This window comes from Pseudomonas sp. AC463 (assembly GCF_979253585.1).
In genome coordinates this window covers 115,343-170,752 of the sequence record NZ_CEEDDZ010000011.1, presented here as the reverse complement: position 1 = coordinate 170,752, position 55,410 = coordinate 115,343, and the positions used below count along the sequence as shown (strand labels likewise).

The 55,410-nt window shown below is 62.0% G+C and carries 54 protein-coding genes (2 of these 54 only partly in view); 31 read left to right on the top strand and 23 right to left on the bottom strand.

Features of this window, described 5'->3' with window-relative positions:
• The 4 genes from AC0IYH_RS16045 to AC0IYH_RS16030 form a co-directional block, all read left to right on the top strand.
• Positions 1-1,184: the end of a hybrid sensor histidine kinase/response regulator gene (locus AC0IYH_RS16045; protein ID WP_471835080.1), read on the top strand. It extends 1,207 nt beyond the left edge of the window; only the last 1,184 of its 2,391 coding nucleotides appear in the window; its start codon lies off the left edge, out of view; its stop codon occupies positions 1,182-1,184.
• Positions 1,185-1,253: 69 nt separating this feature from the next.
• A complete protein-coding gene (locus AC0IYH_RS16040; protein WP_471835079.1) occupies positions 1,254-2,906 on the top strand; it encodes an acyl-CoA dehydrogenase family protein in 1,653 nt (550 codons plus the stop codon).
• 184 nt (positions 2,907-3,090) lie between these two features.
• A complete protein-coding gene (gene amn / locus AC0IYH_RS16035; RefSeq protein WP_163821460.1) occupies positions 3,091-4,563 on the top strand; it encodes an AMP nucleosidase in 1,473 nt (490 codons plus the stop codon).
• Positions 4,564-4,704: 141 nt separating this feature from the next.
• Complete coding sequence (locus AC0IYH_RS16030) at positions 4,705-5,271, top strand: pseudouridine synthase (RefSeq protein ID WP_471835121.1); 567 nt, start codon at positions 4,705-4,707, stop codon at positions 5,269-5,271.
• Here AC0IYH_RS16030 and AC0IYH_RS16025 read toward each other — a convergent pair.
• Both AC0IYH_RS16025 and AC0IYH_RS16020 read right to left on the bottom strand, forming a co-directional pair.
• On the bottom strand, positions 5,266-5,475 hold the full coding sequence (locus AC0IYH_RS16025) for a DUF2788 domain-containing protein (protein ID WP_025999909.1): 210 nt from the start codon (positions 5,473-5,475) through the stop codon (positions 5,266-5,268). The two genes, AC0IYH_RS16030 and AC0IYH_RS16025, sit on opposite strands and share 6 nt — an antisense overlap.
• Positions 5,476-5,616: 141 nt before the next feature.
• Positions 5,617-6,096: an Lrp/AsnC family transcriptional regulator gene (locus tag AC0IYH_RS16020; protein WP_003194418.1), complete on the bottom strand. Its 480-nt coding sequence runs from the start codon at positions 6,094-6,096 to the stop codon at positions 5,617-5,619.
• Between the two features lie 398 nt (positions 6,097-6,494).
• Between AC0IYH_RS16020 and AC0IYH_RS16015 the strand changes: the two genes are divergently transcribed.
• On the top strand, positions 6,495-7,607 hold the full coding sequence (locus tag AC0IYH_RS16015; RefSeq protein WP_471835077.1) for a DUF6515 family protein: 1,113 nt from the start codon (positions 6,495-6,497) through the stop codon (positions 7,605-7,607).
• Here AC0IYH_RS16015 and AC0IYH_RS16010 read toward each other — a convergent pair.
• Together AC0IYH_RS16010 and AC0IYH_RS16005 are read right to left on the bottom strand one after the other, a co-directional pair.
• Positions 7,604-8,497, bottom strand: a complete 894-nt coding sequence (locus tag AC0IYH_RS16010) for a cation diffusion facilitator family transporter (protein ID WP_471835076.1) — start codon at positions 8,495-8,497, stop codon at positions 7,604-7,606. The two genes, AC0IYH_RS16015 and AC0IYH_RS16010, sit on opposite strands and share 4 nt — an antisense overlap.
• A gap of 9 nt (positions 8,498-8,506) precedes the next feature.
• Positions 8,507-8,926: a polyribonucleotide nucleotidyltransferase gene (locus AC0IYH_RS16005; protein ID WP_116629371.1), complete on the bottom strand. Its 420-nt coding sequence runs from the start codon at positions 8,924-8,926 to the stop codon at positions 8,507-8,509.
• Between the two features lie 110 nt (positions 8,927-9,036).
• On the opposite strand from AC0IYH_RS16005, the gene hrpB reads away from it, so the two are divergent.
• On the top strand, positions 9,037-11,544 hold the full coding sequence (hrpB, locus tag AC0IYH_RS16000) for an ATP-dependent helicase HrpB (RefSeq protein WP_471835075.1): 2,508 nt from the start codon (positions 9,037-9,039) through the stop codon (positions 11,542-11,544).
• A gap of 119 nt (positions 11,545-11,663) precedes the next feature.
• On the opposite strand, the gene AC0IYH_RS15995 is transcribed toward hrpB, so the two are convergent.
• The 3 genes from AC0IYH_RS15995 to AC0IYH_RS15985 form a co-directional block, all read right to left on the bottom strand.
• On the bottom strand, positions 11,664-12,683 hold the full coding sequence (locus AC0IYH_RS15995) for an alpha/beta hydrolase (protein ID WP_471835074.1): 1,020 nt from the start codon (positions 12,681-12,683) through the stop codon (positions 11,664-11,666).
• A gap of 157 nt (positions 12,684-12,840) precedes the next feature.
• Complete coding sequence (locus tag AC0IYH_RS15990) at positions 12,841-13,929, bottom strand: endonuclease/exonuclease/phosphatase family protein (RefSeq protein ID WP_471835073.1); 1,089 nt, start codon at positions 13,927-13,929, stop codon at positions 12,841-12,843.
• A gap of 40 nt (positions 13,930-13,969) precedes the next feature.
• The gene (locus AC0IYH_RS15985) at positions 13,970-14,629 is read right to left on the bottom strand and encodes a YciC family protein (RefSeq protein ID WP_471835072.1); all 660 of its coding nucleotides are present in this window, start codon (positions 14,627-14,629) and stop codon (positions 13,970-13,972) included.
• A 182-nt stretch (positions 14,630-14,811) separates the two neighbouring features.
• On the opposite strand from AC0IYH_RS15985, the gene AC0IYH_RS15980 reads away from it, so the two are divergent.
• From AC0IYH_RS15980 to AC0IYH_RS15970, 3 genes are all read left to right on the top strand, one after another.
• Entirely contained in the window at positions 14,812-15,549 is a 738-nt protein-coding gene (locus AC0IYH_RS15980) for a DUF2076 domain-containing protein (RefSeq protein WP_471835071.1), read from the top strand.
• Positions 15,550-15,666: 117 nt separating this feature from the next.
• Complete coding sequence (locus AC0IYH_RS15975; RefSeq protein WP_024077544.1) at positions 15,667-16,143, top strand: NYN domain-containing protein; 477 nt, start codon at positions 15,667-15,669, stop codon at positions 16,141-16,143.
• A gap of 27 nt (positions 16,144-16,170) precedes the next feature.
• A complete protein-coding gene (locus AC0IYH_RS15970; RefSeq protein ID WP_116629366.1) occupies positions 16,171-16,782 on the top strand; it encodes a 3'-5' exonuclease in 612 nt (203 codons plus the stop codon).
• 84 nt (positions 16,783-16,866) lie between these two features.
• Here AC0IYH_RS15970 and AC0IYH_RS15965 read toward each other — a convergent pair whose 3' ends face one another.
• Complete coding sequence (locus AC0IYH_RS15965; RefSeq protein WP_116629362.1) at positions 16,867-17,328, bottom strand: Lrp/AsnC family transcriptional regulator; 462 nt, start codon at positions 17,326-17,328, stop codon at positions 16,867-16,869.
• Between the two features lie 161 nt (positions 17,329-17,489).
• Between AC0IYH_RS15965 and yedA the strand changes: the two genes are divergently transcribed.
• Positions 17,490-18,386: a drug/metabolite exporter YedA gene (gene yedA / locus AC0IYH_RS15960; protein ID WP_116629361.1), complete on the top strand. Its 897-nt coding sequence runs from the start codon at positions 17,490-17,492 to the stop codon at positions 18,384-18,386.
• Between the two features lie 49 nt (positions 18,387-18,435).
• Complete coding sequence (locus AC0IYH_RS15955; protein WP_116629360.1) at positions 18,436-19,773, top strand: DEAD/DEAH box helicase; 1,338 nt, start codon at positions 18,436-18,438, stop codon at positions 19,771-19,773.
• 123 nt (positions 19,774-19,896) lie between these two features.
• On the opposite strand, the gene AC0IYH_RS15950 is transcribed toward AC0IYH_RS15955, so the two are convergent.
• Both AC0IYH_RS15950 and AC0IYH_RS15945 read right to left on the bottom strand, forming a co-directional pair.
• Complete coding sequence (locus AC0IYH_RS15950; RefSeq protein ID WP_471835068.1) at positions 19,897-21,123, bottom strand: TIGR03862 family flavoprotein; 1,227 nt, start codon at positions 21,121-21,123, stop codon at positions 19,897-19,899.
• A gap of 169 nt (positions 21,124-21,292) precedes the next feature.
• A complete protein-coding gene (locus AC0IYH_RS15945) occupies positions 21,293-22,213 on the bottom strand; it encodes a histone deacetylase family protein (RefSeq protein WP_471835066.1) in 921 nt (306 codons plus the stop codon).
• A 75-nt stretch (positions 22,214-22,288) separates the two neighbouring features.
• On the opposite strand from AC0IYH_RS15945, the gene AC0IYH_RS15940 reads away from it, so the two are divergent.
• Genes AC0IYH_RS15940 through AC0IYH_RS15930 form a run of 3 tightly spaced genes read left to right on the top strand, consistent with a single transcriptional unit; the run spans position 22,289 to position 24,366 of the window.
• Positions 22,289-22,858 (top strand): GNAT family N-acetyltransferase, encoded by a 570-nt coding sequence (locus AC0IYH_RS15940; RefSeq protein ID WP_116629357.1) that lies wholly within the window; start codon positions 22,289-22,291, stop codon positions 22,856-22,858.
• Positions 22,859-22,900: 42 nt separating this feature from the next.
• Positions 22,901-23,770, top strand: coding sequence for an acyl-CoA thioesterase II (gene tesB / locus AC0IYH_RS15935; protein WP_116629356.1), 870 nt, complete (start codon positions 22,901-22,903; stop codon positions 23,768-23,770).
• Positions 23,767-24,366 carry an HAD family hydrolase gene (locus AC0IYH_RS15930; RefSeq protein WP_471835064.1) on the top strand — a complete coding sequence of 200 codons (600 nt, stop codon included), beginning with the start codon at positions 23,767-23,769 and terminating at the stop codon, positions 24,364-24,366. Before tesB ends, AC0IYH_RS15930 begins: the two co-directional genes overlap by 4 nt.
• Positions 24,367-24,425: 59 nt before the next feature.
• Here AC0IYH_RS15930 and AC0IYH_RS15925 read toward each other — a convergent pair whose 3' ends face one another.
• The 3 genes from AC0IYH_RS15925 to AC0IYH_RS15915 form a co-directional block, all read right to left on the bottom strand.
• Positions 24,426-25,412, bottom strand: a complete 987-nt coding sequence (locus AC0IYH_RS15925; RefSeq protein WP_471835062.1) for an alpha/beta fold hydrolase — start codon at positions 25,410-25,412, stop codon at positions 24,426-24,428.
• Positions 25,413-26,300 (bottom strand): KPN_02809 family neutral zinc metallopeptidase, encoded by an 888-nt coding sequence (gene ypfJ, locus AC0IYH_RS15920; protein WP_122774099.1) that lies wholly within the window; start codon positions 26,298-26,300, stop codon positions 25,413-25,415.
• Positions 26,301-26,370: 70 nt separating this feature from the next.
• Positions 26,371-26,787 carry a hypothetical protein gene (locus tag AC0IYH_RS15915; protein ID WP_471835061.1) on the bottom strand — a complete coding sequence of 139 codons (417 nt, stop codon included), beginning with the start codon at positions 26,785-26,787 and terminating at the stop codon, positions 26,371-26,373.
• A gap of 177 nt (positions 26,788-26,964) precedes the next feature.
• On the opposite strand from AC0IYH_RS15915, the gene AC0IYH_RS15910 reads away from it, so the two are divergent.
• Entirely contained in the window at positions 26,965-27,843 is an 879-nt protein-coding gene (locus AC0IYH_RS15910; RefSeq protein WP_116629351.1) for a DMT family transporter, read from the top strand.
• A gap of 1 nt (position 27,844) precedes the next feature.
• Here the strand turns inward: AC0IYH_RS15910 and AC0IYH_RS15905 are convergent, their stop codons facing one another.
• Positions 27,845-29,179: an MFS transporter gene (locus AC0IYH_RS15905; RefSeq protein WP_471835059.1), complete on the bottom strand. Its 1,335-nt coding sequence runs from the start codon at positions 29,177-29,179 to the stop codon at positions 27,845-27,847.
• 233 nt (positions 29,180-29,412) lie between these two features.
• Between AC0IYH_RS15905 and quiC the strand changes: the two genes are divergently transcribed.
• Entirely contained in the window at positions 29,413-31,314 is a 1,902-nt protein-coding gene (gene quiC / locus AC0IYH_RS15900; RefSeq protein ID WP_122774101.1) for a 3-dehydroshikimate dehydratase QuiC, read from the top strand.
• 77 nt (positions 31,315-31,391) lie between these two features.
• On the top strand, positions 31,392-32,057 hold the full coding sequence (locus tag AC0IYH_RS15895; RefSeq protein WP_101273111.1) for a TetR/AcrR family transcriptional regulator: 666 nt from the start codon (positions 31,392-31,394) through the stop codon (positions 32,055-32,057).
• 133 nt (positions 32,058-32,190) lie between these two features.
• Here AC0IYH_RS15895 and AC0IYH_RS15890 read toward each other — a convergent pair whose 3' ends face one another.
• Entirely contained in the window at positions 32,191-33,039 is an 849-nt protein-coding gene (locus AC0IYH_RS15890) for a shikimate dehydrogenase (protein ID WP_116629348.1), read from the bottom strand.
• Complete coding sequence (gene aroQ / locus AC0IYH_RS15885; RefSeq protein ID WP_122774103.1) at positions 33,036-33,485, bottom strand: type II 3-dehydroquinate dehydratase; 450 nt, start codon at positions 33,483-33,485, stop codon at positions 33,036-33,038. The genes AC0IYH_RS15890 and aroQ overlap by 4 nt, the downstream gene beginning before the upstream one ends.
• 305 nt (positions 33,486-33,790) lie before the next feature.
• On the opposite strand from aroQ, the gene AC0IYH_RS15880 reads away from it, so the two are divergent.
• Positions 33,791-34,219: a DUF4160 domain-containing protein gene (locus tag AC0IYH_RS15880; RefSeq protein ID WP_471835057.1), complete on the top strand. Its 429-nt coding sequence runs from the start codon at positions 33,791-33,793 to the stop codon at positions 34,217-34,219.
• Positions 34,216-34,683 carry a DUF2442 domain-containing protein gene (locus AC0IYH_RS15875; protein ID WP_116629345.1) on the top strand — a complete coding sequence of 156 codons (468 nt, stop codon included), beginning with the start codon at positions 34,216-34,218 and terminating at the stop codon, positions 34,681-34,683. Before AC0IYH_RS15880 ends, AC0IYH_RS15875 begins: the two co-directional genes overlap by 4 nt.
• Here AC0IYH_RS15875 and trmA read toward each other — a convergent pair.
• Together trmA and AC0IYH_RS15865 are read right to left on the bottom strand one after the other, a co-directional pair.
• Complete coding sequence (gene trmA / locus AC0IYH_RS15870) at positions 34,666-35,745, bottom strand: tRNA (uridine(54)-C5)-methyltransferase TrmA (RefSeq protein WP_122774105.1); 1,080 nt, start codon at positions 35,743-35,745, stop codon at positions 34,666-34,668. The genes AC0IYH_RS15875 and trmA overlap by 18 nt on opposite strands.
• Complete coding sequence (locus tag AC0IYH_RS15865) at positions 35,742-37,037, bottom strand: NCS2 family permease (RefSeq protein ID WP_471835054.1); 1,296 nt, start codon at positions 37,035-37,037, stop codon at positions 35,742-35,744. Before AC0IYH_RS15865 ends, trmA begins: the two co-directional genes overlap by 4 nt.
• Before the next feature lie 188 nt (positions 37,038-37,225).
• Between AC0IYH_RS15865 and AC0IYH_RS15860 the strand changes: the two genes are divergently transcribed.
• The 4 genes from AC0IYH_RS15860 (at position 37,226) to AC0IYH_RS15845 (ending at position 41,459) form a co-directional block, all read left to right on the top strand.
• Positions 37,226-37,672, top strand: coding sequence for a DUF4879 domain-containing protein (locus AC0IYH_RS15860; RefSeq protein WP_122774106.1), 447 nt, complete (start codon positions 37,226-37,228; stop codon positions 37,670-37,672).
• 96 nt (positions 37,673-37,768) lie between these two features.
• The gene (locus AC0IYH_RS15855; protein ID WP_471835052.1) at positions 37,769-38,290 is read left to right on the top strand and encodes a (2Fe-2S)-binding protein; all 522 of its coding nucleotides are present in this window, start codon (positions 37,769-37,771) and stop codon (positions 38,288-38,290) included.
• Positions 38,290-39,279, top strand: coding sequence for an FAD binding domain-containing protein (locus AC0IYH_RS15850; protein ID WP_116629340.1), 990 nt, complete (start codon positions 38,290-38,292; stop codon positions 39,277-39,279). The genes AC0IYH_RS15855 and AC0IYH_RS15850 overlap by 1 nt, the downstream gene beginning before the upstream one ends.
• Complete coding sequence (locus AC0IYH_RS15845) at positions 39,276-41,459, top strand: xanthine dehydrogenase family protein molybdopterin-binding subunit (RefSeq protein ID WP_471835050.1); 2,184 nt, start codon at positions 39,276-39,278, stop codon at positions 41,457-41,459. Before AC0IYH_RS15850 ends, AC0IYH_RS15845 begins: the two co-directional genes overlap by 4 nt.
• Positions 41,460-41,538: 79 nt before the next feature.
• On the opposite strand, the gene AC0IYH_RS15840 is transcribed toward AC0IYH_RS15845, so the two are convergent.
• Positions 41,539-42,789: an MFS transporter gene (locus AC0IYH_RS15840; protein WP_116629338.1), complete on the bottom strand. Its 1,251-nt coding sequence runs from the start codon at positions 42,787-42,789 to the stop codon at positions 41,539-41,541.
• 319 nt (positions 42,790-43,108) lie between these two features.
• Between AC0IYH_RS15840 and AC0IYH_RS15835 the strand changes: the two genes are divergently transcribed.
• From AC0IYH_RS15835 to AC0IYH_RS15825, 3 genes are read left to right on the top strand one after another with little or no spacing between them, the layout of a single operon-like run.
• On the top strand, positions 43,109-44,548 hold the full coding sequence (locus AC0IYH_RS15835; protein ID WP_116629337.1) for a cytochrome ubiquinol oxidase subunit I: 1,440 nt from the start codon (positions 43,109-43,111) through the stop codon (positions 44,546-44,548).
• 1 nt (position 44,549) lies between these two features.
• On the top strand, positions 44,550-45,557 hold the full coding sequence (gene cydB / locus AC0IYH_RS15830; protein ID WP_116629336.1) for a cytochrome d ubiquinol oxidase subunit II: 1,008 nt from the start codon (positions 44,550-44,552) through the stop codon (positions 45,555-45,557).
• Between the two features lie 12 nt (positions 45,558-45,569).
• Positions 45,570-45,737 (top strand): DUF2474 domain-containing protein, encoded by a 168-nt coding sequence (locus AC0IYH_RS15825; RefSeq protein WP_010562540.1) that lies wholly within the window; start codon positions 45,570-45,572, stop codon positions 45,735-45,737.
• Positions 45,738-45,805: 68 nt separating this feature from the next.
• Here the strand turns inward: AC0IYH_RS15825 and AC0IYH_RS15820 are convergent, their stop codons facing one another.
• On the bottom strand, positions 45,806-46,930 hold the full coding sequence (locus AC0IYH_RS15820; RefSeq protein WP_116629335.1) for a methyltransferase: 1,125 nt from the start codon (positions 46,928-46,930) through the stop codon (positions 45,806-45,808).
• A 162-nt stretch (positions 46,931-47,092) separates the two neighbouring features.
• Complete coding sequence (locus AC0IYH_RS15815) at positions 47,093-47,803, bottom strand: LuxR family transcriptional regulator (protein WP_122774109.1); 711 nt, start codon at positions 47,801-47,803, stop codon at positions 47,093-47,095.
• 384 nt (positions 47,804-48,187) lie between these two features.
• On the opposite strand from AC0IYH_RS15815, the gene AC0IYH_RS15810 reads away from it, so the two are divergent.
• Positions 48,188-48,964: a ferredoxin--NADP reductase gene (locus AC0IYH_RS15810; RefSeq protein WP_471835048.1), complete on the top strand. Its 777-nt coding sequence runs from the start codon at positions 48,188-48,190 to the stop codon at positions 48,962-48,964.
• A 48-nt stretch (positions 48,965-49,012) separates the two neighbouring features.
• On the opposite strand, the gene mscL is transcribed toward AC0IYH_RS15810, so the two are convergent.
• The gene (mscL, locus tag AC0IYH_RS15805) at positions 49,013-49,429 is read right to left on the bottom strand and encodes a large-conductance mechanosensitive channel protein MscL (protein WP_116629332.1); all 417 of its coding nucleotides are present in this window, start codon (positions 49,427-49,429) and stop codon (positions 49,013-49,015) included.
• A 287-nt stretch (positions 49,430-49,716) separates the two neighbouring features.
• Between mscL and katB the strand changes: the two genes are divergently transcribed.
• The 3 genes from katB to radA are packed head-to-tail and all read left to right on the top strand — an operon-like array spanning position 49,717 to position 53,255.
• The gene (katB, locus tag AC0IYH_RS15800) at positions 49,717-51,258 is read left to right on the top strand and encodes a catalase KatB (RefSeq protein ID WP_116629331.1); all 1,542 of its coding nucleotides are present in this window, start codon (positions 49,717-49,719) and stop codon (positions 51,256-51,258) included.
• A 55-nt stretch (positions 51,259-51,313) separates the two neighbouring features.
• Entirely contained in the window at positions 51,314-51,853 is a 540-nt protein-coding gene (locus AC0IYH_RS15795) for an ankyrin repeat domain-containing protein (protein ID WP_116629330.1), read from the top strand.
• 34 nt (positions 51,854-51,887) lie between these two features.
• Entirely contained in the window at positions 51,888-53,255 is a 1,368-nt protein-coding gene (gene radA, locus AC0IYH_RS15790; protein WP_038453821.1) for a DNA repair protein RadA, read from the top strand.
• Positions 53,256-53,323: 68 nt separating this feature from the next.
• On the opposite strand, the gene AC0IYH_RS15785 is transcribed toward radA, so the two are convergent.
• Positions 53,324-53,692, bottom strand: a complete 369-nt coding sequence (locus tag AC0IYH_RS15785; protein WP_116629329.1) for a PilZ domain-containing protein — start codon at positions 53,690-53,692, stop codon at positions 53,324-53,326.
• Positions 53,693-53,866: 174 nt separating this feature from the next.
• On the opposite strand from AC0IYH_RS15785, the gene AC0IYH_RS15780 reads away from it, so the two are divergent.
• Positions 53,867-55,410: the 5' portion of a carbon starvation CstA family protein gene (locus AC0IYH_RS15780; protein WP_471835044.1), read on the top strand. Its footprint extends 523 nt past the window's final position; the window shows 1,544 of its 2,067 coding nt (coding positions 1-1,544); the start codon lies at positions 53,867-53,869; its stop codon lies off the right edge, out of view.

The following is a 55,410-nucleotide window of genomic DNA, read 5'->3' as shown; positions in this document are numbered from 1 at the left end:
AGAAGCTCGAAGTGCTCAACCTGCAACTGGCGCGCAGCAATCGGCTCAAGGACGAATTCCTCGCCACCCTGACCCACGAACTGCGCACGCCCATGAATGGCGTGATCGGTTCCCTCGAACTGATGCAGACCGTGCCCCTGGACAAGGACCTCGCGCAGTACCAGCAAACCGCCGCCGGCTCGGCGCGGGACATGATGCGCATGGTCAACGGCATCCTCACCCTTACCGAGCTGCAAGCCGGGCGCCTCAGTTCCCAGCCCCAGGCGTTCAGCCTGCGCGGGGTACTCGACACCTTGCGCCAGCAATTTTGCGCCAGTGCCCAGAGCAAAGGCCTGGAGTTTTCCATCGACGTGGCGCACGAACTGCCCGACCGCGTGGTGGGCGACGCCGACAAACTGCTGCAATGCCTGGATTGCCTGCTGGACAACGCCTTTAAATTCACTCACGACGGGGCGGTACGCCTGCGCGTGGTGGGCGTGCCCGACAGTGACGGCAGTGTGCGCCTGAGCTTTATCGTCACCGACACCGGTATCGGTTTTGCTTACCTCGATGAGGCCACGCTGTACCAACGCTTCTTCCAGCTCGATGGTTCCACCACCCGCGAATATGGCGGCCTGGGCATCGGCCTGGCGATCTGCCGCCAATTGATCGAGCTGCTCGGTGGGCGTCTCACCCATCATTCCGAGCCACGCAAAGGCAGCCGTTTCCAGTTGGACGTGGCGGTTAACCCGGCGCCGGCCGAGCCCAGGCAGGCGCCGGATCGGCAACGCGCGCCGCAGGACTGCAGGGTGCTGCTGGTGGATGACAACAGCGTGGGCCAATTGGTGGTGCGCGGCATGTTGCTCAAGCTCGGTTACCGGGTGAAAACCGTCGACAGCGCCCCGGCAGCCCTGGCTGCGTTGCGGGAGGAAAACTTCGACGCCGTATTGTTGGATATCCCTGAGGGTGGTTTCTCATTGTGCTGTCAGATTCGTGCTTTGCCTGGCTGCGCGGAGTTGCCAGTGATCGCCTTGGGTTCGTCGCTGAATGTGTCGGAGCGCGAGCACTGCCATGGCATCGGGATCTCCGAGCGGCTGGTCAAACCCGTGCGTTTCGAGGCTTTGCAGGCGGCGCTGGAGCGACGTTTGTTGCAACCGACAGAGGGTGAAAGCGCCGGGAGTTCGGCGGGTATGCCACTTTTTTAAAGCCAATGACGGTGCTTAACTGAATTCAAGGCCTGATCCGAGCGTGGCCTTTTTTCCAGGAGGCCCGCCATGAACCTGCATCAATTCGCCGAAACCCACGACGTCACCAACCAGCCGCCATCCCTGGACGGCGCCAACCTGTACCGCATCGACTTGCCCCTGCAAGAGTGGTCGCGCCGCTTTGGCGCCGGCTGGGCGCAGGCGCGCATCGATGCCTACGGTGCGCTGGCCGGTGGGCCGTTGATGGAGGCCGGGTTCCTGGCCAACCAGAACAAACCGGTGTTCAGCAGCCATGACCGTTATGGGCATCGCATCGACCTGGTGGAGTTTCACCCCGCCTACCATGAGCTGATGCGCACCGCCGTCGAGCATGGCCTGCCGTCGCTGCCGTGGGCGCATCCGCAGCCCGGCGCGCACGTGGCTCGCGCGGCCCTGACCTACCTGCACAGCCAGGCCGAAGCTGGCACGGGTTGCCCGCTGACCATGACCTTCGCCTGCGTCCCGGCCTTGCGCCTGCAGCCCGACCTGGCGAAAACCTGGCTGCCGAAAATCCTCAACACCCACTACGACTCGCGCAATGTCGGCATCGCCCACAAGGCCGGCGCCACCATTGGCATGGCCATGACCGAGAAACAGGGCGGTACCGACGTGCGCGCCAACACCACCCGCGCCTACCCGGTGGGCGCCGGCGGCCCGGGCCAGGCCTATGAGCTGGTGGGGCACAAGTGGTTCTGTTCGGCGCCGATGTGCGATGGGTTCCTGACCCTGGCCCAGACCGACAAGGGCCTCAGCTGTTTCCTGCTGCCCAGGCACCGCCCGGACGACACGCGCAACGAGTTCTACATCCAGCGCCTGAAGAACAAACTCGGCAACTGCTCCAACGCGTCCAGCGAAGTGGAGTTTCGTGGGGCCCTGGCCTGGATGCTCGGCGAAGAAGGCCGTGGCGTGCCGACCATCATCGAGATGGTCGCCATGACCCGCTTCGATTGCATGGTCGGCTCCAGCGCCCTGATGCGCCAGGCGCTGACCCAGGCCAGCCATCATTGCGCCCATCGCACCGTGGGCGGCCGGGTACTCAGCGAGCAACCGCTGATGCAAAACGTGCTCGCCGACCTGGCCCTGGAAAGCGAAGCGTCGCTCGCCTTGAGCATGCGCATGGGCCGCGCGCTGGACCACCTGGGTGATGAACAGGAGGCCAAGTTCGCGCGGCTGGTGACGGCGGTGGGCAAGTACTGGATCTGCAAGCGCGCCCCCGCAATGATCAACGAGGCCGCCGAGTGCATGGGCGGCGCCGGTTATGTGGAGGACAGCATCCTGCCGCGGCTTTACCGTGAGGCGCCGGTGAATTCGACGTGGGAAGGCTCCGGCAACGTGCAATGCCTGGATGTGTTGCGCGCGCTGTCCAAGGAACCGGGCGTGCTGGAAGCGCTGTTTGTCGAACTCGGCGATGGGCATGGCGACAAGCAGCTGGCGCGGCATATCGAGCAGTTGAAAACCGCCTTCATGGACACCCAGGACATCCAGTACCGCGCGCGGCAATTGACCGAGGACATTGCCGTGGCGTTGCAGGCCAAGCTGTTGCTGGAGGCGGGGAATGCGGCGGTGAGTGATGGGTTTATCGCCAGCCGGTTGGGTGAGTCGTCGGGGCGGGTTTACGGCACGTTGCCGCGTGGAGTGGATGTGGAGGCGATAGTCGCTCGCTCAACCCCCCAATCTGGCTGAACAAATACAGTCAAATGTGGGAGGGGGCTTGCCCCCGATAGCGGTATATCAGCCAGCTTATCTGTTGCTGACACACTGCAATCGGGGGCAAGCCCCCTCTCACATTTTAAAGAGCATTCCAAACCGACTGTTTCAGTGAGGCCGGGTTACAGGCAAGATAAAGGCCTGCACGTCAGAACACAGGATGCTTACCGTGACCGAAGCTTTTGTTGTCGTTCAAACCGCCGAAGAGGCCGTGGACCGGCTGGCGGCCCTGCATGAGCGAGCTACCGGCGCGCTCAATCAGGCCCTCAAGCAATACCTCAAAGACCGCGTCGAACCCGACGCCGAACAACGCGCGCTGTTTCGCTACCCGGAACTGCGCCTGACCTACCACTGCCACGGCGAAGTCCCACAGACCACCCGGGCATATGCCAAGGTTCAGTTGCCTGGGACCTACAGCGTTACCGTCACCCATCCTGCGGCGTTCCGTAAGTACCTGCTGGAACAGTTGGTGCCGTTGATGCACGACTTCACCGTAACGGTCGAAGTGGGCGTCAGCCAACAGAACATCCCTTACCCCTACGTGGTGGAACAGGGCGACGAGTTGGCCGGCTCCGGTGTGACCGCCGCGACCCTGGCCCGCGTGTTCCCGAGCACCGACCTGTCGGCCGCCACCGATGGCATCGCCGACGGCCTGTACGACTGGGAAAACACCGACCCGCTGCCCCTGGCGCTGTTCGATGCAGCCCGCGTGGACTTTTCCCTGCGCCGCCTTGTGCACTACACCGGCAGCGACTGGCGCCATGTGCAGCCGTGGATTTTGCTGACCAACTACCACCGCTATGTCGACCAGTTCATCCTGCATGGCCTGGAACAACTGCGCAGTGACCCGCGTTTTATCCGCATGGTGCTGCCGGGCAACGTAGTCATCGACAAGAGCATGGACCACGGCGAAGCGTCGGCGATTGCCGCCGGCGTGGTGTGGCACCGCTACCAGATGCCGGCCTATCACCTGCAGGCCAGTGATGGCCACGGCGTGACCCTGGTGAATATCGGTGTCGGCCCGTCCAACGCCAAGAACATCACCGACCACCTGGCCGTGCTGCGCCCGCATTGCTGGCTGATGATCGGCCACTGCGGCGGCCTGCGCCAATCCCAGACCATCGGCGACTACGTACTGGCACACGCCTATATGCGTCGCGACGGCATCCTCGACCGCGTGGTGCCGCCGAACATCCCGATCCCGGCCCTGGCCGAAGTGCAGATGGCCTTGCAGCAGGCTGCGGCCAACGTCACTGGGGAAAAAGGTGAAGAGCTGAAAAAACGCCTGCGCACCGGCACCGTGCTGACCTACGACGACCGTAACTGGGAATTGCGCTGGGCTCAGGAACGGCCGCTGATCAACCTGTCCCGCGCCGTGGCGGTGGACATGGAAAGCGGCACCATCGCCGCCCAGGGTTACCGCTTGCGTGTGCCGTACGGCACATTGTTGTGTGTCTCGGACAAACCGCTGCACAGCGAGATCAAGCTGCCGGGCTCGGCCAACGCGTTCTATGAGCGCGCGGTGAGTCAGCACTTGAAGATCGGTATCGAGGCGGTCGACCTGTTGCGCACCGAACTCAACTCGCTGCACTCGCGCAAACTGCGCAGCTTCGACGAGCCGCCGTTCCGCTAAGCGGTTGGGATGGTCATTTAGCGGTCAGGCCACTAGCATTGTCGGTCCTGACCGTTAGATGTTCCTTCTGCCATGTCCCGTCCTACCCGCCCCGATGCGCGCCGCCCTGGCGTGAAACCCCCGTATTCTGCAGCGCGTCGCGTGGCCAAGGCGCCGCCGGCCGAGCCGAAGCTGATTCTGTTCAACAAGCCGTTCGATGTGCTGACCCAGTTCAGCGACGAAGGCGGGCGCGCGACCCTCAAGGATTTTATCGACATCCCCGGCATCTACCCGGCCGGCCGCCTGGACCGTGACAGCGAAGGCTTGTTGCTGCTGACCAACGACGGCCAGTTGCAAGCGCGCATTGCCGACCCCAAGCACAAGCTGGCGAAAACCTACTGGGTGCAAGTGGAAGGCGAACCCACCCAAGAGCAGCTGCAACGCCTGCGCGACGGCGTAGAGCTTAACGACGGCAAAACCTTGCCCGCTGAGGCGCGGCAGTTGGATGAACCCGAATTATGGCCGCGCAACCCGCCGGTACGCTTTCGCAAAAACATCCCGACCTACTGGCTTGAGCTGGTGATTCGCGAGGGGCGTAACCGCCAGGTACGACGCATGACCGCAGCCGTAGGCTTGCCGACCCTGCGCCTGGTGCGCGTGCGCATTGGCGATTGGTCGATTGATGGCCTCGACCAGGGCCAGTGGAAGGAAGTGCCGGCGCGCTTATAAGGCGCCGGACTCGATCAGGCCGATCACCACGCTCTTGATGATGAACGCGGCCACGCCCAGCCCCAGCACGAAAAACAGGATGAACGAGCCGAAGCGTCCGGCCTTGGATTTCTTCGCCAGGTCCCAGACGATAAAGCCCATGAAAATGATCAGAATGGTGACCAGGCCGGTCATCATCCATTCTTCGAAGAGGGCGGGGTCGATGTTGTTCATGGTCTTTTCCGACAGGGCAGGCGGGCAGTATAAGGCAGCGTTACAGACACAACATTGACCTGGATCGAAGTGCAATCCAAATGTGGGAGGAGGCAAGCCCCCTCCCACATTTGAACCTCATTGTTCTTGAGGTCAGGTACGCAGGTGAGTCAGCGGCAGCTCGGTGCTGTTCAATACCTGGTTCAGCACAAAGCTTGACCGCACACTGGTCACGCCTTCAATACGGGTCAGATGCCCCAGCAGCAGTTTCTGGTAGTGATCCATGTCCGGCACCACCACTTTCAACTGATAGTCGGCATCCATCCCGGTCACCAGGCTGCACTCCAGCACCTGCGGCAGGGTGCGGATGGCTGCTTCGAAATTCTCGAAACGCTCCGGCGTGTGGCGGTCCATGCCGATGAGCACATAGGCCGTGAGGCTCAAACCGAGCATCTTGCGGTCGAGCAGGGCCACCTGGCGCGCGATGTAGCCGTCGTCTTCCAATTGCTTGACCCGGCGTGAGCAGGGCGACGGCGACAGGCCGATACGCTCGGCCAACTCCTGGTTGGAGATCCTCGCGTCGCGCTGCAATTCCGCCAAAATACTCAGGTCGTATCGGTCAAGCTTGCTCATTGGGTTGGCCTTTGTCGTAACTATTGCGGTGAATTATCTATGAAGGGTTAAAAATTGCGCAAGCACTGTTTATTGACGCAATCTTCGCAATCATCTGTCGGGCGCTGGCGGGTATCGTTATCAACAGAATCACCGCCTGGACAACAGTCCACTTACAGCTCGCCCAATCAGGCCGGCTGCGGCCGCCACCCCAGCAGGGTTGAGTTGGCCTCCAGGCTGCACACTGTCCACAAGACGGCGTGAGGTGAGCCAACGCCAAAAGCGTTGAGCACGGACGAAGTTCTCAAGGGGTGGCCGACGGGTCACCCCTTTTCTTTTGCCTGCTGATAACCTGTGCGAGAACCGGGCCCGGCTTTTCCAGTCTCATGAACAGGCCCTAATCCGCAGTGAGGAATAGCATGAAGCGCATCTGGCGTTTGGCAGGTGTAGGTTTGCTGATGGTCACCGTTGGTGCGCAGGTTATGGCCGACGAGCGTGATAACGCACCGCGCCCCGAGGGCGGTGGTCAGCATGAAAGAGGCGAGCAGGGCGGGCAGCCACAGCGCCCGCAGAACAATCAGCCAAGGCCACAGAATAATCAGCCGCGCCCGGAGAACAACCAGCCGCGGCCACAAAACAACCAGCCGCGCCCGGAGAACAACCAGCCACGCCCACAGAATCAGCATTTCGACCGCGGTGGCCAGAACGGTGGCGGCCAGTGGCAAGGTCGCCCGCAGGGCAATGAACAGCCGCGACCGGTGCAGCAACCTCAGGTGCAACCGTCGAATAACCTGCCGATCCAGGGCCGCCCGGATACCGTGCGCCAGACCCAGGAACCACGCCAGGGCAACTACCGCGATATCCCGCGCCGCAATGATGGCAACCAGCATTGGGAAGCCGGCGGCCCGGGCTCGCGCCCTGGCAACAATGGCGGCGGTTATAACAACCACCACCCAGGCGACAATCGCTGGCCGGGCCGCCCCGACGGGCATGGCAATGGCTGGGGCCCGGGCCCGCAATATCGCCCTGGCTACACCATCGACCGTTTCCCCGACCGCAATTACCGCGTGCCTTACCGTGGCCAGGATTACTTCTTCTCCGGCGGCTACTGGTATCGCCCGCAAGGCCCGCGTTATGTCGTAGTGCGCCCGCCGTATGGCATCCGCGTGCAATACCTGCCGGACTACGCGCGCGAAGTATGGGTCGGCAGCGCATTGTTCTTCCTCGCTGCCGGCGCCTATTACACCTACGAAACCAGCAGCCAGCAGTACGTGGTGGTGCAACCGCCGACCCAGGTGCCCGAGCCGCCAGCCCCGCAAGGCAATGGCTATGACGTGGTGGCCTATCCCGCCAACGGCCAATCACCGGCCCAGGTGCAGCAGGACGGCTATGACTGTTATCGCTGGGCAGTGCAGCAAAGCGGCTTCGACCCGCAGGCGGTCACCTACGCACCAGACCCGGCGGTGGTGCAAACCTACCGCCAGGCCCAGGGCAACTGCCTGAGCAGTCGCGGCTATCAGGTCCAGTACTAGGTCTTGGTGCCCGTGACCACTTCCCGCGGGTCGGCGTGCACCAGCACTTCGGCGCGCGGGTAGGCTTGATGAATGGCATCGGCGGCCTGGTCGCTGATGCCGTGCGCCACTGACAGGGTCAATTCCCCCGGCAACTCCAGATGCAGCTGCACAAACCAGTGGCTGCCGGAAATCCGCGTGCGCAAATCATGCGCGCCCAGCACCCCCGGTACGCCCCGCGCCAGTTCCAGCATGTGCTGGCTCACGTCCGGAGGCAGTTCCTCATCCATCAATACCGCGAAGCTTTCCCGGGCGATCTGGATTGCGCTCCACAAGATGTAGGCGGCAATCCCCAAACCGAACCACGCATCCACCTGATTGAAACCGAAGCCCGCCAGCACCAGCGCCACCAAAATACTGCCGTTGAGCATCAAGTCGGAGCGGTAGTGCAGCGAATCCGCGCGCACCGCGTTGGAGCCGGTTTCGCGCACCACCCGGTGTTGCAGCATCAGCAGCGCTACGGTCAGCACCAGGGAGGACACGATCACGCCAATGCTCAACCACGGCGCGCCGACAGGCTCGGGGTGTTGCAGGCGGTCATAGGCCTGGAACGCGATCAACACCGCACTGCCGCCGATAAACAATGCCTGGGCCATGCCCGACAGCGATTCCGCCTTGCCATGCCCGTAACGGTGATCGTCATCGGCGGGGCGCAGCGCGTAGTGCACCGCCAGCAGGTTCAGCAGCGAGGTCACGCCGTCGAGCAGTGAGTCGGTCAACCCGGCGAGCATGCTCACCGAGCCACTGAGCCACCAAGCGATGGCCTTGGTCACAATCAACACACAGGCCACACCCACCGACGCGCGGGTGGCCAGGCGCAGAAGCCGTGCGTGTTCGGGACTGCTGGTCATGGGCAGTCCTTAAGCGGCGGGTTGCAGGCCCAGAGACGCGAGTTGTTGCACGCTGCCCTTGAACTGGATCATGCGCGGGTCGTCCAGCGGCAGGGTGCGCCCGGTTTCTTTCTGGATGATGGTTTGCAGCTTGGCGTTATCGACCTTACCGTCGGCGCCGATGGCTTCCTGGAGTTTTTCCGGCGCGACCTGGGCGGTCTTGCCCGGTTCGAAGTAGATGGCGCCGGTGGCGAAGTCCACCCCAAACGCGATCAGGCCAGGAATCACATAGAACAGCAGGCCCACGGCGTCGAGCACGGCGATGGTCGGGTCGATCTTGCCGTCGATCTGGCCACGGCGGTCGGGGTAGAAAATCGACCCGCAGGCCGTGAGCTGGCTCAGCAGGGTGACGGCCAGAACGCTGCCGATGACACGGGAAGCAATACGCATGAAGACTCTCCTGAACACGGTTGATACGCGACTATATCGCACTGCCATTGAGACCAGCGTCGGCATCCGGCAGTTCGCCGTTATACTCGCCGCTCTGCTTTGGAGCCAGTATGAATTCGTTGCCGATCGATGATGTTTTACCCGCCCTGCGTGACGCCTTGGCGATTCGCCATGAAGCCGTGCTGGAAGCGCCGCCCGGCGCCGGTAAAACCACCCGCGTGCCCCTGGCCTTGTTGAATGAGCCGTGGCTGGCCGGGCAGACCATCCTGATGCTCGAACCGCGGCGCCTGGCTGCGCGTGCGGCCGCCGAGCGGCTGGCCAGTGAGCTGGGGGAAAAGGTCGGTGAAACCGTCGGTTATCGCATCCGCCTGGACAGTAAAGTCGGCCCCAACACGCGCATTGAAGTGGTCACCGAAGGCATCCTCACCCGCCGCCTGCAGGACGACCCGGCGCTGGACGGCGTGGGCTTGCTGATCTTCGATGAATTTCACGAGCGCAGCCTCGACGCCGACCTGGCGCTGGCCCTGAGCCTAAACGGCCGCGACCTGTTTCGCGACGAGCAGCCGCTGAAAATCCTGCTGATGTCCGCCACCCTCGAAGGCGAACGCCTGGCCGCGCTGCTGGACGACGCGCCGATCCTGCGCAGCGAGGGGCGCATGTTCCCGGTGCAGATGCGCTGGGGTCGGCCGTACCAGGCCGGGGACTTTATCGAGCCACGCGTGGTGCAAACCATCCTCGAAGCCCTGCATGACGAAAGCGGCAGCGTGCTGGTTTTCCTACCCGGGCAGGCCGAGATTCGCCGGGTCAACCAGCAACTGGCTGACGCCCTGGGTGATCGCGCTGACGTGTTGCTGTGCCCGCTGCATGGCGAACTGGACCTCAACGCCCAGCGCGCCGCCATCGACCCGGCGCCCGTCGGTAAACGCAAAGTGGTGCTCGCCACCAACATTGCCGAAACCAGCCTGACCATCAACGGCGTGCGCGTGGTGATCGACGCCGGGCTGGCGCGCGTACCGCGTTTCGACCCCGGCAGCGGCATGACCCGCCTCGACACCCAGCGCATCTCCCGCGCCAGCGCCACCCAACGTGCCGGCCGGGCAGGGCGCCTGGAGCCGGGGGTGTGTTATCGCCTGTGGTCCGAAGACCAGCATGAAGGCCTGGCCGCCTATGGCAGTGCAGAGATCCTCGCTGCCGACCTCGCAGGTTTAGCCCTGCAACTGGCGCGTTGGGGCGTCACGCCTACCCAGCTCGTGTGGCTGGATATTCCACCCGCCGCCGCGTATGCCCAGGCCCAGGATTTGCTGGTGCGCCTCGGTGCATTAACTGAAGACAAACTCACCACCCACGGCCAGAAAATGGCCGAGCTGCCGGCCCATCCGCGTATCGCACACTTGCTGCTGCGCGGTCAGGACCTGGGCTTGGCGAACACCGCCTGTGATGTCGCGGCGTTATTGGGCGAGCGCGATATCTTGCGCGGCGGTGGCGCCGATCTGCACAGCCGTCTGGCGCTGCTGTCCGGAGAAGAACGTGCGCGCGGTACCCAGGGCGGCGTGCAGCGGGCCAAGCAACTGGCGCGGCAATATCGCGGCTATTTAAGAGGCAAGGCCACCCACGCCGTGGCCGACCCCGATCACCCGCGCTGGCTCGGCGCCTTGCTGGCGCTGGCCTACCCGGACCGCGTCGCCCAGCAACGCCGCCCCGGTGGCGCCGAATACCGCCTGGCCAATGGCCGCGCGGCGCTGTTCGCCGAGGCCGACAGCCTGATGAAACAGGCGTGGCTGGTGATCGCCGACCTCGGCAGCCGCCAGGGCCAGCGTGAAGAACGCATCTACCTGGCGGCGGATTTTGACCCGGCGCTGTTCGACACGGTACTCGCCGAACAAGTGCGCAACGTTGACCAACTGGATTGGGACGAGCGCGAAGGCGTGCTGCGCGCCGAGCGCCAGCGCAAAGTTGGCGAGCTGGTGCTCAGCCGCGAACCCCTCACCGGCCTCGACGAAGCCGCGCGCAGCCAGGCGCTGGTCAATTTGGTACGGCGCAAAGGCCTGGAGTTGCTGCCTTGGACCCCCGAGCTGCGCCAATGGCAATCACGCGTGATGCTGTTGCGCCAGCTGGACGCCGGCAACACCAGCGAATGGCCCGACCTCAGCGACAGCGCCTTGCTCGCCAGCCTCGAACACTGGCTGATGCCCTACCTGGGCAAAGTCTCGCGGCTGAGCCATTTTTCGAATTTGGATATTTCCAGCTTCCTGCACAACCTGCTGCCTTGGCCGCTGCCCCAGCGCCTGGATGAGCTGGCGCCGCAGCACGTGAAAGTGCCGTCGGGTTCAAGTGTGCGGTTGGACTACAGCGAGCAGCCGCCGATTCTGGCGGTGCGTTTGCAGGAGTTGTTCGGGTTGGCGGATACGCCACGCATTGCCGGCGGGCGTCAGGTGGTGAAGCTGCACCTGCTGTCCCCGGCGCGGCGGCCGGTGCAGGTGACGCAGGATCTGGCGAATTTCTGGCGCAGTACCTACGCCGAGGTGAAGAAGGATCTGAAGGGTAGATACCCCAAGCATTACTGGCCGGATGATCCGTTGATTGCCGAGCCGACTGCCCGGATCAAACCGCGAAAGTAATGTGGGAGGGGGCTTGCCCCCGATAGCGGAGCGTCAGTCACCAGATGTACCGGCTGACACACTGCCATCGGGGGCAAGCCCCCTCCCACATTACATATTCCAAAGTTATTGCCAGTAAATCAGTTCAAGTGAGCCTTCAACTCACCCGCCGCCTGGCGCATCGCGGCTTTAACTTCCGGGATATTGCTCAGCGGGTTGAGCAAGCCATAGTCATGGATCATCCCGTTGTAGCGCACCGCCGTCACGTCCACACCGGCCGCGTCCAGCTTGCGGGCATAGGCTTCGCCTTCATCGCGCAGCACGTCCAGGCCAGCGGTTTGCACCAGCGCCGGTGGCAGGCCGGTCAGTTGGGCGTTGGTGGCGCGCAGCGGCGAGGCGTAGATCTCGGCGCGTTGCTTGGCGTCGGTGGTGTAGCTGTCCCAGAACCAGCTCATCATGTTTTTGGTCAGGAAGTGGCCTTCGGCGTATTGCTTGTACGACGGGGTATCGAAACTGGCGTCGGTCACCGGCCACAGCAGCAGTTGGAAGCGCAGTTTCGGCGTGTTCTGCTCCTTGGCTTTCAGCGCAACCACTGCGGCCATGTTGCCGCCGACACTGTTGCCGGCTACTGCCAGGCGGCTGCCATCGACGTTGATCTCTTTGCCGTGCTCGGCCACCCAGCGGGTGGCGGCGTAGGCCTGGTTGATCGCGGTCGGGTAGTGCGCTTCCGGCGACGGCGTGTAGTCCACATACACCGCGACGGCGCCGGAGCCGACCACCAGGTCGCGGATCAGGCGGGCGTGGGTCGGGTAGTCGCCGAGCACCCAGCCGCCACCGTGGAAGAACATGAACACCGGCAGCTCACCCTTGACGTTGGCGGGGCGCACGATGGTCAGCTTGATGCTCTGGCCGTCGGCCTGGATGGTCTTGTCGCTGACCTGGATGCCCGACATGTCGACTTTCACCGAGTTCTGCGCGCCGGTCAGGACGGCCCGGGCGTCCTTGGGGCTCAGTTGCTCCAGGGGGCGGCCACCGCCGGCGGCCAGGGCGTTGAGGAACGCCTGGGTCTGGTGTTCCGGCACGGCGGTGTCGGCGGCGTAGGCGCTGCCGATGGACAGGGCGAGGAGGGTGGCGGTCAGGGCTTTTTTGAAAGTGTTCATGTCGTTTGCGCTCATTTTAAGTAGTGGAATGGGGAGGCCGCTTCAGCGCGTCTGGCTGTCTGCGTGCTGGCTTGGGAGTGAATTTACGGCCTAATCGAATGAGCGACAATTAGGCTGAAATGAGAATAATTGTCCCCTGTGCGGGGACAATTAAAAATTACTGCGCGGGGGGTAACAGGAAGCGCGCAACCACCGGCAAATGGTTGGAGATGCGCAGCGTGTCGTCCTGGCGCACCTTGGCTTCCACGCGCTTGATGCGCGGGCTGTAGAACAGGTAATCAAGGGTGCGATCCGGGCCATCGAGGCTCGGGTCGTTGGGGAAGTGGGTCAGCCATTTCGCGCGGTCGATGCCGCTGGATTCGCTGTTGCTCGGGATCATCGGGTATTTGTCCCACAGCAGGTGCAGCTCGCTGTCCGGCGAATACTGCCCGCGTTTGCCGGCGTCCAGGCGCAGGAATTGCCCCAGCGGCAACAGGTTGAAATCGCCGCCGATCAGCCAGGGCGTGCCGCGGCCTTCGAATTTATCCAGCAGCTTGACCGTGGTTTGCACCTGCTCCTGCACTGCGCTGCGGCCAGGGGCGCCGCCGTCCAGGCGGGTGTTGAGCACCGCCAGTTGGCCGCCATCGCTCAGTGGCAGGTAGGTCAGCAGCAACGCAGGTTTGGGCTGGAATTGGCGGCTGATGAAATTCGCATCCGGGGCCGGCAATTGCAGGCGCTCGGCGTGTTCGATCTGGTAGCGGCTCAGGGTTGCCAGCTTGCGGCCGACGCTGCCGAAGATATGCCGGTCGGGCACGAAGTCGGCTTTCCAGTCGAAGGCCTCGGCGCTGCAGGGGTAGAGGTCGACCAGGCGCTCCTGGAGCAGTGCCAGCTGGTCCTGGTAGTGGGAAGGCTTGGCGTTTTCGTCGAGTTCCTGCAACAGCAGGATGTCGGGTTGTTCGTCGCGAATCACCCGCGCCACTTCGTCGAGGCTGGCGGCCATGTCTTCCACGGTGGGGCGCTCGTCCGCGCCGCTGCCGTCGGCGGTGTCGTACCAGAACACGTAGTTTTTACCGGCCAGGTATTGCACGTTCCAGGTCATCACCTTGAGCGCCTGCCCCGGCAGCAGGGTCGGCGCGCGTGGCGCCACGCAGCTCACCGCCAGGGTCTGCTTGGGCTCGGGGCGCCAGGTCAGGCTGTAGATCAGTGCCGTGAGCAGGCCTGCAACGATCAGCAGGCCCAGCAAGGTCATGCGCAATAAACGGGTCATCGGCTCGGCTTATGGCGTTTCAGAAGTGGTGCGGAGCATATCACCGCGCGTCGGCATCGCCACCGATCAACATGAATAAACGGAACAGCACCACACTGGTAAACAGTTGCAGGAAGCTATGCACGCTGTCCATCAACAGCCCCAGCAACGGCGCCGGGTTGGGATAGGCCGCGACGCTCGCGCCTTTAAGCAGCCACAGCGGCGTCATCACGCACAGCAGGCACACCAGGATTCGCCAGAAATGCCCACGGGTCAGGCGAAAACTCTCCTTCATCGCCTCCAGCGCCGGCATGCCGCGCAGCACCAGCAGATACTCGGCAAACGCCAGCACCACCATCAGCCACAGGCCCGGCAGGAAGTAGATCGACAGCCCCAGCAGGATCAGCAAGGTGCTCATGGCCGTCAGCAGGGCGAAACGCGGCCACAGGGTCAGGGCCAGCGCCCACACATCCTTGGTGCGCGGCGACTCGCCACGGGTGCGTGCGTCGAGAAACAGAATCAGCGCGCCGGTGTACAGCGGGTACACCAATAAACCCACGACCACGCTGTAACCGGGAAACGCATCCGTGCCCAGCGTGTGCTCCAGAATCTGTTGCAGAAAGGCTTCGAGGACCACCAACGGCAGGCACAGCTGAACGATGGCGCCCAGGTTGCTCCGGGTAAAACGGAAAGAGTCGCGCAGTACGTCTAACGGATTCATCAGGTTCATCGCAGGCCTGGAAACAAGGGCGACACTTTAACCGATCACGGTCCCGGCGGCGCAAACGTAAACCTTGAGTAAAGACCATTGAAACAACTGGTAACACCCCCATAACTACCCACGTACCCAAGCCTGATCCCAGGCGGGACCACGATTTCTACCGGCAATCTAACGAGGTCGCCATGAACAGCGAAGAGCAAACCCTGATCGATGGACTGTTTTCACGGTTGCAGCAAGCCGAAACGGACTCAGCCCCCCGCGATGCGCAAGCAGAAGCGCGGATCAAGGAGCACATGACTCGCCAACCGGCGGCCGGGTACTACATGACCCAGTCGATCCTGGTGCAGGAACACGCGCTTAAAAGCCTGGACGCGCAGAACAAAGAGCAGGCGCAGCAGATTCAGCAGTTGCAGGATGAGTTGCAGCGGGCCAAGTCCGCGCCGGCGGCTCCGGCGAGCAGCGGTGGGTTCCTGTCGAGCATCTTTGGTGGCGGCGCTTCCCGTGATCCGCAACCGTCGCCAAGCAATTCGGGCGGCGGCTGGCGTGAACCGACGCGGCCTGGGTTCAGTGGCCAGCCTGCGCCACAGCAAAACTATCAACAGCCCCAACAACCCGCCGCCGCTCCGGTGGGCAGTGGCTTCCTTGGCGGCGCGATGAAAACCGCAGCCGGCGTGGCCGGTGGTGTGTTGCTGGCCGAAGGCATCAGCAGCCTGTTCAACCACAACTCGCAGCAGCCGCAAGTGGTGGAAGAAATCATCCGCGAAGAGCCGGCGCCTGCCAGTGACAATGGCAACTGGGGCAACGACGACCAGAAATTTGCCGGCAATGACAACTGGGGCGGCAACAACTCGGACAGCTTCGCCGACAGCGACTATTCCGACGATTCCTCTTCCTTCGGCGACGACGATTCCTTCGTCTGACCCTCCCGGCCCGGGGCGCTTCGTCGCCCCGGTCTGATTTTTCCCGGAAACGCCCCTGCGGCTGGCATACTGGCACCCTTTCCGGGCCCAGGCGCCTGGCTGTCATGAGGAAGTGCGGTGAAGAAAATTGCAGTGTTCGCCGATGTACAAAACCTCTACTACACCGTCCGCCAAGCCTATGGCTGCCACTTCAACTATGCCGCGTTGTGGGCTGACATCAGTTCGCGCGGGCAGATCGTCGAGGCGTACGCGTATGCCATCGACCGTGGCGACAGCAAGCAGCAGCAGTTCCAGCAGATCCTGCGCAACCTGGGCTTTACGGTAAAACTCAAACCCTACATCCAGCGCAGCGACGGTTCGGCCAAGGGCGACTGGGACGTGGGCATCACCATCGACATCATGGACGCCGCCGACCACGTTGACGAAATAGTGCTGGCCTCCGGCGACGGTGATTTTGACATGCTGCTCGACCGCATCATCCACAAGCACGGCGTTGAAGCCGTGGCCTATGGCGTGCCGGGGCTGACCGCCAATTCGCTGATACGCGCCGCCAGCCGCTACGTGCCGATTGAAGGCGCGTTGCTGCTCAAATAGATTTTTTAAGACGGAGTTGGAACAGGTTTGGAACGTATAGCGGTCATCGACTTTGAAACCACCGGCATCACCCCGAGCAGCCACTGCCGCGCCACGGAAATCGCCGTGGTCATCCTCGAGCGTGGCCAGATCGTGGACCGCTACCAGAGCCTGATGAAGACCGGCGTGCGCGTGCCGGGTTTTATCGAACAGCTCACCGGCATCAGCAACGCCATGCTGCGCAGCGCGCCGCCGGCCGAGCGGGTGATGAACGAAGTAAACGAATTTGTCGGCACCACCCCCCTGCTGGCCCACAACGCCGCGTTCGACCAGAAATTCTGGGACTTTGAGCTCGGCCTGATCCGCCGCACCCGCCTGCAGAAATTCGCCTGCTCCCTGCTCCTGGCCCGCCGCCTCATGCCGGCTGCGCCCAACCACAAACTCGGCACGTTGAATTCATTCGCAAAGCTGCCCCATACCGGCCAGGCCCACCGGGCCATGGCGGATGCGGAAATGGCCGCCAACCTCACCGCGCACCTGGCCCAGGAACTGCGCGGTACCCATGGCCTGCGCGAGCTGTCCCACGACCTGCTGTGCACCCTGCAGAAAGTGCCGGCGGCGAAAATCAATGAGCATCTGAAGAAGCATCGCGGGTTCTGACCCCGAGCGCGTTCTCAAGATCAATGAAGCTCTAAATGTGGGAGGGGCGGTGCGACGATTCGACTTGCCCCCGATGGCGGTGGGTCAGCCAGCACTTTTCCCATTGCCTGCCAACTGCCCCAACGGCACCCGCCGCTCTATCGCGCTCGACAAGATGATCGACGTCTTGCTGAACCCAAACTTCGCAATCCGGTTAATCAAATTCTCCAACTCCGGCATCGAGCCCACTGCCGCTTGCATGATCACGCACGGATCACCGGTCACTCGGTGGCATTCGGTCAGTTCGGGGATTTCCGCCAGGGCGTCGTACACCTTTTGGCTGCCGTGGTTGGTCAGGCGCAACTCAATCACGCATTGGATCGGCAACCCCACTTTGGACAAGTCCACCTTGGCCTGATAGCCGGTGATCACTCCGCTGGCTTCCAGCTTGGCCACGCGCTCGGCCACGGCGGGGGCGGAGAGGTTTACCTTGCGGGCCAGTTGCGCGTAGGACGCGCGGCCGTCTTCGAGCAGGGCGCTGAGGAGCATGCGGTCGTATTTGTCCATGATAAGGCTCCAGTAGCACGTGGCTTTCGAAACAACGGTTTATAGCCTTCATAACCATGCTTTGAAAAGTGTACCGGCGGTTTAAACAGGTTTTGTAACTTATGTTTAAGCACCTGCCTTTTTAGAATAAGCCTCTCTTATCTCTGCCTTAGAGCTGCCCAATGCCTGGCCCACGTCGCTTTCCCTTACCGTTGATCGCCGCCTTTTTTGCGTTGTATGTGATTTGGGGTTCCACCTACCTGGTGATCCGCATCGGCGTGGAGTACTGGCCGCCGCTGATGCTGGGCGGGATTCGCTTTCTGCTGGCGGGCGCGGCGATGTATGGCTTTTTGCGCTGGCGTGGGGCGCCGGCGCCGACCTGGGAGCAGTGGAAGGCGGCGGCCAAGATCGGCATTTTGCTGCTGACCTTCGGTAACGGCGCGGTGAGTGTGGCCGAGCACACCGGGGTGTCGTCCGGCGTGGCGGCGCTGGCGGTGGCGACGGTGCCGCTGTTTACCTTGCTGTGTGGCTACTTCTGGGGCGCGCGCAATACCCGGCTGGAATGGGCCGGGGTGATCCTGGGGATGGTCGGCATTGCCATGCTGAATATGGGCAGCACCTTGCAATCGAGCCCGATGGGCGCGGCGTTGCTGCTGTTCGCCGCCGCTTCGTGGGCGTTTGGCTCGGTGTGGAGCCGCCGCCTGCCGCTGCCGCCGGGTGCCATGGCCAGCGCGGCGGAAATGCTGGTGGCCGGCGTCACGCTGCTGATCGCCAGTGCGCTCACCGGCGAACACCTGCAAGCAATGCCGCCGCTGGAAGGCTGGCTGGCCCTGGCCTATCTGGCCGTGTTCGGCTCGATCATCGCCTTCAATGCCTATATGTACCTGCTCAAGCACGTACGCCCGGCGGCGGCGACCAGTTATGCCTACGTCAACCCGGCGGTGGCGGTGTTGCTGGGGATTGTGTTTATCGGCGAGACCATCGGCCTGGAAGAATCCCTGGCGATGCTGGTGATTATCAGCGCGGTGCTGCTGATCAGCCTGCCTCAGTGGCGCAAGCCCAAGCCGGAAATAAGGTAAACTGCCGCGCATTACGCGCTGTGCGCCGAATTTTCCCTACGGTAACTACATGACTTTCGCCACCCTTGGCCTGATCGAACCCTTGCTGCGCGCCCTTGAGACGCTTGGCTACCAGACCCCGACGCCAGTGCAGGCGCAAGCCATTCCGGCGGTGCTGGCCGGACGCGACCTGATGGCTGCGGCCCAGACCGGCACCGGTAAAACCGCCGGTTTCGCCTTGCCGCTGCTGCAACTGCTGACCATGGAAGGGCCGAAAGTCGCCGCCAACTCGGCGCGCGCGCTGATCCTGTGCCCGACCCGCGAGCTGGCCGAGCAGGTTCACGCCAGCGTCGCCGAGTACGCACAAAACCTGCCGCTCACCACCTACGCGGTGTACGGCGGCGTGAGCATCAACCCGCAGATGATGAAGCTGCGCAAGGGCGTCGACATTCTGGTCGCCACCCCGGGCCGGCTGATCGATCTGTTCCGCCAGAACGCGCTGAAACTCAACCAGTTGCAAACCCTGGTGCTGGACGAAGCCGACCGCATGCTCGACCTGGGCTTCTCCGAAGAGCTGGCGAACATCTACCGCATGCTGCCGAAAAAGCGCCAGACCCTGCTGTTCTCCGCGACCTTCTCCGATGAAATCCGCACGCTGGCCGGGCAGATGCTCAACGACCCGCTGAGCATTGAAGTGAGCCCGCGCAACGTCGCCGCCAACACCGTGAAGCAATGGGTGGTGCCGGTCGACAAGAAGCGCAAGGCCGAGCTGTTTGTGCACCTGATGCGCAAAGGCCGCTGGAAGCAGGTGCTGGTGTTCGCCAAGACCCGTAACGGCGTGGACGCGCTGGTGGATAAGTTGCAGGGCCTGGGCATCAACGCCGACGGCATCCATGGCGACAAGCCACAAGCCACGCGCCAACGTGCGCTGGACCGCTTCAAGAGCAGCGACGTGCAGATCCTGGTGGCCACCGACGTGGCGGCCCGCGGCCTGGATATCGAAGACTTGCCGATGGTGGTCAACTTCGACCTGCCGATTGTGGCCGAGGACTACATCCACCGTATCGGCCGTACCGGGCGTGCGGGCAACACTGGTGAGGCGATTTCCCTGGTGTGCGCCGATGAAGTGAACATGCTGTCGGCCATCGAGATGCTCACGCGTCAGACCTTGACCCGCCACATGGAACAGGATTTCGAACCGGAACACCGCGTGCCGGAAACCGATGCCAGCGGGCAGGTGGTGAAGAAGCCGAAAAAGCCGAAGAAGCCTAAAGCATCCGGGGGTGGTGGCGGTAAGCGCAACCTGGGTAAGTGGGTGGACAGCGGTGAGGTGGCGCCGTCGGAGCCTTCGATCAAGCCGGTGCGTAAGGTGCCGGTGTTTAATACTGGGCCGCGTAAGAAGAAGTAATTTGCGGTGTGGCTGATGGCACTATCGGGGGCAAGCCCCCTCCCACATTTGATCGGGTTCACACGGTCAAAATTGTGGGAGGGGGCTTGCCCCCGATGGCGGCTTAACATTCACCACAAAATCTCAACCCTTAAGCCACTCCACCATCCCCCGCCCAGCCGCTCTGCCACTGGCAAAACACCCCGTCAGCAAATACCCACCGGTCGGCGCTTCCCAATCCAGCATCTCGCCCGCACAAAACACCCCCGGCAACTGCTTGAGCATCAAGCGCTCATCCAGCGCCTCAAACGGCACGCCGCCGGCGGTGCTGATCGCCTCATCCATCGGCCGGGTTTTCACCAGGGTCAGCGGCAACGCCTTGATATCCACCGCCAACTGGGCCGGATCATTGAAATGTTCCGCCGGCGCCAACTCGCGCAACAGCGCGGCCTTGACCCCATCCAAACCCAACTGGCTGTGCAAATGCTTGCTCATCGAGCGCGACCCGCGTGGCTTGGCCAGCGCCGCCTGCACCTTGTCCAACGGCTTGCTCGGCAACAGGTCGATATGCACGATGGCCGCGCCATCGCGGTTGATCGCTTCACGAATCGGCGCCGACAGTGCATAGATCAGGCTGCCTTCGATGCCGGTGGCCGTGACCACGCATTCGCCGAGCCGAGGTCTATCGTCGCCCAGCCCGATGGCGACGTTTTTCAGCGGCGCCCCGGCGAATTTGCTGACCATCAGTTCGCTCCAGGCCGACACCTCGAAGCCACAGTTGCTCGGTTGCAGCCGCGCATAAGGCACGCCGCGATCCTCCAGCAGTTTGAGCCAGGCACCATCGGAACCCAGGCGCGACCAACTGCCGCCGCCCAGGGCCAGCAGCACCGCATCGCTGTGGATAGTTTTTTCGCCGTCGGGGCTGTGGATAAGTAACTCGCCGTTGGCATTCCAGCCGGTCCACCGATGGCGGGTGTGGATAACCACGCCCTGGTCGCGCAGGCGCTTGAGCCAGGCGCGCAGCAGCGGGGCGGCTTTCATATCGGTAGGAAACACCCGGCCGGAGGTGCCGACAAAGGTCTCGATCCCTAACCCGTGGATCCATTCGCACAAGGCGTCGGCCCCAAAGCTACGCAGCAACGGCGCCATGTGCGGCGCGCGTTCGGCGTAGCGCGAGAGAAACGCCGGGTACGCCTCGGAATGGGTAATGTTCATGCCGCCCACACCGGCCAGCAGGAATTTACGCCCCACCGAGGGCATGCCGTCGTAGAGGTCGACCCGCACGCCCGCCAGGCTCAAGACTTCAGCGGCCATCAGCCCGGCTGGGCCGCCGCCGATAATAGTGACGTGTGGGGGAAGGGTCTGGGGCATGGTTGGGCTACGGTCGTTTAATAGGCCGAGCATTCTACCCGACGACGGCGTGGCTGCCTGATCAAAAAACGTACACTTTCCTACAGGCCTTACGGCTAAACCCTTTCAGACCCTTACGCTCAAGTTATCCACAGGCCGTTCCACAGGCATTGTGGGTAAAGCCCACAACTCAGTGACAACCTGATGACGCCCACACTCGTTGCGCGCTGTGGTGCAGGATGCCGTGGCGGCGGGCCAGGGCGGGGCGGTCCTTGCTGTAGCCGCCGCCGATCACGCCCATCACCGGGATGTCGCGGCCCAGGCAATGGCGCATCACGCTTTCATCGCGGGCGGCCACGCCGGCGTCTGTCAGCTTGAGGTAACCGAGGGCGTCGTCCTTGTGCACATCGACGCCGGCGTCGTACAGCACCAGGTCGGGCTGGTACAGCGGCAGCAGGTAGTTGAGGGCATCGTCCACCACCTTGAGGTAGTCGGCATCGCCCATGCCCATGGGTAGCGGGATGTCCCAGTCGCTCTGGGCCTTGCGCGCGGGAAAGTTCTTTTCGCAGTGCAGCGACACGGTGATGGCGTCCGGCGTGTCGTGGAGGATGCGCGCGGTGCCGTCGCCCTGGTGCACGTCGCAGTCGAAGATCAGCACGCGGTTGACCCGGCCGCTTTCCAGCAGGTAACGGCTGATCACCGCCAGGTCGTTGAAGATGCAAAAGCCCGCCGGGTAATCGTAGTGGGCGTGGTGGGTGCCACCTGCGAGGTGGCAGGCCAGGCCGTGTTCCAGCGCCTGTTCCGCTGCGAGGATCGAGCCGCCCACCGCGCGCACGGTACGCCGCGCCAGGGCTTCGCTCCAGGGCAGGCCGAGGCGGCGTTGGTCTTCGCGGGACAGTTCGCCGCTCATGTAGCGGGCGATATACCCAGGTTCATGGGCCAGGGCCAGAATCTCCGGGGGGCAGAGCTCGGGGCGCAGCAGTTGGCGGTCTTCGGTCAGCCCCGTGGACACCAGGTGGTCACGCAGCAGGCGGAACTTGTCCATGGGAAAGCGGTGGTCCGCCGGGAACTCGGGGCTGTAGTCATCGTGGTAGATCAATGGCAAAGGCATGGGATTTTCTGACGGGAACCTGCGACGGATCATACCCGCGATGTACACTCACGCACATGGCAAGGGAGGGGACCCATGGAGCCGATACTCGAATTGGAAAGCGCACGCCTGGTGCTGCGCCAATGGCGCGACGGCGACTTGCCGGAATTTGCGCGCATGTGCGCCGACCCACAGGTGATGCGCTATTTCCCGGCCAACTTGAGCCATCTGGAAAGCGCTGCGTTGATCGGCCGGATTCGCGGCCACTTCGCCGAATACGGCTTTGGCCTGTGGGCCTTGCAGCGCAAGGACAGCGGTGAATTTATCGGCCTGACCGGGCTGCAGAATGTCAGCTTTGAAGCGGACTTTACCCCGGCGGTGGAAATCGGCTGGCGCCTGGCCCGCGAGCATTGGGGCCTGGGTTACGCCAGTGAAGCGGCCTGGACGGCGCTGCGTTGCGGTTTCGACCGCTTGCAGCTGGATGAAATCGTCGCCTTCACCACTGAAGCCAATCTGCCATCACAAAAAGTCATGCAGGCCATCGGTATGCATTACGATCCCCAGGCAGATTTTGAACACCCCAAGGTTGCAGCCGATGACCCGCTGCGCCCTCACGTTTTGTACCGCATCACCCGCGCCCAATGGTTGGACACGCTGCACGGATAGCAGCCCGGAATGCCCCATAGAATAGATTTCAGGAGTTGCTCTATGAGCCAAGTATTGGAAGATCTGGTGGACTTGCTGACGCTGGAACCGATCGAGGAAAACCTCTTTCGCGGCCGCAGCCAGGACCTGGGTTTTCGCCAGCTGTTCGGCGGCCAAGTGCTCGGCCAGTCGCTGTCGGCCGCCAGCCAGACCGTCGAAGAAGCGCGCCACGTGCATTCCCTGCACGGGTATTTCCTGCGCCCCGGCGATGCGCAACTGCCGGTGGTGTACTCGGTGGACCGCGTGCGTGACGGCGGCAGCTTCAGCACCCGCAGGGTTACGGCGATCCAGAAGGGCCACCCGATTTTCACCTGCACCACCTCGTTCCAGTACGACGAAGAAGGCTTCGAGCACCAGACCACCATGCCCGTGGTGGTCGGCCCGGAAAACCTGCCGTCGGAGCTGGAATTGACCCAGCAGCGCGCGCACCTGATCCCCGAGCATATGCGCGACAAGCTGCTGTGCCCCAAGCCGATCGAAGTGCGCCCGGTGACCGAGAAAGACCCGTTCAACCCGCAGCCGTCCGACCCGGTCAGGTACGTGTGGTTTCGAGCCGATGGCGCGTTGGCCGACTCGCCCGCGTTGCATAAATATCTGCTGGCCTACGCTTCGGACTTCGGCCTGCTGACCACTTCGATGCTGCCCCATGGCAAGAGCGTGTGGCAGAAAGACATGCAGGTCGCCAGCCTCGACCACGCGCTGTGGTTCCACGCTGACCTGCGCGCCGATGACTGGTTGCTGTACGCCATGGACAGCCCGTGGGCCGGCAACTCCCGTGGGTTCTCCCGTGGCAGCGTGTACAACCGCGCCGGGCAACTGGTGGCTTCGGTCACGCAGGAAGGCTTGATCCGGCATCGCAAGGACTGGGCATGAGCCTGACGGATATTAAACATTGGGTGTTCGACATGGACGGCACCCTCACGGTGGCCGTGCATGACTTTGCGGCCATTCGCGTGGCGCTGGAGATCCCGCCTGAGGATGACATTCTCACGCACCTGGCGGCATTGCCGGCGGAGGTGGCGGCGGCCAAACATGCGTGGTTGCTGGAGCATGAGCGCGAGCTGGCGTTGGGTTCAGTGGCGGCGCAAGGCGCGGTGGAGCTGGTGCGTGAGCTGGCCGGGCGTGGTTATCGGTTGGGCATCCTGACCCGTAATGCGCGGGAGTTGGCGCATGTGACGCTGGAGGCGATTGGCCTGGCGGACTGCTTTGCTGTCGACGATGTGCTGGGGCGTGATGATGCGGCGCCCAAGCCGGACCCGCATGGCCTGCTCAAACTGGCTGCGGCCTGGGATGTGGCGCCGAGCAAGATGGTGATGGTGGGCGATTACCGCTTTGACCTGGATTGCGGGCGGGCGGCGGGAACGAAGACGGTGTTGGTGAATTTGCCGGAGAACCCGTGGCCGGAGCTGGCGGATTGGCATGCTGGAGACTGTGCGGTGCTGCGCCGAATGATTCAGTCCAGACAATAAAGATCACATGTGGCAGGGGGCTTGCCCCCTCCCACATTTTGAGCCGGTTTCTTGAGGGATTATTGAGGGAATAAAACCTTCTGCCCCTCCGGCGAGGTAAACATCCCATCCCCGTTATGCCCCACCCCCGGCACTTCCACCAGTTGATGGCTCAACTGCGGATGGCGCTGCTTGAGGTAGTCAAAATAGTTGTGCCCACGAATCAGTCGATACGCGCCCTCGGCCTCGGCGGCGCAGCTTTTATCCAGTGCCGGGTGGTTGGGGTCGGTGTCTTGCTGGCCGAGCAGGTAGGTGACGTTACGCGACACGTACGTCTGCTCAATCTGCGCGGCGTTCTGGCCCTTGGCGTAGGCCGGCAGGTTTTGCATGCCGTATTTCCAGTCGTTGAAGCCCGGGCAGCTGGCGGTGTCGACCTTCAGCGGGCGTTGCGGCGTGAAGTAGGCATAGGACGACGGGTTGGCCACCACGTAACGCAGGCTGATGCCTTCGGTTTGCAGCAGCGGGTGGTCGTGGCCGGTGAGGGCGAAACGCTGTACCACCTGGCCGCCACCGGAATGGCCAGCCACTACGATTTCTTTCAGCGCCGGGAACAGTTTGCGATTGCCCAGGTGCTTGATGAGCTGGTCGAGGGCGCCGTAGGAGCTGACCTGGCCGGGGCCGATGGAGGGCTCGCCGGCCATCCAGTCATCGGCTTTCCAGCGCAGCAGCTGGTTGTCCAGGTGGTCGCGTTTTACGTCTGACTCATCCAGAAACTGCGGCGCAATCACCAGGGTACTGTCCGCCAGCCCGGCGTTTTCAGCCGCGTGCTCGCCACTTTCCAGGTAGGTCATGGCATTGCGCAGGCGCCCGTGCACGATGATTAGCGCGCGGGTGACCTGGGGCAGGGGCTTGCTCCAGTCCTGGCTCAAGCCGAGGCTGAGGTCGCCGCCATCCAGGTGGAAACGATCGGGGCTGACCACCTTCACGCCATGGTCTTTCTCGGCGGCCCAGGTGGCGGTGGAACAGGTCATCATCACGCTCAACAGCAAACCCAATCGTTTATTCATTTAAAGGCTCTTGGCGGTAAAGGTGTCGCATTGAGTGATCTGGCCCTGGGCGAAGCCGGCCTTGAACCAGCGAACCCGCTGTGCCGAGGTGCCGTGGGTAAACGAGTCCGGCACGACGCGCCCTTGACCCTGTTGCTGCAAACGGTCATCGCCGATGGCGTTAGCCGCATTCAGTGCTTCTTCAATGTCGCCGGGCTCCAGCCAGTTCAGGCGCTTTTGCGCGCGGTTGGCCCACACGCCGGCGAAGCAGTCGGCTTGCAGTTCCTGGCGTACCAGCAGGCCGCCGTCGCCTTGCATTTGCCGGCCTTGCTGGCGCGCGGCCTGGATTTTTGCCGAGATGCCGAGCAGCGTCTGCACGTGGTGCCCGACTTCGTGGGCGATCACGTAGGCCTGGGCGAAGTCGCCGGCGGCCTGGAAGCGTTGCGACATTTCGCGGAAGAAATCCAGGTCCAGGTACACCTGTTGGTCGGCCGGGCAATAGAACGGGCCGCTGGCCGAGGTGGCGCCACCGCAGGCGGAATTCACCCGGCCACGGAACAGAATCAGTTTGGGGTTCTTGTAGGCCAGGCCGTTTTCCTGGAACACCTGGCCCCAGGTGTCTTCGGTATCGCCCAGTACGGCTCGCACGAAATCGGCTTGCTCATCGTTGGCCGGCGGCGCCTGGCGGGTCTGGGTGCTCACCGACGGCGCCTGTTCCATCTGGCCGGTCAGTTGGCCGAGGATCTGCATCGGGTCTTGGCCGGTCAACCAGCCGATGCCGACGATCAGCACAATCGCCGTGAGGCTCAGGCCCTTGCCGCCGCCAAAGCGCATGCCGCCACCGCCGCCGCCACTGTCATCGCGGGCGTCCACCACGTTGTCGCTGCGTCGGCCTTTTTTCCATAGCATGGGGGCAATCCTCTTGTGTGCAGGCAGCAGGGGCGAGCCCGCCAATTCCTACGATAGATGTGTTTAACGCTTACTGACGGCAATAACCTTCGCCGGTATCGACAATCAGGCACTCTTTTTTATCCGCCAGCCATTTCAGCCCGGTGGCTTCGCCGTCGCCGGCGCGCAGCAGTTGCGGGCCGTCAGGGCGGGTGAAGGTGATGCCTTCTTCGTTGGCCTGGCCCTTGAAGGTGCCCGAGTCATCGGCGTCGAGGCCGTATTGCATGGTGAGCAAGTAGTGGCCACGGCCGATGCTGTCGTCCTTGGCGATGGTCAGGTGCAAGCCTTCGACGCCGATCCATTTGCCGACCCATTTATCGGTGGGCGGGTTTGCCGGCACCAGGGTGGCTTGCACGGAAGGCGGCGCGGGCTTGGGAGCGTCCTTGGCCTCCTGGTTACAGGCGGTCAGCAGGGCAAGGGTGGAGAGAACAAAGAGGGCTTTTTTCATAGCAACTGGCCTTGGTTGAAAAGTGTACAGCACGGGGGTTGGCGTGCAGCTTTGGACTCGAATCCGGTGATTTAGTGCGCTGTTCGCACGCTGTTTGGTTATGCTCTTGGGGCAGACGCATGCCCGGCTGCTAGATTACCGGGTTGAGTGCCCCCGCGTGCCACGCAAGAGAATTCAATGACTGTCAGCACCCCCCTTTCCGGCGTCAACCATCCTTTCAAAGGCATCTTGCTGATTGTGTTGGCGACGTTCCTGTTTTCCAGCCATGACGCGCTGTCCAAATACCTGGCCGGCTTCTACCCGATCGTGATGGTAGTGTGGGCGCGCTACCTGGTGCACACCTTGCTGATGGCCGGGATTTTCCTGCCGCAATCGGGCCTGCGCGTGCTGCGCAGCAAGCGCCCGGGGATGCAGGTGGTGCGCGCCTTGTGCCTGTTGGGCACCAGCCTGTTTTTCACCGCGGCGCTGCATTACATCCCGTTGGCGGAGGCCACGGCGGTGAACTTCCTCGCGCCGATCCTCGTGACGGCGCTGTCGGTGCCGCTGCTGGGCGAGCATGTGACGCGCGGCCAGTGGCTGGCGGTGATCTGCGGGTTTGTCGGCGTGCTGGTGATCATCCACCCCGGCGGCGAGCTGTTCACTCCGGCGGTGCTGCTGCCGCTGTGCTCGGCGCTGTTCTTCTGCTTTTACCAGTTGCTCACGCGCATCCTCAGCCAATACGACACGCCGACCACCAGCAACTTCTTCGCCGGGCTGTGCAATACCTTGGTGATGAGCGCGATGGTGCCGTTCTTCTGGCAGATCCCCACTCTCTGGCATGGCGTGTTGATGCTGGCGCTGGGCACCTGCGGGATGACCGCGCACTTGATGCTGACGCAGGCGTTCCGCTTTGCGGCGCCGGCCTTGCTGGCACCGTTCGGCTATTGCCAGATCGTGTTTGCGGGGTTGTTGGGTTGGCTGGTGTTCAGCCATACCCCCGATGTGACCACGGTGGTCGGCATCGGGGTGATCTGCATGAGCGGGTTGGCCGCTGCCTGGCAGCAGCGGCGTAGGTAGATTACACGTCTACGGTAGGAATCTTGCGTGGGGCCATGAAGTACATCCAGGTCAGCGCAATGAAGTACATCGCCGGGATCAGGGTGAACAACACGGTGTAGTTGTTGTTGGTCACCGTGAGGATGTGGCCGACGATCTGGGTCATGAACATGCCGCCGATGGCCGCGCACATGCCGCCAAAGCCGAACACCGTGCTCATCATGTGCTTGGGCGTGTAGTCCATCACCAGGCTCCAGATGTTGGCGGTCCAGGCCTGGTGCGCGCCGATGGCCAGGGAGATGGCAAACACCGCGACCCACAGCTGGCTGGAGCCGGCCGCCATGATCACGCCGACGATGCAGCAGGCGAACAGCAGCATCGACAGCAAGCGCGCCTTGATCGAGTTCATCCCACGGCCGATCAGGAATGAAGACAGAATCCCCCCACCGACACTGCCGAAGTCGGCTGTCAGATAGATGATGATCAGCGGGATACCCATCTGCGTCACGTTGATGCCCAGGTTGTATTGCTGGTTCAGGAACGGCGGCAGCCAATACAGGTAGAACCAGAACACCGGCGCGGTGAGTGCATAGGCGATGGCGAAGGCCCAGGTGCCGCGCATGCGCAGGATACGGCTGAACGGCACGCCAGGTTGTTCCGGCTCGACGTGTTGTTGCACGTAGTCCAATTCGGATTGTTTAACGCTCGGGTGGTCTTCCGGGTTGTAGTACTTCAACCCCCAGAACACCAGCCAGATCGCACCGAGGGACGCCATGCACAGGAACGCCGCTTGCCAGCCCCATACGTGCAGGATCAGCGGCAGCAGCATCGGCGTCATCATCGCGCCCACGTTGGTACCGGCGTTGAAGATACCGGTGGCCACCGCGCGCTCACCGGCGGGGAACCACAGGCGGGTGGTCTTGACGCAGGCCGGGTAGTTGGCGGCTTCGGTCAACCCGAGGATAAAGCGGCAGACCATAAAGCCCACCGCCGAGGTGGCCAGGCCGTGGGCGCCGGTGGCCAGGCTCCACAGCAGCACCGCGCAGAAGAACACGCGTTTCACGCCGACCTTGTCGATCAGGCGGCCTTGCAGCACAAAGCCGATGGCATAGCCGACCTGGAACCAGAAGTTGATGTTGGCGTAGTCCATCGCCGTCCAGCTCATCTCTTTGGCGAGGATGGGCTGCATCACGCCCAGGGCGGCGCGGTCGATGTAGTTGAGCGTCGTGGCGAAGAACACCAGGGCCAGCATGCCCCAGCGAGTTTTACCCACGGCCAGGGCGCCGCGGATCTTGTCGCCGATGCCGGCGTGCGGGGTGCCAGGGCGCGCGGCCAGGGCGGAATTTTGCAGAGGCATGAGGTCGTACCCGTTTTTTGAAATTTTTATGGTGTGTTCTGGGTCTTTTTTTAACGCGGGTTGCGGAATCGATGGTGCGCAGTGGTTAAAAAATCGTCAATTCGCCAAAGCGGCTTAGTGTTCGATAATCGCACCAAAAACTAACCGGTTCGTACATTTTAATTGCTGTGAACAGTTTAGCGGCCAATAATTTGCCGTAAATAAGACGAGCCTCAAAATGCCGGGAGTCGCCCATGCAACGTTCCATTGCCACTGTTTCCTTGAGCGGCACCCTGCCGGAAAAGCTCGAAGCCATTGCCGCCGCCGGGTTCGATGGGGTCGAGATCTTTGAAAACGACCTGTTGTATTACGACGGCAGCCCTCGAGAAGTTAGGCAGATGTGTGCCGACCTCGGCATTGCGATCACCTTGTTCCAGCCGTTTCGCGACTTTGAAGGCTGCCGCCGCGACCGCCTGGCGCGCAACCTGGAGCGCGCCGAGCGCAAGTTCGACCTGATGCAGGAACTGGGCACCGACCTGGTGCTGGTGTGCAGCAACGCCTCGGCCGACTCGGTGGGCGATGAGCGCATTTTGCTCGATGACCTTAGCCTGCTGGCCGAACACGCTGGCCGCCGTGGCTTGCGCATCGGCTATGAAGCGCTGGCCTGGGGTAAACATGTGAATACTTGGCAACAGGTGTGGAACCTGGTGCGCCAGGTCGATCACCCCAGCCTGGGCGTGTTGCTCGACAGCTTCCACACCCTGTCGCTCAAGGGCGACCCGAGCGCCATCGCCGAGATCCCCGGCGACAAGATTTTCTTTGTGCAAATGGCCGACGCACCGATCCTGGCCATGGACGTGCTGGAGTGGAGCCGGCATTTTCGCTGCTTCCCCGGCCAGGGCGAGTTCGACCTGGCGGGCTTCCTCGCGCCGATCATCCAGAGCGGCTACACCGGGCCGTTGTCCCTGGAAATCTTCAACGATGGCTTCCGCGCCGCGCCGACCCGTGCGAATGCGGCCGATGGCTTGCGTTCGCTGCTGTACCTGGAAGAAAAAACCCGTCAGCGCCTGGCCGAGCAAGCACCTGCCGTGCCGGTGGATATCCTCTTCGAAACGCCGCCGGCGAGTGAATACGACGGCATTGAATTCCTTGAATTCGCCGTGGATGAAAGTCTCGGCGCCAAACTGACCCACTGGCTGGAACGCCTGGGTTTTGCCAAGGCGGGCCAGCATCGCTCGAAGAATGTGAGCCTGTTGCGCCAGGGTGATATCAACCTGATCCTCAACTGCGAACCCTATTCCTTTGCCCACAACTTTTTCGAGGCCCATGGGCCGTCGTTGTGCGCCACGGCGATTCGGGTCAAGGACAGCGCCAAGGCCCTGGAGCGGGCGGTGGCCTACAAGGGCCAGCCGTATCGCGGCCTGGTCGGGCCCAACGAGCTGGAGCTGGCGGCGGTGCGTGCGCCGGACGGCAGCCTGATTTATCTGGTGGATCAGAGCGCCGGCGGCATCTACGACACCGACTTCACCCTGCAATCGGCCAGCACCGCCGGCGGTGGCTTGCTGCGCATCGACCATATGGCCATGGCGCTGCCGGCCGACAGCCTCGACAGCTGGGTGCTGTTTTACAAGAGCCTGCTGGATTTCGAAGCGGACGACGAAGTGGTGCTGCCCGACCCTTATGGCCTGGTCAAAAGCCGCGCACTGCGCAGCCGTTGCAGTTCGATCCGCCTGCCGCTGAATATTTCCGAGAACCGCAACACCGCCATTTCCCACGCGCTTTCGAGCTATCGCGGCTCGGGCGTGCACCACATTGCCTTCGACTGCGCGGATATTTTCGCCGAGGTGCGCCGGGCCAAGGAGGCCGGGGTGCCGTTGCTGGATATCCCGCTCAACTACTACGACGACCTGGCCGCGCGTTTTGATTTTGACGACGAGTTCCTCAGCGAACTGGCGTACTACAACGTGCTGTACGACCGTGACGCCCAGGGCGGTGAGTTGTTTCACGTCTACACCGAGCCGTTTGAAGGGCGGTTTTTCTTCGAGATCATTCAGCGCAAAAACGGCTACGCCGGTTATGGCGCGGCCAACGTGGCGGTGCGCCTGGCCGCCATGGCCAAGTCACGCAGCGGCGCGGCGCGCCAGGCGCGGTTATAACGGCTGGCCAGGTGCTTCCTTCGGGGAGCGCCGCGGCCCATAATCACCGCCTGCATAACAATGGCCGTGAGCGCACCATGACCTCGAGTCCCGAACTCCCCGCAGTGTCAGACGCACCGCGCAAGAGTCGTAAGAACAACCCGGAAAAGACCCGCGAAAACATCCTGCAGGAAGCTGTTGTCGAGTTTGTGCAGCAGGGCCTGTCCGGCGCTCGCGTGGATGCGATTGCCGAGCGCATCCACACCTCCAAACGCATGATCTATTACTACTTCGGCAGCAAGGAGCAGTTGTACGTCGAGGTGCTGGAGAAGCTCTACGGCGACATCCGCAACACCGAAACCCGCATGAACCTCACCGCCCTGGAGCCGCGTGAAGCGATCCGTCGGCTGGTGGAATTCACCTTTGATCACCATGACCAGAACGTGGATTTCGTGCGCATCGTCAGTATCGAAAATATCCACAATGCCGAGTACGTGAAGCGCTCGGATTCGATCAAGGCGATGAACAGCAATATCCTCGAGGCGCTGGGTACGACGTTGCGGCGCGGGGCCGAGATGGGTTTGTTTCGTGAGGGGTTGGAGCCGTTGGACGTGCATCTGCTGATCAACTCGTTCAGCTTTTACCGGGTGTCCAACCGCCATACGTTCAGTGAGATTTTTCAGATCGAACTGTCGGATGAGGCGGTTAAACAGCGGCATCGAGAGATGATCTGTGAGTCGGTGATGCGTTACTTGCAGGCCTGAGTATTCAGGTTGGAATGCAATTTATGTGGGAGGGGGCTTGCCCCCGATTGCAGTGGGTCAGCCAGCACAGATTCAGCTGAAACACCGCTATCGGGGGCAAGCCCCCTCCCACATTTGACCTCTGTTCCTTCAGTCAGCAATTCATGGCTTGGAAGTGCGCCAACATGCGCTGCGCATCCGGCACCTCGCCACTGAACAACTCAAACGCCTTCACCGCCTGAAACACCGCCATATTGCCGCCATCCAGGGTGCGGCAGCCCAAGGCGCGGGCATCGCGCAGCAGTTCGGTTTCCAGCGGGAAGTACACGATCTCCGCGACCCACAATTGCGCCCGCAGCAGGCTGGCGGGTACGGGGGTGCCAGGCAGTTTGGCCATGCCCATCGGCGTGGTATTGACCACACCATCGGCCTCGGCCACGGCGTTTTCCAGGTGCTGGCCGACCTGGGCGCGACCGGCGCCGAAACGCTGGGCCAGGTTGTCCACAAGGTCGCGGGCGCGGGTTAGGTCCACGTCGAAAATACTCAGGTATTCGACCCCTTCGGCCAGCAGCGCATGGGCCACTGCTGCGCCTGCACCGCCGGCCCCCATCTGCACCACGCGCTGGCGCGGTACATCATTCAGGTTGCGCCGGAAACCCTCGGCGAAACCCAGGCAGTCGGTGTTGTGGCCGATGCGTTTGCCGTCCTTGAACACCACCGTATTCACCGCGCCGATGCCGCGAGCCTCGTCGGATAAATCATCGAGCAAGGGCAGGATTGCCTGCTTGCACGGGTAGGTAATGTTCAGCCCGGTGAAGTGCATCAACTCGGCGGCGTCCAGCAGGTCGGGCAGGGCGTTGATGTTCAGTTGCAGCGGCTCCAGGTCAATCAGCTGGTACAGGTAGCGCAGGCCCTGGGCGTCACCCTCCTGCTCATGCAGGGCCGGGGTGCGCGAGGCCTGGATCCCGGCGCCGATCAGGCCGGCGAGAATGCGCGGTTTCATTGCGCCGACCCTTTGAACAACTGGCTGAAATGTTCCAGGGCCAGGTGATAGCCATGGCTGCCGAAACCCGCAAGCACGGCCTTGGCGATGGGCGACACGAATGAGTGATGTCGAAACGCTTCACGCGCATGCACGTTGGATAAATGCACCTCGATCACCGGCACTTCACTGGCCACCAGCGCGTCACGAATGGCTACCGAGGTGTGGGTCCAGGCCGCCGGGTTGATCACGATACCGGCGCAACGGGCGCGGGCGCCGTGGATCCAGTCGAGCAGTTCGCCTTCATGGTTGGTCTGGCGAAATTCGATTTTCAGCCCGAGTTTTTCCGCGCTACGCCCGCACAAGGCGGCGACGTCGGCCAGGGTTTCATGGCCATAGGTGGCGGGCTCGCGGGTGCCGAGCAGGTTGAGGTTGGGGCCGTTGAGCACCAGCACGATAGGAGGCATAGGGGGATCTCCACAGTTCTTGTTAGTTGTGGGGATAAAATGTACCGGATAGTTAATTTGGTCAATTGAAGCGCGGATTTCTGCGTGGGATTTGTTCGATTAACGAACATTTATTACGCGGGGTTACCTGGCATGCACGATTCCCTGGCCGATCCAGAGATTGGCATGAGTGGTTACAACCCGGTGTTCGACGGGTTGTTCGTCGTTACTACGCTGTGAAAACGCTTCGCGATTCTGGAGCCGATTGTCGGGTGCCATGGGGAAAATTGTTACCTGGCAGAAATTAACCTAACGGATGGGTTACGATGAAAGTAGGTGCTTACAAAGGATATGTAATCTCGGTGTTTCTCAGGGATGAACATTGCCCGCCTCACGTGCATGTCAGGGGCAAGGGCTGGGATGCGCGGTTTCGTTTTAGTTTTCTGGATGGGGAGGTGGAGTTGTGGGATGTAGAGCCCGATCGGCGGCGGCCACCGAGTGCGGTCCTGAAGGAAATAGGCGAGGTGATAAGGCAACGGCACTACCTGGCACGGGCTCGCAGGATTTGGTGGCAGGCGCTGCAAACGGTCTGTCTGGAGAACCATTCATGGGATTGGGATGCGGGTGAGGTAATTCCGGGATTGATCATTCGACAGGGTGTCTACGTCATTGCAAACGCTCGGCACGATGTCGTTGAGCAACGAACAATTTTGAATCTGGTAAGAGCACCAGATTGCGTGGGGATTGATTTATGAAAATTGTAAAAGCCAAAGTCCGGCCCTATGTACCGATCACTGAGGCCGATATCGACAAGGCCATAGCGCGTGGGCGCAAACTCAAGCGCCTGTACGCCAACGCCAGCGACGTGCGTTATGAAGACAAGTGCATCTCCATCGGCTTCAGCGACGGCAGCCGCGTCGTGCTGCCGGTGGCCGGCCTGCCGGAGTTCGAAGGGTTTTCCTTGCAGGATTTTCAGCAGTTGGAGGTAGGCTTTGGCGGCAAGGCACTGTGCTGTGAGGCTCAGGACCTGGATGTTTCCATCACTGGCCTGGTTGCGACAAGCAAGCCGCTGATGGACCTGGCCACAAGCATGGTGGCCTCCCGCAACGGCCGCAAAAGCAGCGCCGCCAAAGCCGCCGCCGCCCGTGCCAATGGCAAGAAGGGCGGGCGGCCACGCAAGAAGGAAGAAGAGGGCGCTGAATTACCGCCGGGTCAGTAATACCCCGGACTCCATGTGGTGCGTCCATGGGAACTGGTCAAACATCGCGCATTTAGTGATCTTGTGCGTGTCATGCAGTTGCGCAATGTTTGCCGCCAGCGTCTCCGGGTTGCAGGAGATGTACAGGATATTGTCGAAACGCCGGGTCAGTTCGCAGGTGTCCGGGTCCATGCCGGCGCGCGGCGGGTCGACGAACACGCTACCGAATTCATAGCTTTTCAGGTCGATGCCTTGCAGGCGACGGAACGGCCGCACTTCGTTGAGCGCTTCGGTGAGTTCTTCGGCAGACAGGCGCACCAGGGTGACGTTGCCCACCGCGTTTTCATCGAGGTTGCTCAGCGCCGCGTTAACCGAGGTCTTGCTGATTTCGGTGGCCAGCACTTTGCGTACCCGCGTCGCCAGGGGCAGGGTGAAGTTACCGTTGCCGCAGTACAACTCGAGCAAATCATCCGGGCGATCGCCCAGGGCTTCATAAGCCCAGTTGAGCATCTTCTGGTTCACGGTGCCGTTGGGCTGGGTGAACGCGCCCTCGGGTTGGCGATAGCTGAACGTGCGGCCGCCGACCTCGAGTTTTTCCACCACGTAGTCGTGGCCGATCACATCGCGCTTGCCCTTGGAACGGCCGATGATGCTCACGTTCAGGTCCGCCGCCAGCTTGTTCGCCGCGATGTGCCAGTGTTCGTCCAGCGGGCGGTGATAGCACAGGGTGATCATCGCATCGCCGGCCAGGGTGGTGAGGAACTCCACCTGGAATAGCTTGTGGCTCAGGGCGGCGCTGGCTTGCCAGGCGGCCTTGAGCTGCGGCATCAACTGGTTGATGCGCAGGCTGGCAATGGGGAATTCTTCGATCAGGATCGGCGTACGCTTGTCGTCCTGGGAGAACATCGCGTAGTGGCGATCACCGCCTTCGCGCCATAGGCGGAACTCCGCCCGCAGGCGGAAGTTCTGCAGCGGCGAATCGAATACCTGCGGCTCGGGGGCGTCGAACGGCGCCAGCAGGTCACGCAAACGCGTGACCTTGTCTTGCAGTTGAACGGTGTAGCGTGCGGCGTCAAAAGTCATGCGTTGAACCAGCCCAGCTTGATCACAAACAGAATCGACAGGATCACCAGCGCCGGGTTCAGCTCACGGTAGCGGCCCGAAAGCAGCTTGATGGCGGTCCACGCGATGAAGCCGAAGGCGATGCCGTTGGCGATGGAGTAAGTGAAGGGCATCGCCAGGGCGGTGATCACCACCGGCGCTGCAACAGTAATGTCGTCCCAGTCGATTTCGGCCAGGCCCTGGGTCATCAGCACGGCCACGAACAGCAGCGCCGGCGCAGTGGCGAAGGCGGGAACGCTGGCGGCCAATGGCGAGAAGAACAGCGCCAGCAGGAACAGGATCGCGACCACGATGGCGGTCAAACCGGTACGGCCACCGGCGCTCACGCCCGCAGCGGATTCGATGTAGCTGGTGGTGGTCGACGTGCCCAGCAGCGAGCCGGCCATGGCGGCGGTGCTGTCGGCGATCAGGGCGCGGCCCATTTTCGGCATGTGCCCGTCCTTGCCCATCAGGCCGGCGCGCTTGGCCACGCCGATCAAGGTGCCGGAGTTGTCGAACAGGTCAACGAACAGGAAGGCGAAGATCACGCTGACCAGGCCGATATCCAGCGCGCCCTTGATATCCAGTTGCAGGAACGTTGGCGCCAGGGATGGCGGCATCGACATCACGCCACCGAAAGGGGTAACGCCCAGCGCGATGGAAACGATGGTCACGGCGAGAATGCCGATCAGCACGGCGCCGCGCACGGCCAGGGCTTCCAGGGCCACAATCAGCATAAAGCCGACGATGGCGAGGATAGGCGCCGGTTTTGTCAGGTCGCCCATGCCCACCAGGGTATTTGGGTTGCCGACCACGATCCCGGCGTTGTGCAAGGCGATCAGCGCCAGGAACAGGCCGATACCGGCGGCAATCGCCGAGCGCAGGGGCAGCGGGATGCTGTTGATGATCCACTCGCGGATACGGAAGATCGACAGCAGGAAAAACAGCACTGCCGAGATGAACACCGCACCCAGCGCAACCTGCCAGGTGTGGCCCATGTGCAGCACCACGGTGTAGGTAAAGAAGGCGTTAAGGCCCATGCCCGGTGCCAGGGCAATCGGGTAGTTGGCGATCAGGCCCATCACGGTCGAACCGATGGCGGCCGCCAGGCAGGTCGCGACGAACACCGCGCCCTTGTCCATGCCGGTTTCGCCGAGGATGCTCGGGTTCACGAACAGGATGTAGGCCATGGCCAGGAATGTCGTGATGCCCGCGAGGATCTCGGTGCGCACGTTGGTGTTGTGTGCCTTGAGTTGAAACAGCTTTTCCAGCATGCCTGCTCCCTGTGACGCTATTTTGCGTCGTGATTTGTTGACCTCTAAGTCAAAGCACAAACTGCGCCAAGCGCCTGTGATATCAGAGAGGATCGGAAAAAGCGGCGCATCATACCAGCAGCCGAGGCTGTGTGGCGCATGGGCTTGAGGCATACTGCGCCGACGTTCACCAGCGGGTCATTGCCAGCATGAAAAAAGCCAACGCGTGGAGTCTAGCCCTGATCCCCTGTATCAGCCTGTGGCTCGCCGCAGCACCGGCGTGGGGCGCGACTGCACCGGCCTTGAGCGAGGTGCGTGTGTTCAAGGTCGAGTCGGCCCGTTGCACTGAAACCATCCCCGAGCGCGCGCAAAGCACGCAGATGTGCACCCACCGTGGGCCCACCAAGGTCTCGGTGATGGAAGTGGGCCTGGGCAACAACCCCATCGGCCAGTTCAATGGCGCGACCCTCAATGGCCAGCGCACACCGGTGTGCCAGGTCGGTAACGTCAGTGAGGCCTGCAATGGCGCGGGCACCCTGATGGGCTACATCTATGTGTTTGACCTGGACGTCGCTGACCAGGGCTGGTTCGAATACAGCAACTCCTCGATCAACCCGCCGCGAAACACCCTGAAAACCCTGCTCAATATCCGCTGATCAATCACCTTGAACGCTCAATACCCCGGGAAGTCGTACCCCTGAGACGGCGATTTTCCTGAACGCCGCGGATGTACACCAACCCGTGAGGTGTTTATGAGCGCGACCCCCAATGGCGCGGCGGCCCAACCGTTCGTCGCCCACTCGATACGCTTGACCCTGAATGGCCAAGAACGCCAGCTGGACGTGTTGCCCTGGACCACCTTGCTCGACCTGTTGCGCGAGCAACTCGACCTGGTGGGCAGCAAAAAAGGCTGCGACCACGGCCAATGCGGCGCCTGCACCGTGTTGCGCGATGGCAAACGCGTGAACGCCTGCCTGACCCTCGCCGTGATGTGCGACGGCGCCGAACTCACCACCATCGAAGGCCTGGCCAACGGCGACCAGTTGCACCCCATGCAGCAAGCCTTTATCAAGCACGACGCCTTCCAGTGCGGTTACTGCACCCCCGGCCAGATCTGCTCCGCTGTAGGCCTGGCGAACGAAGGGCGTGCGAAAAATACCGCGCAAGTGCAGGAATTGATGAGTGGCAACCTGTGCCGCTGCGGTGCCTACAGCAACATCCGCGATGCCATCGAGGATGCCCTACCGGCCTGCCGTAAACAGGGAGGTGAGTAATGAACCCCTTCCACTACAGCAAACCGGCCGATGTACACGAAGCCGTGCACCTAAGCAGCGCCGCGTCGCGTTTCATCGCCGGCGGCACCAACCTGCTGGACCTGATGAAAGAAAACATCAGCCGCCCCGAGCACCTCATCGACATCACCGGCCTGCCGCTGCATGAAGTCGAAGAAACCGCCACGGGCGGCCTGCGCATCGGTGCACTGGTGAGCAATGCCGACCTGGCCTGGCACCCCTTGATCGAGCAGCGTTATCCCTTGCTGTCCCAGGCCATCCTCGCCGGGGCCTCGCCGCAATTGCGTAACATGGCCAGTACCGGCGGCAACCTGTTGCAGCGCACCCGTTGCTACTACTTCTATGACGCCGCCGTGCCGTGCAACAAGCGCGAGCCCGGCAGCGGCTGCCCGGCGCGCACCGGGTTGAACCGCATCCACGCGATCCTCGGCGCCAGCGAGCAGTGCGTGGCCACGCACCCGTCGGACATGTGCGTGGCCCTGGCCGCCCTGGAAGCACGAGTGCACGTGGAAGGGCGCGGCGGTGCGCGCATCATCGAGTTTGCCGACTTCCACCGCCTGCCCGGCGATGCGCCACAGCGCGACAACCAATTGGCCGACGATGAGCTGATCACCGCCATTGAATTGCCCGCCGACCACCTGGCGCGCCACAGCCACTACCTGAAAATCCGCGACCGCGCGTCCTACGCGTTTGCCCTGGTGTCCGTCGCCGCCGCCCTCGAATTGGACGGTGACCGCATTGTCGACGCGCGCCTGGCACTCGGTGGCGTGGCCCACAAACCCTGGCGTGACCGCGCGGTGGAAGCCTCGCTGATCGGCCAGGCGGTCAGCCGCGAAACCTTCAGCAACGCCGCCGACGCCTTGCTGCAAGACGCCGAACCTCTGGAACACAACGGCTTCAAGATCAAGCTGGCACGCCGCGCGATCATTCGCGCCCTGAGCGATGCCGCTGTCGCAGGAGAACAACCATGACCGCCATCGGCAAACCCCTGGACCGCGTCGACGGTCTGCTCAAGGTCACCGGCCAGGCGCGTTACGCCGGTGAGTTCCCCGAGGCGGGCCTGCTGCATGGCAGCGTAGTCTCCAGCAACATTGCCAAGGGCCGGGTCATCCGGATCGATGCGTCCAAGGCCCTGGCCCTGCCGGGCGTGGTGGCCGTGATCGATCATCTCAACCGTCCCAAAATCGCCAGCTACGATGACGCCTTCGCCGACGCGGATGCGGCCGATGGCTCGCCCTTTCGCCCGCTGTACAACGACCGCGTGCTGTACAGCGGCCAGCCCCTGGCTCTGGTCGTTGCCGATAACCTGGAACTGGCGCGGCACGCCGGCTCGCTGGTGAGCATCGAGTACGAAAGCGAAGGCTTCGAGACCGATTTAATCGTCCAGCAGGAGCAGGCGTATCCGTCGCCGCAAACCCCGCCCAAGCCACGCGGCAACTTCCAGGCCGAATGGAGCGCCGCCGCCGTCAGCCTCGACCTGCACTACAGCACGCCCATCGAACACCACAACCCTATGGAACCCCACGCCAGCACCGTGCTGTATCAACCGGACGGCACGTTGCATATCCACGACAAGACCCAAGGCCCGCAGAACTGCCAGGCCTATGTGCAAAAAGTCTTCGGCCTGGATAAAAGCCAGGTGCGCATCTTTGCGGCATTTGTCGGCGGGGCCTTCGGCTCTGGCCTGCGCCCGCAATACCAATTGCCACTGGCGGTGATGGCTTCGCTGGCGCTCAAGCGCTCGGTGCGTGTCACGCTCACCCGTCAACAGATGTTCACCTTCGGCTATCGCCCGCGCACCTTGCAGCGTTTGCAGATGGGCGCGGCAGCCGACGGTCGGCTGCTGGCGTTGGGGCATACCGCTATCGGCCAGACCTCGCGTTTCGAGGACTTCAGCGAACACGTGGTGGAATGGAGCGGCATGCTCTACCACTGCGACAACGTGCAGTTGACCTACAACCTGGTGCCGCTGGACGTGTTCACCCCCCTCGACATGCGCGCGCCGGGCGCCGCCCTTGGCGTGATCGGCCTGGAATGCGCCATGGATGAACTGGCTTGCGCACTGGGCATGGACCCGGTGCAACTGCGCCTGATCAACTACGCCGAGCGCAACCAGAACGAAGACAAACCCTGGTCCAGCAAAGCCTTGCGCGAGTGCTACCGCGAGGGCGCCGAGCGTTTTGGCTGGAGCCAGCGCAACCCAGAACCGCGCAGCATGCGTGACGGCCGCCAGTTGATCGGCTGGGGCATGGCCGGCGGCGTGTGGGAAGCCATGCAGATGAAGGCCAGCGCCAAGGCGCGCATCGACGCCGAGGGCAAATTGACCGTCAGCAGCGCCACCACTGACATCGGCACGGGTACCTACACGGTCATGACCCAGATCGCTGCACAGGCCAGCGGCGTGGCGATGGCCGACATCAGTTTTTTACTCGGCGACTCTTCATTACCCACCGCGCCGCTGCAGGGCGGCTCGTTTACCGTGTCCTCGGTGGGCACCGCTGTGCAGCAAGCCTGCGAAGCGTTGAATGCCAAGTTGTTGACCATCGCCCGGCGGACATACCCGGTATTCAAGGACGCCGAAGATGTGCGCTTTGAAGACGGCCAGTTGCACACCGGTGACGTCAGCGTGTCATTGGCCCAACTGGTCAAGGACAGTGGCGAAGGCGCGCTGGAAGTGCAGGTCGACAGCGAGCCCGACAAAAAGCGTGAAGGCTATGCCACGGCGACCCATTCGGCGGTGTTTGTGGAGGTTCAGGTTGACGAAGACCTGGGCACGATCAAGGTGCGTCGGGTGGTCAGCGCGATAGCGGCCGGGCGTGTGGTCAACCCCAAGATGGCCCGCAGCCAGATCCTCGGCGGCGTGGTGTGGGGCATCGGTATGGCTTTGCATGAAGAAACCCAGATCGACCATCAATTGGGGCGGTATATGAACCACAGCCTGGCCGAATACCACATTCCGGTAAATGCCGATATCGGCGACATTGATGTGGTGTTTGTCGAAGAACACGACGAGATCGTCAATGCCCTGGGCTCAAAGGGAGTGGGTGAAATCGGCATTGTCGGCGTGGCGGCAGCGGTGGCGAATGCGATTTACCACGCCACCGGAAAGCGCGTGCGGGAATTTCCGATCACCCTGGATAAGGTGCTCTAACACCATTCATCCAAACCCCGGAGATCCAAATGTGGGAGGGGGCAAGCCCCCTCCCACATTGACCTTATTTCCACATTGGTTATGCGGTGGGCTTTACCGCGGCTTCCTCGGCCGGCACATGCATCCGGTCGCGATTAGCCAAGGTCGGGAACAGCTTGATCCACACCCCGGTCACCACCAGCGTGCCGATCCCGCCCATGACCACGGCCGGCACCGTGCCGAACCAGTGCGCGGTAATCCCCGATTCAAACTCACCCAGCTGATTCGACGCGCCGATAAACAGCCCGTTGACCGCACTCACCCGGCCGCGCATTTCATCCGGGGTTTCCAGTTGCACGAAGGACGCGCGGATCACCATGCTGATCATGTCCGCTGCGCCCAGCACCACCAGCACCGCCAGGGAAAACCAGAACGAGGTGGACAGGCCGAATGCGATGGTCGCCACCCCGAATACGCCCACGGCGGTGAACATCACGCGGCCGACTTGCCGGTCCACCGAGAACCGCGCCAGCCACAGCGACATCAACAACGCCCCCACCGCCGGCGCCGAGCGCAGCAGGCCCAGGCCCCAAGGGCCGGTCAGCAAAATATCCTTGGCAAACACCGGCAGCAACGCGGTGGCACCGCCCAGCAGCACGGCGAACAGGTCGAGGGAAATCGCGCCCAGAATGTCTGGTCGGCTGCGGATAAAACGGATGCCGGCCAGCAGCGAGTCCAGCGTCGCCTTGCCTTTGTTCAGCCCCGTCTGGCGCGCGGGCAGGTTGAGCATCAACGCGCAGGCAATCAGGTACAGCACCACGGTCGGGCCGTACACCCACACGCTGCCAAAGGCGTAGAGCAAACCGCCGAGGGCCGGGGCGACGATGGTTGCCAGTTGCTGCGCCGACTGCGATGAGGCCACCGCCCGAGGGAACAACGCACTGGGCACGATGCTTGGCAGCAGGGCCTGGGTGGTAGGCATCTCGAAGGAGCGCGCGGCGCCCAGCAAGAAGGCGAGGATAAAGATCATCTCGCGGGTCACGTTGCCGGTCAGGCCGCCAATGGCCAGGGACAAGGCAATCAGCGCCTGCACGGTCTGGCAGATGGCGGCAACCTTGCGCCGATCATAGCGGTCGGCCACGTGCCCGGTGTGCAGCATGAACAGCACGCGCGGCACGAACTCCACCAGGCCGACCAACCCCAGGTCCAGCACATTGCCGGTCAGCTGGTAGAGGTTCCAGCCGATGGCCACGGTGAGCATCTGGAAGCCGCTGGCGGTGAAGATCCGCGCCAGCCAGAACGCGATGAAAGGGCGGTGGTGACGCAACAGCAACGCGGGTTCACTAGGCATCAGGAATTCAGGTCAGGGCTGGAGGGAGCGCCGAGATTATCACTAAGTTGTAACAGATAGTTGCAACAACTGAGCTGAGGCAACCTGTCACGCGGCAAAAGACCACACAACTAGACACAGAAAATGGGACTACTCTTTCAGCAATGCTTGATCCAGATCAAAACCTGCGTGGGGATTGGTCTGGCGGCCTCAGGGCCAGAATCCCTACGTGGTTTGGCTAATAAAAGAAACGAATTGAAATTCGCCACACTCCATATCCGTGGGGGCAGTGGGTGCAGGCTCCCGCCAGCAGCCGGTATTACCTGACAGAGGAAGACTTATGTTCGGTTTGGAGGCGCTAGATCTCGCCCGAATTCAATTCGCATTCACCATCTCGTTCCACATCCTGTTCCCGGCGATCACCATCGGCCTGGCCAGTTACCTCGCGGTGCTGGAGGGCTTGTGGCTCAAGACGCACAACGACACCTACCGTGACCTCTACCATTTCTGGTCGAAGATCTTTGCCGTCAACTTCGGCATGGGTGTGGTCTCCGGGTTGGTGATGGCCTACCAGTTCGGCACCAACTGGAGCCGTTTCTCGGACTTCGCCGGCGCCGTCACCGGGCCGCTTCTTACATACGAAGTGCTTACGGCCTTCTTCCTTGAGGCCGGTTTCCTCGGGGTGATGCTGTTCGGCTGGAACAAGGTGGGGCGCAAGCTGCACTTCTTCTCCACCGTGATGGTGGCCGTCGGCACATTGATCTCGACGTTCTGGATTCTCGCGTCCAACAGCTGGATGCAGACGCCCCAGGGCTTTGAAATCATCGACGGCCGCGTGATTCCCACCGATTGGCTGGCGGTGATCTTCAACCCGTCCTTCCCCTACCGCCTGATGCACATGGCCACGGCAGCTTTCGTGGCCACCGCGTTCTTTGTCGGTTCCTCGGCGGCCTGGCATTTGCTGCGCGGCAAGGACAACCCGGCGATCCGCACCATGCTGTCGATGGCGATGTGGATGGCGTTGATTGTCGCGCCTATCCAGGCGGTGATCGGTGACTTCCACGGCCTCAATACCCTCAAGCACCAGCCGGCGAAAATCGCCGCGATTGAAGGCCACTGGGAAAACAAGGGTGATGAGCCGACCCCGCTGATCCTGTTCGGCTGGCCGGACATGAAGGCCGAGAAAACCAAATACGCGGTCGAGATCCCCTACCTGGGCAGCCTGATCCTCACCCACTCCCTGGATAAACAGGTGCCGGCGCTCAAAGAGTTCCCGCCTGAGGACCGCCCGAATTCGACTATCGTGTTCTGGTCGTTCCGGGTCATGGTCGGCCTGGGCTTCCTGATGATCTTCACCGGTTTGTTCAGCCTGTGGCTGCGCCGTGGCGACAAGATGTACACGTCCAAACCGTTCCTGTACCTGGCGTTGTGGATGGGTCCGTCCGGCCTGATCGCAATTCTGGCCGGCTGGTTTACCACCGAAATCGGCAGGCAGCCGTGGGTCGTGTACGGTTTGATGCGCACGGCGGATGCCTCGTCCGGGCATAGCCTGGCGCAGATGACCATCACCCTGGTGCTGTTCGTGGTGGTGTACTTCGCGCTGTTCGGCGCCGGTTTGGGCTACATGATGCGCCTGGTGCGCAAAGGCCCGCAGACCCACGAAGGCAGCGAGCCGACCCACGGTGGCCCTGGCCAGAAACGCACACCGGCGCGTCCGTTGTCGGCCGCCGATGACAGTGGCGATGACGACCACACCCACATCCAGCACAAGGGGAATTGAGATGGGTATTGATCTTCCGCTGATCTGGGCCGTGATCATCATCTTCGGCATCATGATGTACGTGGTCATGGACGGCTTCGACCTGGGCATCGGCATCCTCTTTCCGTTTATCCCCGGCAAAGTCGACCGCGACGTGATGATGAACACCGTGGCCCCGGTCTGGGACGGCAACGAAACCTGGCTGGTACTCGGTGGCGCGGCGTTGTTTGGCGCGTTCCCGCTGGCATATTCGGTGGTGTTGTCGGCGCTGTACCTGCCGCTGATTTTGATGCTGATCGGGCTGATCTTCCGGGGCGTGGCCTTCGAGTTCCGCTTCAAGGCCAAGGACCACAAGCGTCACCTGTGGGACAAGGCGTTTATCGGCGGCTCGCTGGCGGCGACGTTCTTCCAGGGCGTGGCGCTGGGGGCGTTTATCGACGGCATCCCGGTGGTCGACCGCCAGTTTGCCGGCGGCTCGCTGGACTGGCTCACGCCGTTCACGATGTTCTGCGGCGTGGCGCTGATCGTGGCGTACGCCTTGCTCGGCTGCACCTGGCTGATCATGAAAACCGAAGGCCCATTGCAGGAAAAGATGCACAACCTGGCGCGGCCCTTGGCCTTCGTGGTACTGGCGGTGATTGGTATCGTGAGCATCTGGACCCCGCTGTCGCACCCGGAAATCGCGTCGCGCTGGTTCACCCTGCCCAACCTGTTCTGGTTCCTGCCGGTGCCGATCCTGGTGCTGGTGACCATGTACGGGCTGATCCGCGCGGTGGCTCGCAATGCGCACTACACGCCGTTCCTGCTGACGCTGGTGCTGATTTTCCTCGGCTACAGCGGCCTGGGCATCAGCCTGTGGCCGAACATCATCCCGCCATCCGTGTCGATCTGGGACGCCGCCGCACCGCCGCAGAGCCAGGGCTTCATGCTGGTAGGCACCTTGTTCATCATCCCGTTCATCCTGGGCTACACCTTCTGGAGCTACTACGTGTTCCGCGGCAAGGTCACCCACGAAGACGGTTACCACTAGGAGGGTCGTTTAATGTCCGGCAAACCTACGTTGCACGAGATCGAACAGGCCGAGAAACAGCCGTTGTGGCGGCGCCTGGGTTGGCTGGCGATGATCTGGACCGGCAGTGTGCTGGCCCTGTTTGTCGTGGCCAGCCTGATGCGCATGTTCATGAATGCGGCCGGCTTGACTACCCACTGACATCCCGATCCGGGCTTCACCGCCCGGTTTTCAAGCCCTGCTCTTCTTCTGGAAGGGCAGGGCTTTTTTTATTTGCGCGCTTTGAGAATCACGAACTTCGGCGTGGTGGCGACTTGCTCGACACCCCGGAACAAACGCGCCAGTTTGGTGTGATAACCCAGGTGGCGGTTGCCGACTATATAGAGGGCACCGCCCACCACCAGGGCTGCCCGGGCCTGCTGGAACATGCGCCAGGCGAGGAAGTCGCCGACCACCTGTTGCTGGTGGAACGGCGGGTTGCACAGCACCACGTCCAGCGAGTCGGGTTCCTGGCCGGCCAGGCCATCGGCGGCGCGTACGGCCACTTCACGCGCGCCGAGGGCGGCTTGCCAGTTCTCCAGGGCCGATTGCACGGCCATGTAGGACTCGTCCACCAGCGTGTATTGGGCGTCAGGGTTTTGCAGCGCACTGGCGATCGCCAACACACCATTGCCGCACCCCAGGTCAGCCACCCGCGCGCTGCCGAGGTTTTTCGGCAGGTGCGGCAGGAACGCGCGGGTGCCGATGTCCAGGCTTTCGCGGCAGAACACGTTGGCGTGGTTCAGCAGTTCGATGGCCGGTGCGTCCAGCGTGTAGCGCGTCGGGTAGGGCGAGACGGCGGTAGGGCGATCTTCAACGGTGGCGATCAGCAGGCGGGCTTTCTTGACCGCCAGCGAGGCCTGCATTGGCCCGATGTACTGTTCAAGCAACTCGCCTGCCGCCCGTGGCAGGTGCTTGATCATCGCCCCCGCAATGACTTCTGCGCCCGGCGCCAACTGGCCCTGCAGGCGAATCAGCTGTTCTTCAAGCAACGCCAGGGTCTTGGGCACGCGGATCAGTACGCGGTCGAACGGGCCGACGGGCGCCTGGCTGGCGGGGATAAAAGGCACGGCATCAAAGGCCTTGCCATTGCGTACCAGGTTTTTCTCCAGGCCTTGGGCGGCGAGAAATGAATCGCCGCTGGACGTCACCTGCACCTGGCCTTCAAGGCTGGCGGCCAGGGCGCCGAAGCTGTCATTGAGCACCAGCACACGGGTGGTGGCGCTCGGTTGCTGTTCGGCCAGATAGCTGAGCAGGTACTCGTCGGCGGCGTCGAAGGCTTGCAGCGGATCGTTATGTTGCTCTGGCTGGCGGATCAGATCGAGCTGGGCGAAGGGGCTGTCGAGCAGGGGCATGGCGGGGGAGGCTCTGGGTAATCGATGGGTGTTCGGCAGTCGCCTGCGCAAACCGTCTGAGTGAACGGCGGGCGGCACCCCCAAGGGGGCAGCTCAACACTCAGAATGGGTCGTAAATGTTACTTTTTTTCAGAAGGGATTACATGCGGTCTTTCACGATGCCTAAAACAACCCCGCTTTCGAGGCACTCAACACCGCGGCAATCTTGTTGTTGACCCCAAGCTTCTTGAAGCAACTGCAGATATGAAAGCCCACCGTCCGTTCGGACAGGCACAGGATCGTGGCGATGTCCGCTGCGGTCTTGCCCATGGCCGACCACTTGAGGATTTCCGTTTCCCGTGGCGTCAGTTTGCTGGCCGGGTTGACGCTCGGCTTGTCGGCATAAGTCTGCGCCACTACGGCATGCAGTGCGTGGCATAACCACAGTACCTGGCCGGCCTTTTCGTACAGCTCCTCCGGGCTGACCTCGCCCTTGCTGCGGCCCAGGGTCAGCATGCTGAATACGCCCTGGAAATCATGCACGGCCTGGGTCCAGCCCAGGTGTACACCGAATGATTGGGCCAAGGACCATAAGTTAGGTGTATCTTTAAATGCTTTCTCTTCCCAGATAAGAGGCAACACACAACGCTTGCAATGTTTGACCACTGGATCAACTTCAAAGAAGTGTGCTTGGTTGTAGAGTTTGTTCCATTCATCTGGGTAGTTATTGATATGAATCGGTTTCGTTTGGTTGCTGGGTAGTTGCGAACTCATCGTAAAGGAACAGTATTGGAAGCCGAGTGCGTAGGTGTGGTTGACAGCTATCTCGAAAAGGCTGGTAGCCTCGCTTTCACCTTCCAGTTTGGGGAGCCGTGTATTGCGCCAATTAACCATTGATAACGCTCCATGGGTTTCTCCGTGACATGGGGATACGTCCTCAACTCCCAAAGTCGCACGCAAGTGAGTGTAGGACACGAACTATGTGAGTGGTAGGAGATTTCTTTATTGCGCGGAAGCGTTTTAGCACTTTCCTGCAAGGTTGTTAGTTAGCTTCGTAAGGGAGTAATCGGTTTTTTGCGGTTTTTTAGGGAGTTAAAGGTTGTGTGCCATGCACTTCGAAATATGTTTGTAACTTTCGTAAACGGGGTTAATAGCGAATTGATTAGTAGTGGTATTAAACTGCCATTCTTCTGCTTGCACAGGATGCCACTACAAACCACCGGTGTTTCCGCACGCGACTTTGAGGGACACTAGGGCCCTTGTAGAACGGAGCCCCCCATGACCGCCAGCGCTGAGAAATTTACCCGCCAGACCTTGCTCGATGTGCAATCGCTGACCCCAAGCCTGTTTACGCTGCGCACCACCCGCGACCCGGGTTTTCGGTTTACCGCCGGCCAGTTCGTGCGCCTGGGCGTGACCAAGGCTGATGGCAGTACGGTGTGGCGCGCCTATTCGGTGGTGTCCTCGCCGTTTGACGAGCACCTGGATTTCTTCTCGATTGTGGTCCCCGGCGGGGAATTCACCAGTGAACTGAGCCGCCTGCGGGTCGGCGATACCTTGATGGTGGAGCGCCAGGCCACGGGTTACCTGACGTTGAACCGTTTTGTCGATGGCCGCGACCTGTGGCTGTTGGGCACCGGCACGGGGGTGGCGCCGTTTCTGTCGATGCTGCAGGACTTCGAAGTATGGGAGAAATTCGAGCGCATCGTCCTGGTGTACAGCGCGCGAGAAGCCAAGGAGCTGGCCTACCAAACGCTGATCAAGGAATTGGGTGAGCGTGAGTACCTGGCCGAGTACGCACATAAACTGACCTACATCCCCATCGTCACCCGCGAGCAACACCCCGGCGCCTTGAACGGGCGTATTACCACGTTGATCGAAAACGGTGAGCTGGAGCGCGCCGCTGGTGTCGAACTGAGCCCCGAGCATTCTCGCGTGCTGATTTGCGGCAACCCGCAAATGGTCGATGACACCCGCCAGTTGCTCAAGCAGCGCGACATGCAACTGAGCCTGAGCCGCCGGCCTGGCCAGGTGGCAGTGGAAAACTACTGGTAATAAAAAAGGCGCCTCAATCGGGCGCCTTTTTTTGCCAAGCCTTGCCGGTTAAAGCGGCTTGTCGTTTTGTGCCTTGAGCAGATCGCGGATCTCACCCAGTAACACTTCTTCCTTGGTCGGCACTGGCGGAAGCTTGGGCGCAACGGCCTCTTCGCGCTTCAGGCGGTTGATGACCTTCACACCCATGAAGATCGCAAACGCGACGATCAGGAAGTCCACCACGCTTTGAATGAATTTGCCGTACGCCAACACTACCGCCGGGATATCGCCCTGGGCGGCCTTGAGCGTTATCGCCAAATCGCCGAAATCCACACCACCGATCAGCAGACCCAGGGGGGGCATCACCACGTCGCCTACAAACGAGGAAACAATTTTGCCGAAGGCGGCGCCGATGATGATACCGACGGCCATGTCGACCACATTACCTTTGACCGCGAAGGCCTTGAACTCACTGATCACGCCCATTGGTTATTCCTTGTTACAGATGAGAAGGGTGGGACTCAGTGTAAGTCAGTCATCGCGGGCTTGCCCGACACAACCGTTAACACTGTTAGTTTTTATCGACACATCAAATCGCAAATAGTTTGCAAAGTGCCATCAATCGCGCGCGAATTACTCGTTATTTCAGAGGGTTACCACACTATTTAATTTATCGGGTTGGTATGGCTTTTCTATTTATCTTCTGGCTCCGGGGTCACTAGCCTCTGGCAAGCACAACTGAATGTGCACTAAAAAAACCAGAGGAAACCTCGATGAAAACCCCTACACGCCGTGGGCCAGTTTCAACGCGATATGCGTTAGTTCTGGTAACCGCCAGCCTGCTTTCCCTGTCGGTGCAAGCCGCCAACCTGACCCGCGATAACGGCGCCGCCGTGGGTGACAACCAGAACTCGCAGACCGCCGGTGCCAACGGCCCGGTGCTGCTGCAAGACGTGCAGTTGATCCAGAAACTGCAACGCTTCGACCGCGAACGCATCCCGGAGCGCGTAGTGCATGCCCGTGGCACCGGTGCCCACGGTACGTTCACCGTCACCGACAACCTCAGCGACCTGACCAAGGCCAAGGTGTTTGCCGCCGGCGAAGCCACGCCGGTGTTCGTGCGTTTCTCGGCCGTGGTGCACGGCAACCACTCCCCGGAAACCCTGCGTGACCCGCGCGGTTTTGCCACCAAGTTCTACACCGCCGATGGCAATTGGGACCTGGTGGGCAATAACTTCCCGACGTTCTTTATCCGCGACGCGATCAAATTCCCCGATATGGTCCACGCCTTCAAGCCGGACCCACGCACCAACCTGGATGATGACTCGCGCCGCTTCGACTTTTTCTCACATGTCCCAGAGTCCACTCGCACGCTGACCGAGCTGTATTCCGACTCCGGCACCCCGGCCAGCTACCGGGAAATGGATGGCAATGGCGTGCACGCCTACAAGCTGATCAACGCCAAGGGCGAAGTGCATTACGTCAAGTTCCACTGGAAGAGCCTGCAAGGCATCAAGAACCTCGACCCCAAGCAAGTCACCGAGGTGCAGGGCCGCGACTACAGCCACATGACCAACGACCTGGTCACCCACATCAACACGGGCGACTTCCCCAAGTGGGACCTGTACGTGCAGGTACTCAAGCCTGAGGACCTGGCCAAGTTCGACTTCGACCCGCTGGACGCGACCAAGATCTGGCCGAATGTGCCCGAGCGCAAAGTCGGGCAGATGGTGCTGAACCGCAACCCGGCCAACGTCTTCCAGGAAACCGAGCAAGTGGCCATGGCCCCGGCCAACCTGGTGCCCGGCATCGAGCCGTCCGAGGACCGCCTGCTGCAAGGTCGGGTGTTCTCCTACGCCGATACGCAGATGTATCGCCTGGGCGCCAATGCCCTGCAATTGCCGATCAATGCCCCACGGGTCACCGTCAACAACGGTAACCAGGACGGCGCGATGAATATCGGCAAGACCACCAGCGGCGTGAACTATCAGCCAAGCCGCCTGGAAAACCGCGAAGAGCCGCAAACCGCGCGCTACAGCCAGTCGGCGCTGGCGGGCAGCACCCAGCAGGCGAAGATCCAGCGTGAGCAGAACTTCAAGCAGGCCGGTGATTTGTACCGTTCGTACAGTAAGAAAGAGCGCCAGGACTTGATCGAAAACTTCGGCGGCTCCCTGGCCACCACCGATGACGAGAGCAAGCACATCATCCTGTCGTTTCTCTACAAGGCTGACCCGGAGTACGGCACCGGCGTGGCCAAGGTCGCCAAGGGTGATCTGGCGCGCGTGAAAGCGCTGGCGGAAAAACTCACCGACTAACGTTGGTTTCGGTTGGCGCCCCCTGCGGGCGTCGACCTTTGGCAGGAGAAACACCATGCGAATTTCCATCGGTTTGCTGCTGGCCATGCTGACGTTTGTCGCCCATGCCGAATCCCCTGAGCCGGCTGCGCTCAAGGCCCAGCTCCAGGACTATTACTTCGACGCCGCCCGCCGTGGCGACCTCGACATGCTCAACACCTTTATCGATTCCGGCTACAGCCTCAACACCCAGGACGACAAGGGCTACACCGCGTTGATCCTCGCCGCCTACCACGGTGAAAGCGCCTACGTGGAGCGCTTGCTTGCCGCCGGCGCCGATGCCTGCGTTCAAGACAAACGTGGCAACACCGCCTTGATGGGCGCGATCTTCAAGGGTGAGCTGAAAATCGCCCAGCGTCTGCTGGCCACCGACTGCAACCCCGACCAACGCAACGGCGCCGGGCAGACCGCCGCCATGTACGCCGGGCTGTTCAAGCGCGTCGAGCTGCTGGACGAACTCAAGGCCAAGGGCGCCGACCTCAACGCCGAAGACCCGATCGGCAACAGTGCTTCACGATTGGCCAGCGGTGAAATCCGGACCCCGGCGTCGCGCTGAGCTATCATCGCGGTTTTCGGTTGGAGGTTCTCAGATGGCAAAGGCCAAGCGCATGTACGGCTGCACGGAGTGCGGCGCGACCTTTCCCAAGTGGGCCGGCCAATGCACCGAATGCGGCGCGTGGAACACCCTGACGGAAACCATGATCGAAAGCGGCGGCGCCGCGGCCCCCACCGGCCGTGCCGGCTGGACCGGGCAACAGGCGCAGATCAAGACCCTGGCCGAGGTCAGCGTCGAAGAGATCCCGCGTTTCTCCACCGCGTCCGGCGAGTTGGACCGCGTACTCGGCGGCGGCCTGGTGGACGGCTCGGTGGTGCTGATCGGCGGTGATCCCGGCATCGGCAAGTCGACCATCCTGCTGCAAACCCTGTGCAGCATCGCCAGCCGCATGCCGGCGCTGTATGTCACCGGCGAAGAATCCCAGCAGCAAGTCGCCATGCGCGCCCGTCGCTTGGGCCTGCCCCAGGACCAGCTGCGGGTCATGACCGAAACCTGCATCGAAAGTATCATCGCCACGGCGCGTATCGAAAAGCCCAAGGTCATGGTGATCGATTCGATCCAGACGATTTTCACCGAGCAACTGCAATCGGCGCCGGGCGGCGTGTCCCAGGTGCGCGAAAGTGCGGCACTGCTGGTGCGCTATGCCAAGCAGAGCGGCACGGCGATTTTCCTGGTCGGCCACGTGACCAAAGAGGGCGCCCTGGCCGGCCCGCGGGTGTTGGAGCATATGGTCGACACCGTGCTGTATTTCGAGGGTGAGTCCGACGGCCGCCTGCGCCTGCTGCGCGCGGTCAAAAATCGCTTCGGCGCCGTCAACGAACTGGGTGTGTTTGCCATGACTGACCGGGGGCTGAAAGAAGTCTCCAACCCTTCGGCGATTTTTCTTACCCGCGCCCAGGAAGAAGTCCCAGGCAGTGTGGTGATGGCGACGTGGGAAGGTACCCGCCCCATGCTGGTCGAAGTGCAGGCGCTGGTGGATGACAGCCACTTGGCCAACCCGCGTCGGGTCACCCTCGGCCTTGACCAGAATCGCCTGGCGATGCTGCTCGCGGTACTGCACCGGCATGGCGGCATCCCCACCCACGACCAGGACGTGTTTCTCAACGTGGTCGGCGGGGTCAAGGTGCTGGAGACGGCGTCCGACCTGGCGTTGATGGCAGCGGTGATGTCCAGCCTGCGTAACCGGCCGTTGCCTCATGATTTGCTGGTGTTTGGTGAGGTTGGCCTGTCGGGTGAGGTGCGGCCAGTGCCGAGTGGCCAGGAGCGCTTGAAGGAAGCGGCCAAGCATGGCTTCAAGCGGGCGATCGTGCCTAAGGGTAATGCGCCGAAGGAGTCGCCACCGGGCATCACGATTATTGGGGTTACGCGCCTGGAGCAGGCGTTGGATGCATTGTTCGAGTAATCAGCAACACTAGCAATTCAAATGTGGGAGGGGGCAAGCCCCCTCCCACATTTGAATTGTGTTGGCTGTTAGATTTCCAACAAAGCCGCCAACTCGCGGTGCAGTTCTTCCTCATCCCCCAGGTTCAACTCGATCAACCGCCGCAAATGGCTGATCGACTCCAGGTCAATGTGCTCGCACACAAACCCCAGTTGCCCATGATCGTCATGGGTCAACCGCACCTGCATTTTTATATGCGCCTGTGGGTCCAGACGAATATCCACATCAAACGGCGCCTTGCCATTGCCCCGCCAGTCGTCGGGGCGCTGCACCAGCAAACCCTTGAGCGATAAATCCACCAATTGCACCGGCCAATTCCAGCCGTCTTGCGCGATGGTGGTGCGGGCATCGAAGGCAATACGCCGGAAACGGCGGCGGTCAGACGGGTGCTCGGTCATGGTGAAACCCTCTGTGGATAAAGGGATTGTAGCCCTAAGCCATCATCGGGCATTTATTTCAGCTTTTTTTGCCCCGGCAAGGCTCTAGACCAACGTAGGGGGGTGGTCTTTGGGGCCAACAGCGCTAAACTCGGACTGGCTGTCCTTTCTGTCCACCCTGGCTGGAATATAAAAATGAAAAATAATAATAGCCTGCTACGCCACCTACCCTGGCTGGTGCTGGCAATCGTAGGAGCGTGCGCCCTTGGCGTAGTGGCCTTGCGCCGCGGCGAGGCGATCAACGCCTTGTGGATTGTGGTTGCCGCGGTGGCCATTTATCTGGTCGCGTACCGTTACTACAGTCTGTTCATCGCTAACAACGTGATGCAACTCGATCCACGGCGGGCCACCCCCGCAGTGATCAACAACGACGGTCTGGACTATGTGCCGACCAACAAACACATCCTTTTCGGTCACCACTTTGCGGCGATTGCCGGGGCAGGCCCGTTGGTCGGCCCGGTACTGGCGGCGCAGATGGGCTACCTGCCCGGTACGCTCTGGCTGATTGCCGGCGTGGTGCTGGCCGGCGCGGTGCAGGATTTCATGATCCTGTTCCTGTCCACCCGTCGCAACGGCCGTTCCCTGGGGGATATGGTCCGCGAAGAAATGGGCCGCATTCCCGGTACCATCGCGCTGTTTGGCTGCTTCCTGATCATGATCATCATCCTCGCGGTGCTGTCGCTGATCGTGGTCAAGGCCCTGGCCGAGAGCCCGTGGGGCATCTTCACGGTGATGGCGACCATCCCGATCGCGATGTTCATGGGCGTCTACATGCGCTACATCCGCCCAGGCCGCATCGGCGAAATCTCGATCATCGGCGTGTTGTTGCTGCTGGGTTCGATCTGGTTGGGCGGGCAGATTGCCGCTGATCCAGTGTGGGCAAAAGCGTTTACCTTCACCGGTATCCAGATCACCTGGATGCTGGTCGGTTACGGGTTCGTGGCTGCGGTATTGCCGGTGTGGCTGATCCTCGCCCCGCGTGACTACCTGTCTACGTTCCTGAAAATCGGCACCATCATTGCCCTGGCAATCGGCATCCTGATCACCATGCCCGACCTGAAAATGCCGGCGTTGACTCAGTTTATCGATGGCACCGGCCCTGTGTGGAAGGGCGGCCTGTTCCCGTTCCTGTTCATCACCATCGCCTGTGGCGCGGTATCGGGTTTCCACGCACTGATTTCCTCGGGCACCACGCCCAAGCTGTTGGCCAATGAAGCACACTCGCGCTACATCGGTTATGGCGGCATGTTGATGGAGTCGTTCGTGGCCATCATGGCCATGGTTGCCGCCTCGGTGATCGAGCCAGGCGTGTACTTCGCCATGAACAGTCCGGCTGCCGTGGTCGGTTCGGACGTGGTGACCGTTGCACAAACCGTCAGCAGTTGGGGTTTCGCAATAACCCCGGAAGCGCTGCAAGCGGTGGCCCACGATATTGGCGAAACCACCATCCTGGCGCGTGCCGGCGGTGCACCGACCCTGGCCGTAGGTATCGCGCAGATCCTGCACAGTGTGTTGCCGGGTGAAAACACCATGGCTTTCTGGTACCACTTTGCGATCCTGTTCGAAGCGCTGTTCATCCTGACTGCGGTTGACGCCGGCACCCGTGCCGGTCGCTTCATGCTCCAGGACTTGTTGGGATCCTTCGTGCCGGCGCTCAAACGCACCGAGTCCTGGACCGC

Coding starts and splice junctions, on each gene's coding strand:
- AC0IYH_RS15875 (WP_116629345.1), top strand. CDS start 34,216: ATGAAAATTGTAAAAGCCAAAGTCCGGCCCTATGTACCGATCACTGAG.
- AC0IYH_RS15825 (WP_010562540.1), top strand. CDS start 45,570: ATGTCCGGCAAACCTACGTTGCACGAGATCGAACAGGCCGAGAAACAG.
- radA (WP_038453821.1), top strand. CDS start 51,888: ATGGCAAAGGCCAAGCGCATGTACGGCTGCACGGAGTGCGGCGCGACC.
- amn (WP_163821460.1), top strand. CDS start 3,091: ATGCTTACCGTGACCGAAGCTTTTGTTGTCGTTCAAACCGCCGAAGAG.
- tesB (WP_116629356.1), top strand. CDS start 22,901: ATGAGCCAAGTATTGGAAGATCTGGTGGACTTGCTGACGCTGGAACCG.
- AC0IYH_RS15945 (WP_471835066.1), bottom strand. CDS start 22,213: ATGCCTTTGCCATTGATCTACCACGATGACTACAGCCCCGAGTTCCCG.
- AC0IYH_RS15890 (WP_116629348.1), bottom strand. CDS start 33,039: ATGAAACCGCGCATTCTCGCCGGCCTGATCGGCGCCGGGATCCAGGCC.
- AC0IYH_RS15985 (WP_471835072.1), bottom strand. CDS start 14,629: ATGAATCCGTTAGACGTACTGCGCGACTCTTTCCGTTTTACCCGGAGC.
- hrpB (WP_471835075.1), top strand. CDS start 9,037: ATGAATTCGTTGCCGATCGATGATGTTTTACCCGCCCTGCGTGACGCC.
- AC0IYH_RS16015 (WP_471835077.1), top strand. CDS start 6,495: ATGAAGCGCATCTGGCGTTTGGCAGGTGTAGGTTTGCTGATGGTCACC.
- yedA (WP_116629361.1), top strand. CDS start 17,490: ATGCCTGGCCCACGTCGCTTTCCCTTACCGTTGATCGCCGCCTTTTTT.
- AC0IYH_RS15820 (WP_116629335.1), bottom strand. CDS start 46,930: ATGCCCCTGCTCGACAGCCCCTTCGCCCAGCTCGATCTGATCCGCCAG.
- AC0IYH_RS16020 (WP_003194418.1), bottom strand. CDS start 6,096: ATGAGCAAGCTTGACCGATACGACCTGAGTATTTTGGCGGAATTGCAG.
- AC0IYH_RS16040 (WP_471835079.1), top strand. CDS start 1,254: ATGAACCTGCATCAATTCGCCGAAACCCACGACGTCACCAACCAGCCG.
- mscL (WP_116629332.1), bottom strand. CDS start 49,429: ATGGGCGTGATCAGTGAGTTCAAGGCCTTCGCGGTCAAAGGTAATGTG.
- AC0IYH_RS15990 (WP_471835073.1), bottom strand. CDS start 13,929: ATGACCCGTTTATTGCGCATGACCTTGCTGGGCCTGCTGATCGTTGCA.
- AC0IYH_RS16010 (WP_471835076.1), bottom strand. CDS start 8,497: ATGACCAGCAGTCCCGAACACGCACGGCTTCTGCGCCTGGCCACCCGC.
- AC0IYH_RS15915 (WP_471835061.1), bottom strand. CDS start 26,787: ATGAAAAAAGCCCTCTTTGTTCTCTCCACCCTTGCCCTGCTGACCGCC.
- AC0IYH_RS15865 (WP_471835054.1), bottom strand. CDS start 37,037: ATGCTGGAAAAGCTGTTTCAACTCAAGGCACACAACACCAACGTGCGC.
- AC0IYH_RS15910 (WP_116629351.1), top strand. CDS start 26,965: ATGACTGTCAGCACCCCCCTTTCCGGCGTCAACCATCCTTTCAAAGGC.
- AC0IYH_RS15980 (WP_471835071.1), top strand. CDS start 14,812: ATGAACAGCGAAGAGCAAACCCTGATCGATGGACTGTTTTCACGGTTG.
- AC0IYH_RS15905 (WP_471835059.1), bottom strand. CDS start 29,179: ATGCCTCTGCAAAATTCCGCCCTGGCCGCGCGCCCTGGCACCCCGCAC.
- AC0IYH_RS15930 (WP_471835064.1), top strand. CDS start 23,767: ATGAGCCTGACGGATATTAAACATTGGGTGTTCGACATGGACGGCACC.
- aroQ (WP_122774103.1), bottom strand. CDS start 33,485: ATGCCTCCTATCGTGCTGGTGCTCAACGGCCCCAACCTCAACCTGCTC.
- AC0IYH_RS15965 (WP_116629362.1), bottom strand. CDS start 17,328: ATGGACAAATACGACCGCATGCTCCTCAGCGCCCTGCTCGAAGACGGC.
- AC0IYH_RS15860 (WP_122774106.1), top strand. CDS start 37,226: ATGAAAAAAGCCAACGCGTGGAGTCTAGCCCTGATCCCCTGTATCAGC.
- AC0IYH_RS15845 (WP_471835050.1), top strand. CDS start 39,276: ATGACCGCCATCGGCAAACCCCTGGACCGCGTCGACGGTCTGCTCAAG.
- quiC (WP_122774101.1), top strand. CDS start 29,413: ATGCAACGTTCCATTGCCACTGTTTCCTTGAGCGGCACCCTGCCGGAA.
- ypfJ (WP_122774099.1), bottom strand. CDS start 26,300: ATGCTATGGAAAAAAGGCCGACGCAGCGACAACGTGGTGGACGCCCGC.
- AC0IYH_RS15850 (WP_116629340.1), top strand. CDS start 38,290: ATGAACCCCTTCCACTACAGCAAACCGGCCGATGTACACGAAGCCGTG.
- AC0IYH_RS15855 (WP_471835052.1), top strand. CDS start 37,769: ATGAGCGCGACCCCCAATGGCGCGGCGGCCCAACCGTTCGTCGCCCAC.
- AC0IYH_RS15835 (WP_116629337.1), top strand. CDS start 43,109: ATGTTCGGTTTGGAGGCGCTAGATCTCGCCCGAATTCAATTCGCATTC.
- AC0IYH_RS15815 (WP_122774109.1), bottom strand. CDS start 47,803: ATGGTTAATTGGCGCAATACACGGCTCCCCAAACTGGAAGGTGAAAGC.
- AC0IYH_RS15880 (WP_471835057.1), top strand. CDS start 33,791: ATGAAAGTAGGTGCTTACAAAGGATATGTAATCTCGGTGTTTCTCAGG.
- AC0IYH_RS15940 (WP_116629357.1), top strand. CDS start 22,289: ATGGAGCCGATACTCGAATTGGAAAGCGCACGCCTGGTGCTGCGCCAA.
- AC0IYH_RS16005 (WP_116629371.1), bottom strand. CDS start 8,926: ATGCGTATTGCTTCCCGTGTCATCGGCAGCGTTCTGGCCGTCACCCTG.
- AC0IYH_RS15955 (WP_116629360.1), top strand. CDS start 18,436: ATGACTTTCGCCACCCTTGGCCTGATCGAACCCTTGCTGCGCGCCCTT.
- cydB (WP_116629336.1), top strand. CDS start 44,550: ATGGGTATTGATCTTCCGCTGATCTGGGCCGTGATCATCATCTTCGGC.
- AC0IYH_RS15795 (WP_116629330.1), top strand. CDS start 51,314: ATGCGAATTTCCATCGGTTTGCTGCTGGCCATGCTGACGTTTGTCGCC.
- AC0IYH_RS15925 (WP_471835062.1), bottom strand. CDS start 25,412: ATGAATAAACGATTGGGTTTGCTGTTGAGCGTGATGATGACCTGTTCC.
- trmA (WP_122774105.1), bottom strand. CDS start 35,745: ATGACTTTTGACGCCGCACGCTACACCGTTCAACTGCAAGACAAGGTC.
- AC0IYH_RS15950 (WP_471835068.1), bottom strand. CDS start 21,123: ATGCCCCAGACCCTTCCCCCACACGTCACTATTATCGGCGGCGGCCCA.
- AC0IYH_RS15785 (WP_116629329.1), bottom strand. CDS start 53,692: ATGACCGAGCACCCGTCTGACCGCCGCCGTTTCCGGCGTATTGCCTTC.
- AC0IYH_RS15895 (WP_101273111.1), top strand. CDS start 31,392: ATGACCTCGAGTCCCGAACTCCCCGCAGTGTCAGACGCACCGCGCAAG.
- AC0IYH_RS15995 (WP_471835074.1), bottom strand. CDS start 12,683: ATGAACACTTTCAAAAAAGCCCTGACCGCCACCCTCCTCGCCCTGTCC.
- katB (WP_116629331.1), top strand. CDS start 49,717: ATGAAAACCCCTACACGCCGTGGGCCAGTTTCAACGCGATATGCGTTA.
- AC0IYH_RS15840 (WP_116629338.1), bottom strand. CDS start 42,789: ATGCCTAGTGAACCCGCGTTGCTGTTGCGTCACCACCGCCCTTTCATC.
- AC0IYH_RS15810 (WP_471835048.1), top strand. CDS start 48,188: ATGACCGCCAGCGCTGAGAAATTTACCCGCCAGACCTTGCTCGATGTG.